41 protein-coding genes and 1 tRNA gene are annotated in these 44,515 nt (G+C 69.0%); 21 read left to right on the top strand and 21 right to left on the bottom strand.

Annotated features, from left to right (window positions below):
* Positions 1 to 354: 354 nt before the first annotated feature.
* A complete protein-coding gene (locus WYM_RS20515; RefSeq protein ID WP_019181787.1) occupies positions 355 to 1,356 on the top strand; it encodes a hypothetical protein in 1,002 nt (333 codons plus the stop codon).
* Positions 1,357 to 1,571: 215 nt separating this feature from the next.
* On the opposite strand, the gene WYM_RS15660 is transcribed toward WYM_RS20515, so the two are convergent.
* Both WYM_RS15660 and WYM_RS15655 read right to left on the bottom strand, forming a co-directional pair.
* Positions 1,572 to 3,179: an L-serine ammonia-lyase, iron-sulfur-dependent, subunit alpha gene (locus WYM_RS15660; RefSeq protein WP_026059859.1), complete on the bottom strand. Its 1,608-nt coding sequence runs from the start codon at positions 3,177 to 3,179 to the stop codon at positions 1,572 to 1,574.
* A 104-nt stretch (positions 3,180 to 3,283) separates the two neighbouring features.
* Positions 3,284 to 3,649 (bottom strand): VOC family protein, encoded by a 366-nt coding sequence (locus WYM_RS15655; RefSeq protein ID WP_019181785.1) that lies wholly within the window; start codon positions 3,647 to 3,649, stop codon positions 3,284 to 3,286.
* A 117-nt stretch (positions 3,650 to 3,766) separates the two neighbouring features.
* Here WYM_RS15655 and WYM_RS15650 point away from each other — a divergent pair, with 117 nt between their 5' ends.
* Positions 3,767 to 3,946 (top strand): hypothetical protein, encoded by a 180-nt coding sequence (locus WYM_RS15650; protein WP_019181784.1) that lies wholly within the window; start codon positions 3,767 to 3,769, stop codon positions 3,944 to 3,946.
* Between the two features lie 26 nt (positions 3,947 to 3,972).
* Here WYM_RS15650 and manD read toward each other — a convergent pair whose 3' ends face one another.
* From manD to WYM_RS15610, 8 genes are all read right to left on the bottom strand, one after another.
* Positions 3,973 to 5,211 (bottom strand): D-mannonate dehydratase ManD, encoded by a 1,239-nt coding sequence (manD, locus tag WYM_RS15645; protein WP_019181783.1) that lies wholly within the window; start codon positions 5,209 to 5,211, stop codon positions 3,973 to 3,975.
* Positions 5,208 to 6,566 carry a mannitol dehydrogenase family protein gene (locus WYM_RS20510; protein ID WP_019181782.1) on the bottom strand — a complete coding sequence of 453 codons (1,359 nt, stop codon included), beginning with the start codon at positions 6,564 to 6,566 and terminating at the stop codon, positions 5,208 to 5,210. Before WYM_RS20510 ends, manD begins: the two co-directional genes overlap by 4 nt.
* A complete protein-coding gene (gene uxaC, locus WYM_RS15635) occupies positions 6,563 to 7,993 on the bottom strand; it encodes a glucuronate isomerase (protein WP_019181781.1) in 1,431 nt (476 codons plus the stop codon). Before uxaC ends, WYM_RS20510 begins: the two co-directional genes overlap by 4 nt.
* On the bottom strand, positions 7,990 to 9,783 hold the full coding sequence (gene uidA / locus WYM_RS15630; protein ID WP_019181780.1) for a beta-glucuronidase: 1,794 nt from the start codon (positions 9,781 to 9,783) through the stop codon (positions 7,990 to 7,992). The genes uxaC and uidA overlap by 4 nt, the downstream gene beginning before the upstream one ends.
* A 21-nt stretch (positions 9,784 to 9,804) precedes the next feature.
* Positions 9,805 to 10,644 (bottom strand): ATP-binding cassette domain-containing protein, encoded by an 840-nt coding sequence (locus tag WYM_RS15625; RefSeq protein ID WP_019181779.1) that lies wholly within the window; start codon positions 10,642 to 10,644, stop codon positions 9,805 to 9,807.
* Positions 10,644 to 12,524 (bottom strand): dipeptide/oligopeptide/nickel ABC transporter permease/ATP-binding protein, encoded by a 1,881-nt coding sequence (locus tag WYM_RS20505; RefSeq protein WP_157525252.1) that lies wholly within the window; start codon positions 12,522 to 12,524, stop codon positions 10,644 to 10,646. The genes WYM_RS15625 and WYM_RS20505 overlap by 1 nt, the downstream gene beginning before the upstream one ends.
* A complete protein-coding gene (locus tag WYM_RS15615) occupies positions 12,521 to 13,462 on the bottom strand; it encodes an ABC transporter permease (protein ID WP_019181777.1) in 942 nt (313 codons plus the stop codon). The genes WYM_RS20505 and WYM_RS15615 overlap by 4 nt, the downstream gene beginning before the upstream one ends.
* Before the next feature lie 76 nt (positions 13,463 to 13,538).
* The gene (locus tag WYM_RS15610) at positions 13,539 to 15,071 is read right to left on the bottom strand and encodes an ABC transporter substrate-binding protein (RefSeq protein ID WP_237739440.1); all 1,533 of its coding nucleotides are present in this window, start codon (positions 15,069 to 15,071) and stop codon (positions 13,539 to 13,541) included.
* 161 nt (positions 15,072 to 15,232) lie between these two features.
* On the opposite strand from WYM_RS15610, the gene WYM_RS15605 reads away from it, so the two are divergent.
* Positions 15,233 to 16,213, top strand: coding sequence for a LacI family DNA-binding transcriptional regulator (locus WYM_RS15605; protein ID WP_019181775.1), 981 nt, complete (start codon positions 15,233 to 15,235; stop codon positions 16,211 to 16,213).
* An 87-nt stretch (positions 16,214 to 16,300) separates the two neighbouring features.
* On the opposite strand, the gene WYM_RS15600 is transcribed toward WYM_RS15605, so the two are convergent.
* Positions 16,301 to 16,373 (bottom strand) — tRNA-Arg (locus WYM_RS15600).
* Positions 16,374 to 16,490: 117 nt separating this feature from the next.
* Positions 16,491 to 17,129, bottom strand: a complete 639-nt coding sequence (locus WYM_RS15595; protein WP_019181774.1) for a hypothetical protein — start codon at positions 17,127 to 17,129, stop codon at positions 16,491 to 16,493.
* Positions 17,130 to 17,290: 161 nt separating this feature from the next.
* On the opposite strand from WYM_RS15595, the gene WYM_RS15590 reads away from it, so the two are divergent.
* The 3 genes from WYM_RS15590 (at position 17,291) to WYM_RS20500 (ending at position 18,619) form a co-directional block, all read left to right on the top strand.
* Positions 17,291 to 17,491 (top strand): hypothetical protein, encoded by a 201-nt coding sequence (locus WYM_RS15590; protein WP_019181773.1) that lies wholly within the window; start codon positions 17,291 to 17,293, stop codon positions 17,489 to 17,491.
* Between the two features lie 179 nt (positions 17,492 to 17,670).
* Positions 17,671 to 18,090 carry a DUF4383 domain-containing protein gene (locus WYM_RS15585; RefSeq protein WP_019181772.1) on the top strand — a complete coding sequence of 140 codons (420 nt, stop codon included), beginning with the start codon at positions 17,671 to 17,673 and terminating at the stop codon, positions 18,088 to 18,090.
* Between the two features lie 10 nt (positions 18,091 to 18,100).
* The gene (locus tag WYM_RS20500) at positions 18,101 to 18,619 is read left to right on the top strand and encodes a hypothetical protein (protein WP_019181771.1); all 519 of its coding nucleotides are present in this window, start codon (positions 18,101 to 18,103) and stop codon (positions 18,617 to 18,619) included.
* A gap of 39 nt (positions 18,620 to 18,658) precedes the next feature.
* Here the strand turns inward: WYM_RS20500 and WYM_RS15575 are convergent, their stop codons facing one another.
* The 7 genes from WYM_RS15575 to WYM_RS15545 form a co-directional block, all read right to left on the bottom strand.
* A complete protein-coding gene (locus tag WYM_RS15575; protein ID WP_019181770.1) occupies positions 18,659 to 19,609 on the bottom strand; it encodes an RNA polymerase sigma-70 factor in 951 nt (316 codons plus the stop codon).
* Positions 19,606 to 20,271: a carboxymuconolactone decarboxylase family protein gene (locus WYM_RS20495; RefSeq protein ID WP_019181769.1), complete on the bottom strand. Its 666-nt coding sequence runs from the start codon at positions 20,269 to 20,271 to the stop codon at positions 19,606 to 19,608. Before WYM_RS20495 ends, WYM_RS15575 begins: the two co-directional genes overlap by 4 nt.
* 221 nt (positions 20,272 to 20,492) lie before the next feature.
* Positions 20,493 to 21,497 carry an aldose 1-epimerase family protein gene (locus WYM_RS15565; protein WP_019181768.1) on the bottom strand — a complete coding sequence of 335 codons (1,005 nt, stop codon included), beginning with the start codon at positions 21,495 to 21,497 and terminating at the stop codon, positions 20,493 to 20,495.
* A gap of 79 nt (positions 21,498 to 21,576) precedes the next feature.
* Positions 21,577 to 23,088: an L-arabinose isomerase gene (gene araA / locus WYM_RS15560; RefSeq protein WP_019181767.1), complete on the bottom strand. Its 1,512-nt coding sequence runs from the start codon at positions 23,086 to 23,088 to the stop codon at positions 21,577 to 21,579.
* 113 nt (positions 23,089 to 23,201) lie between these two features.
* Positions 23,202 to 24,935, bottom strand: coding sequence for a xylulokinase (locus WYM_RS15555; protein WP_019181766.1), 1,734 nt, complete (start codon positions 24,933 to 24,935; stop codon positions 23,202 to 23,204).
* The gene (locus WYM_RS15550; RefSeq protein ID WP_019181765.1) at positions 24,932 to 25,678 is read right to left on the bottom strand and encodes an L-ribulose-5-phosphate 4-epimerase; all 747 of its coding nucleotides are present in this window, start codon (positions 25,676 to 25,678) and stop codon (positions 24,932 to 24,934) included. The genes WYM_RS15555 and WYM_RS15550 overlap by 4 nt, the downstream gene beginning before the upstream one ends.
* Before the next feature lie 206 nt (positions 25,679 to 25,884).
* Positions 25,885 to 26,898 carry a LacI family DNA-binding transcriptional regulator gene (locus tag WYM_RS15545; RefSeq protein WP_019181764.1) on the bottom strand — a complete coding sequence of 338 codons (1,014 nt, stop codon included), beginning with the start codon at positions 26,896 to 26,898 and terminating at the stop codon, positions 25,885 to 25,887.
* Positions 26,899 to 26,975: 77 nt separating this feature from the next.
* Between WYM_RS15545 and WYM_RS15540 the strand changes: the two genes are divergently transcribed.
* Both WYM_RS15540 and WYM_RS15535 read left to right on the top strand, forming a co-directional pair.
* Positions 26,976 to 27,830, top strand: coding sequence for an NAD-dependent epimerase/dehydratase family protein (locus WYM_RS15540; RefSeq protein WP_019181763.1), 855 nt, complete (start codon positions 26,976 to 26,978; stop codon positions 27,828 to 27,830).
* A complete protein-coding gene (locus tag WYM_RS15535; protein WP_019181762.1) occupies positions 27,827 to 28,498 on the top strand; it encodes a DUF1992 domain-containing protein in 672 nt (223 codons plus the stop codon). The genes WYM_RS15540 and WYM_RS15535 overlap by 4 nt, the downstream gene beginning before the upstream one ends.
* Positions 28,499 to 28,555: 57 nt before the next feature.
* On the opposite strand, the gene WYM_RS15530 is transcribed toward WYM_RS15535, so the two are convergent.
* Both WYM_RS15530 and WYM_RS15525 read right to left on the bottom strand, forming a co-directional pair.
* The gene (locus WYM_RS15530) at positions 28,556 to 28,846 is read right to left on the bottom strand and encodes a DUF4287 domain-containing protein (RefSeq protein WP_019181761.1); all 291 of its coding nucleotides are present in this window, start codon (positions 28,844 to 28,846) and stop codon (positions 28,556 to 28,558) included.
* A gap of 17 nt (positions 28,847 to 28,863) precedes the next feature.
* Positions 28,864 to 29,238: a cupin domain-containing protein gene (locus tag WYM_RS15525; protein WP_019181760.1), complete on the bottom strand. Its 375-nt coding sequence runs from the start codon at positions 29,236 to 29,238 to the stop codon at positions 28,864 to 28,866.
* Between the two features lie 67 nt (positions 29,239 to 29,305).
* Between WYM_RS15525 and WYM_RS15520 the strand changes: the two genes are divergently transcribed.
* The 13 genes from WYM_RS15520 to WYM_RS20480 all read left to right on the top strand — a co-directional run.
* Positions 29,306 to 30,295: an ArsR/SmtB family transcription factor gene (locus WYM_RS15520; protein ID WP_026059855.1), complete on the top strand. Its 990-nt coding sequence runs from the start codon at positions 29,306 to 29,308 to the stop codon at positions 30,293 to 30,295.
* A gap of 199 nt (positions 30,296 to 30,494) precedes the next feature.
* Positions 30,495 to 32,192 (top strand): ABC transporter substrate-binding protein, encoded by a 1,698-nt coding sequence (locus WYM_RS15515; RefSeq protein ID WP_157525250.1) that lies wholly within the window; start codon positions 30,495 to 30,497, stop codon positions 32,190 to 32,192.
* 2 nt (positions 32,193 to 32,194) lie between these two features.
* Positions 32,195 to 33,169, top strand: coding sequence for an ABC transporter permease (locus tag WYM_RS15510; protein WP_019181757.1), 975 nt, complete (start codon positions 32,195 to 32,197; stop codon positions 33,167 to 33,169).
* On the top strand, positions 33,166 to 34,164 hold the full coding sequence (locus tag WYM_RS15505; RefSeq protein WP_019181756.1) for an ABC transporter permease: 999 nt from the start codon (positions 33,166 to 33,168) through the stop codon (positions 34,162 to 34,164). Before WYM_RS15510 ends, WYM_RS15505 begins: the two co-directional genes overlap by 4 nt.
* A gap of 8 nt (positions 34,165 to 34,172) precedes the next feature.
* Positions 34,173 to 35,036, top strand: coding sequence for an ABC transporter ATP-binding protein (locus WYM_RS20490; RefSeq protein ID WP_019181755.1), 864 nt, complete (start codon positions 34,173 to 34,175; stop codon positions 35,034 to 35,036).
* Positions 35,033 to 35,893 (top strand): ATP-binding cassette domain-containing protein, encoded by an 861-nt coding sequence (locus WYM_RS15495; protein WP_019181754.1) that lies wholly within the window; start codon positions 35,033 to 35,035, stop codon positions 35,891 to 35,893. Before WYM_RS20490 ends, WYM_RS15495 begins: the two co-directional genes overlap by 4 nt.
* Entirely contained in the window at positions 35,890 to 37,173 is a 1,284-nt protein-coding gene (locus tag WYM_RS15490) for an alpha/beta fold hydrolase (RefSeq protein ID WP_026059854.1), read from the top strand. Before WYM_RS15495 ends, WYM_RS15490 begins: the two co-directional genes overlap by 4 nt.
* Entirely contained in the window at positions 37,170 to 38,621 is a 1,452-nt protein-coding gene (locus WYM_RS15485; RefSeq protein WP_019181752.1) for an aminopeptidase P family protein, read from the top strand. Before WYM_RS15490 ends, WYM_RS15485 begins: the two co-directional genes overlap by 4 nt.
* On the top strand, positions 38,618 to 41,326 hold the full coding sequence (locus tag WYM_RS15480; protein WP_019181751.1) for a beta-L-arabinofuranosidase domain-containing protein: 2,709 nt from the start codon (positions 38,618 to 38,620) through the stop codon (positions 41,324 to 41,326). Before WYM_RS15485 ends, WYM_RS15480 begins: the two co-directional genes overlap by 4 nt.
* Before the next feature lie 55 nt (positions 41,327 to 41,381).
* A complete protein-coding gene (locus tag WYM_RS15475) occupies positions 41,382 to 42,290 on the top strand; it encodes a dihydrodipicolinate synthase family protein (protein ID WP_019181750.1) in 909 nt (302 codons plus the stop codon).
* A gap of 15 nt (positions 42,291 to 42,305) precedes the next feature.
* Complete coding sequence (locus WYM_RS15470; protein WP_019181749.1) at positions 42,306 to 43,307, top strand: proline racemase family protein; 1,002 nt, start codon at positions 42,306 to 42,308, stop codon at positions 43,305 to 43,307.
* The gene (locus WYM_RS20485; protein ID WP_019181748.1) at positions 43,304 to 44,302 is read left to right on the top strand and encodes an ornithine cyclodeaminase family protein; all 999 of its coding nucleotides are present in this window, start codon (positions 43,304 to 43,306) and stop codon (positions 44,300 to 44,302) included. The genes WYM_RS15470 and WYM_RS20485 overlap by 4 nt, the downstream gene beginning before the upstream one ends.
* Positions 44,299 to 44,515 (top strand): GntR family transcriptional regulator (locus tag WYM_RS20480; RefSeq protein WP_040569420.1); only part of this gene is annotated, 217 nt, incomplete at its 3' end. The genes WYM_RS20485 and WYM_RS20480, both read left to right, overlap by 4 nt.

Below are 44,515 nucleotides of genomic sequence, written 5' to 3'. Positions count from 1 at the left end.
GACGGCCATAGCTACAGAAGCTGACCCACGAAACGCCACGCTCCTGACAGCGCTTCCGCTCGAGGGGCAGCTCGCGCGGCATCCGCTCCGCCATAGCGACAGAAGCTGACCCACGACGGCGAGCTTCAGAGCGTGCCGAAGTTCAGGGGGCAATTCGCGCGGCATCCGACGGCCATAGCGACAGCAGCTGACCCACGAGCGCACGCTCCTGACAGCGCTTCCGCTCGAGGGGCAGTTCGCGCGGCATCCGGTCTGGTCGGTTGCAGCTCCTCCCCAGGCGTCGGCTGCGAGACGTTGTACGCCGATCGCTACGTGGCCGAGCGGAAGAGCACGTGCCCAGGTCACCCTGGACGGATGCCTCGTGCCCCGCGACCGCTTCCCCCGATCCTCGGCGATACCTTCTCTATCGCCGAGGCGATCGAGAAGGGCGTCTCGATCGGCCGCCTGCGCGCGTCCGACCTCGAACTGCCCTTTCGCGGTATGCGCATGACGGCGCTGTTTCATTCTGGACCGGGCGAGCAGACGAGCGGGTCCCAGACCTTTCGACCACCCACCAGGAGCGAGCTGGCGCGAGCGGCCACTGTTCGCATGGCGAAGGCGTACGCGAAGATCATGGGACCATACGAGTTCTTCGCGGGTCGAACCGCCGCGGTGCTTCAGAGATGGCCGGTAGATCCGGGCGATGGTCTCGCCGTTGCAGTCGCATCGCCCCGACGACCGCCGCGGCGGAAGGGCATCCGGGGCATCAAAGTCACGCCGAAGCTCGCGCACACTCACACGGTCGGTGGTCTGCGGATGACGACGCCGGTTACAACGTGGGCAATGCTCGGCCGCGAGCTGAGCGTGAGACAGCTTGTTGCGCTGGGCGACGCGATCGTGCGCATACCGCGTGATGAGCGAGGGATCCTCCGCCCGGAGGAGCAGGCCGCCACACCGGATCAGCTCGAGCGAGCGATCACGGCGGGGCGGCGCGTCGGCATCGGAAAGCTGAGAGCGGCGCTCTTGATGGTTCGGGTCGGATCCGCCTCCCCTCTCGAGACGGACTTCCGACTGGATGCCGAGGCGGGCGGCCTTCCCGAGTTCGAGCTCGACGTCGAGATCTACGACGACCGCGGCACGCGCCTCGGAATCACTGAGTTCGTGCACCGCGAGACGCGCACCGTCATCGAGATCGAAGGCGACCACCACCGCACCGATCGCCAACAGTGGAATCGCGACATCGAGAAATACACCGCCTACGCCGCGAACAGCTGGGAGGTCATTCGCCTCACGTCGTCCCACGTTCGCGGCCCGCACCCTCGGGCCGTTCCGATCGTGCGCGAAGCACTCCTGCGGCGCGGATGGCAGCCGTCATGAGATTGCGGCTCGCGGAGCACCTACACCGACCCGCCCCGCGCTTCGGGGGCCAGTTGGCGCAGCATCCCTCGGCCGAAACCTACAACAACTGACACCCGAACCCTTAGGGCCGCCCAGAGCGCGTTCGCGGGGCAGTCTGCGCAGCATCCCGCGGCCGAGGCCTACAACAACTGACGCCCGAACCCTCAGCGGCGCCCGGAACGCGTCCGCGGGGATCAGCACTCGATGACGTTGACCGCGAGTCCGCCCTCGCTGGTCTCCTTGTACTTCGTCGACATGTCGATGCCGGTCTGCCGCATCGTCTCGACGACCGCGTCGAGCGAGACGTAGTGCGAGCCGTCTCCGCGGAGCGCGAGCCGCGCCGCCGTCACGGCGGTGGATGCCGCGATGGCGTTGCGCTCGATGCACGGGATCTGCACGAGGCCGCCGACCGGGTCGCATGTCAGACCCAGGTGATGCTCCATCGCGATCTCGGCCGCGTTCTCGATCTGCCGGTTCGTGCCGCCCATCACGGCCGTCAGACCGCCGGCCGCCATCGCGCAGGCCGAGCCGACCTCGGCCTGGCAGCCGCCCTCGGCACCGGAGATGGACGCGTTGGCCTTGAACAGCGAGCCCAGCGCGGTGGCGGTGAGCAGGAACCGACGGATGCCGCGGCGGCGGTTCGCCGCGGCCACCTCCGCCTCATCCCAGGCGGCCGCCTCCTCCGGTGCGGCGGCGTGGCCGTGATAGCCGAGCAGCGCGCTGCCGACCAACTCGCCGTACGGGGTGACGGCATTGCCGGCGCCGAGCCCGGAGTCGGCGAGGAATCGCCACCAGTACATCGCGACGGCCGGGAGGATGCCTGCGGCGCCGTTCGTCGGAGCGGTGACGACGCGGCCACCCGCCGCGTTCTCTTCGTTGACGGCGAGCGCGAAGGCGCCGAGCCACTCCCCCGGCAGCTCCCGGCGGCCCTCGGCTTCGGCCTCTTCGAGCTGCGCGCGAATCGCCGACGCCCGGCGCTTCACCCCGAGCATGCCGGGGAGCACGCCGTCAGTACGGAGGCCGGCCTCGACGCATGCGGCCATCGCGTTCCAGATCGCGTCGAGTCCCTCGGCGATCTCTTCGTCGGAGCGCCGCGCGGCTTCGTTGAGCCGCGCGGCTTCGGCGATCGTCAGTCCGCGCTCATCACAGAGGGCCAGGAGCTCTTCAGCGCTGCCGAAGTCGAGTGGGAAGGACTCGGTGCGCAGATGACCCGCGGTCGCAGGATCGCCCTCCCGCCGGATGAACCCGCCCCCGACGGAGTAGTACGTCTCACGGGCGAGGAGTCCGGCATCCGTTCCCGCCCGCGTGGTCGCATCGGTCACCGCGCGCGAAGCGCCGCCCGTCTCGCGGATCCCGAGCGTGCGGGCGTGGTCGCGCTCCGGGCCGTCGTCGGGCGAGGCCCAAGCCTCGAGGGTCATCGCGTTCGGGTGCCCGGGCAGCCGCGTGCGCGGCGCGAACACGATGTCGCCGCGATCGAACGAGATCGAGCGCTCGCCGCCGAGATCGAGCGGTCGGCCATGGGGCCATCCGCTCCACGACGAGCGGACGGCATCCGGATCCGCCGTCTCGGGCGCGAGCCCGCGCAGCCCGGCGACCACAGCGTCGGGAGTGCCGTGGCCGATCCCGGTCGCGCCGAGTGAGCCGTAGAGCGTGCAGGTCACCCGGCCGACGCCGGGCAGCACCCCGGTTTCACGCAGACGCACGACGAAGTCGAGGGCGGCCCGCATGGGACCGACCGTATGGGAGCTCGAGGGTCCTACACCGATGGAGAACAGCTCGAACGCCGAGACGTAGGCGCTCACCATCCCAGGCTACGCCGCCCGCCACGCAGAGTGCACGACGTCACCACATCGAGATCAGCAGGATGCCTCGGCCCCGACGCAGCGAGCGCGCAGTGTGCGCGAGGTCAGGGGCGCTGAAAGGCGATGAGCCCGACGGTGTTCCCTTCCGAGTCGCGGATGAACGCCTGCCACTCCTCATGTCCCTCGGGGCCGAGCGTGTCGTCCTCGTGATGGAAGATCACGTGCGGTGCCGAGACCACGTCGGCGAGACCGTCGAGGCGCTCGAGAGTCTCGTGCACGTTGTCGACGTGAAGGTAGAGGAGCGATGACGGCGCGTCGCGGTCGAGCAGAAGCCGCACGTCGTCGAGATCGAAGAAGAGCAGCCCCGGCGGGTCGAACCGCGCGATCGGCCCGGCCTCGAGCAGCACGGTGTAGAACTCAGCGGCGCGATCGAGGTCTTCCGCGCGCTGGGCGATCTGGAGAAGTCTCATGTCGCCATTGTCGTCGCTGCCGTGTGCCGGACGAAGAAGGAACCGGAGGAAGTCAAGCCCCGAGACGCCACACGCGCTGCGCCGATACAAAAGGATCACGAACCCTGGAGGTGGACGATGCTCTTCGTGCTCTACGGACTGCTCCTGATCGGCGGCATGTGGCTGGTCGGCGCGGCCTTCGCGTCACCGATCCTGCCCGGGCTGGTCTTCGTCGCCGGCGTGCTGTGCATCACGCTGGCCGTCGCCGTGCCCATCGCCGCCCAGCGAGCCGACAGCGACCCGCCGGGACAGCGGTAGCGGGTGAACGCATAAGGGCCGGTCGCTCACCAGTCATGGACGGTGCCGTCGAGCAGACGGTTGTACGGGAGGTACGCCTGGGCGTACGGGTACCTGCCCGCCTCGTCGGTGTTGAGCTCGACACCGAGTCCCGGCTTGTCGCCCGGGTGGAGGTACCCGTCGGTCCAGGTGAAGGACTGCTCGAAGACCTGATCGGTCCGCGCGCCGTGCTTCATATACTCCTGGATGCCGAAGTTGTGGATCGCGAGGCCCAGATGCATCGCAGCGGCCATCCCGACGGGTGAGATGTCCGTCGGTCCGTGCATGCCGGACTTGATCTGGTACATCGCCGCGTAGTCGAGGGTCTTCTTGAGCGACGTGATGCCGCCCATATGAGTGACGGCGCCTCGCACGTAGTCGATGAGCTGATCGCGGATGATGTCCTTGAAGTCCCAGATCGTGTTGAAGATCTCGCCGATGGCCAGCGGGGTCGTGGTGTGCTGGCGCACGAGCCGCAGCGCCTCCTGGTTCTCGGCGGGGGTGCAGTCCTCCAGCCAGAACAGGTCGTACGGTTCGAGGTCCTTGCCGAGCCTGGCCGCCTGGATCGGCGTCATCCGGTGGTGACCGTCATGAAGCAGCGGGATGTCAGGACCGAACTCGTTGCGCACGGCCTCGAACACACCCGGCAGATGGTTCAGATAGGCGCGGGTGTCCCAGTCCTCCTCCACCGGCTTCGCCCCCCGACGGGCCGGCTCATGGTCGTACCGCACGGTCGCGTCCCCGACGTCGGCACCCTGTGCGGCGATGCCGTAGATCGCCTTCAGCGTCGGGACGCCTGTCTGCACACGGATCGCCTTATACCCCTGCTCCTGGTGCGATCGGATCGAGTCGAACAGCTCCGGCAGCTCTTTGCCCGACGCGTGCCCGTAGGCCATCAGCCCGTTCCGGCTGGCGCCGCCGAGCAGCTGGTAGACCGGCATGCCTGCGGCCTTCCCCTTGATGTCCCACAGGGCCATGTCGACCGACGCGATCGCCGCCATCGTGACCGGACCGCGCCGCCAGTACGCCGACCGATACAGTAACTGCCAGGTGTCCTCGATGCGGCTCGCATCCGAGCCTATGAGCAGCGGCACGACGTGCTCGGTCAGGTAGGCGACGACCGCAAGCTCTCGCCCGTTCAGCGTCGCGTCGCCGAGACCGGTGAGACCGTCGTCGGTCGTGAGCTTCAGTGTCACGAAGTTGCGGTCGGGGCTCGTGACGATGACTTCGGCTTTGTCGATGATCATGATGCTCTCCTTGACGATGTGCGGGCGGCGTCGAGGCCGTGCCTGAGCGGGCCGGGCTGGGTGCCTGTCGCCGCCCGCACGCGAGCGGTGAACGGTTCCGATTCCGCGAGCCGCGGTGACACGACGGCGATGAGCGCGACGACCGGGTCGTCGGAGGCGGTCGCCGCAGCGAGCTCATCCGCCCGCGGATCCGACTCCGAGGGTGCCGTGGCCAGCCAGTCGATCCACGCCGCGGTCGCCTCGGCACTCGCGGCGGGCATGCGGCCGGCATCGAGCGTGCGTTCGGCGACGGCGGCGAAGCGGAACTGCACCTTGGAGGTCGCACCCGTGGAGATCTGGCTGAGCCGGTGGACGATCCGGGGGTTGGCGAATCGGGCGACCAGCTGCTTTCGGTAGTTCTCGTGCTCCGTGCCCGAAGGCAGGCACGCGACGGCCTCCGCCCAGAAGTCCTCGACCAGGGCGCGGCATTCTGGGTCCGCGATGGCGTCCGACACGGTCTCGAGTCCCTTGGCGATGCCCGCGAAGGCGAGGATGCAGTGGGCCCCGTTGAGCAGCCAGAGCTTGCGGTTCTCCCAGGCCTCGATGTCATCGACGAAGCGAGCGCCGGCACTCTCCCAGCGCGGTCGCCCGCCGGGGAACTCCCCCGCCAGCACCCAGTCGGTGAAGGGCTCGGTCACGATCTCACCCTCGGCGGCGTGCGGTGTGATGCGGTCGACCGACGTGCTGACGAACGAGACGTGTGAGCGAATCCAGTCCGCGAGACCGATGTCGACCTGCGTGGCGAACTCGGTCACTCCGCGCGCCACGAACGCGCCGTTGTCGGGGATGTTGTCGCAGGGCACGATCGCGATCGGCCCGGCGGCGGCGCGCCTCCGGGCATCGAGGCCGAGGATCAGGCGGCCGAGGACCGTCTGAGCGGTGGTGGCACCCGCGCGGAGTGAGTCGAGATCGCTCTGCACCTCCGCGTCGGCGAGGTCGGGGCCGCCGTCGGCGTCGAGCCCGTACCCGCCTTCGGTGACGGTCAGCGTGACCACCGCGACCTCCGAGGAGGCCAGGTAGCGCCGGAGCGCGTCGAGATCGGCTCCGTCGTGCGCCGCCACGACGCTGTCGATCCGTTCCTCGGTGTCTCCGTCACGTCCGCGCACGGTGAGCGGGTACGAGAATCCCTGGCCGGCGAGCTCGGCGGCTGCCTTCGGGCTCCGCACCGTGAAGGCGGCTATGCCCCAGTCGGCGGCATCCGGAGCGTGGTGGGTGTACCAGGCCTGGTGAGCGCGGAAGAAGCGCCCCAGGCCGATGTGCACGATCCGCACGGGCCGGCGCGTACCCTCGACGGGAGCCCCGTTCGCCTCGGTCACAGCTTGAACACCTCGCGCGGAATGGTGCCGACGAGGTCACGGGAGATGCGGTGTGCCGTGGAAAGCGGGACGCGCCCCTCGACGACCAGTCGCGCGAGGAACGACGCATCCAATCGGCGGGCGGTGTCATGACGCGCGGGTATGGAGAGGAAGGCGCGCGTGTCATCGATGAAGCCGCTCGATCGGTAGAAGCCCGCGGTCTCGGTGACGGCCGAGCGCCACCGGAGGATCGCGTCGGGGGCGTCGAGAAACCACCACGGCGCGCCCACGTAGACGCTTGGGTAGAACCCCGCGAGGGGGGCGATCTCACGGGAGTAGACCGTTTCGTCGACGGCGAAGAGCACGAGGTGGAAGCCGGGCGCGGTGCCGAAGGCCTCGAGCAGCGGACGAAGGTTCTCGGTGTACTCCGTCGTCACCGGGATGTCATGGCCGGTGTCGGGGCCGTAGCGCTCGAAGGTCGGCCCATGGTGATTCCGGCGCACGCCCGGATGAATCGTCATGACCAGACCGTCGTCAACGCTCATCCGCGCCATCTGGAAGAGCATGTGCCCGCGGAACAGACGCGCTCCTGGGGAGTCGAGGTCACCGGCCATCGCCCGTCCGAAGAGGTCCTCGGCAACGGCGGGATCGAGATCCACAGTGAACGGCTCGACGACGCCGTGATCAGCAGACACGGCGCCGGCCGCAAGGAAGTGCCCGCGACGCGCGGCGAGGGCACCTAGATAACCGGCGAATGTGGTCGGTTCGCCGGTCGCCGCCAGGAGTCGCGAGACGTCGGCGGCGAAGGCGGGCGCCTCTGGATCGACGTACGCGTCGGGGCGGAAGGTCGGCAGCACCCGACCCGCGAATGACGGATCCGCTGCCAGCGCGCGGTGGGGCGCAAGATCGTCGAGCGGATCGTCGGTCGTCGCCAGCACCTCGATGCCGAACCGATCGAACAGCGTTCGAGGACGGAACTCCGGCTTCTGGAGCGCGGCCGCGATGCGATCGTAGGTGCGATCGGCAGACACCTCGTCGAGCCCCTCATCGACGCCGAAGAGCGACGACAATTCGTGGCTCAGCCAGTATCCGCTCGCGGTGCCGGCGAACCTATGCCAATTCGCTGCCAGGCGACGCCAGATGTCCCGAGGGTCTACCGTGCGGCGCGGGTCGAGCCCCAGCGCCCCCAGTTCCAGCCCAGCCGAATGCAGCATGCGCGTCACGTAGTGATCGCGAGTGATCAGCAGCTCCGCAGGGTCGCGGAACGGCCGGTCATCGAGAAGAAGCCGTGGATCGACGTGACCGTGGGGCGAGATGATCGGCGCGGTCGCGACGGCTTCGTACAACTCACGGGCGATCGCGCGCGTTCGTGCGTCCGCAGGCAGAAGCGCGTCACCCGACGGGATCCCTCGGCCTGCGGCCGCTGTGGACAGGGCGTGGTCGATCACTCGCCGGACCCCGTGTCCGCGTCACCGGCGGCGAGCCAGCGCTCACGCAACGCGAACGCCGCAGCCTTGGGACGCCGGTCGCGAGTGAAGACCCCCTTCTTGTTGCCGTCCACCCGGATGATGCCCTGCGAGGTCTGGAAGTCGGCGAAGTTCCAGACCTGCTCACCGATGACGGCGTCGATGCGATCGAAGACTTCGTGGTAGGTGCGCAGCAGGGCGACCTGGTACTCCTCGCTCCACACCTGTGTGCCCACCGCGTGGAGTCCGGCAAGGGTGTCGGCGCCGTACTCGGTGATGATGATCGGCTTGCCGAACGTCGACTCCCAGCCGCGCAGCTCGGTCTCGAGCTTGAGGGCCGCGGAATCGAGGTCTGCCGTCTCGTTGTACCAGCCGTAGTAGCGGTTCAGGCAGATCACGTCGAACAGGTCGGCCAAGCGGTCGTTGTGGAACGTGCCGCGGTACTCGTTCGCGTAGGTGAGCGGTCGGGAGGGGTCGAGCTCCCGGGCGAGCTGAACGAGCGGTTCGAAATACTTCCGCGCGCCGTCCTCGACCGACTCCGGTTCGTTGGCGATCGACCACATCACGACACTCGGGTGGTTCTTGTCGCGGTCGATCAGTTCGCGGATGCCCTGGGCGTGCGCCGCCTGCGTCTTGTCGTTGAACATCGTCGGCGAGAAGGACAGCTCGGCCTTCTGGCCGTGGAATCCGCCGCCGATGCCGAGGTTGAGGCCCACTGCCGCGGTCTCGTCGATCACGACGATGCCGTGACGGTCGGCGTAGTCCAGGAACTCTTCCGCGTAGGGGTAATGCGAGGTCCGGAACGAGTTCGCTCCGATCCACTCCATGAGCGAGAAGTCGTGCACCATGACGACGTTGTCGAACCCGCGGCCGCGGAACGCGCTGTCTTCGTGCTTGCCGAACCCACGGAAGGAGAACGGCTCGCCGTTGATGAGGAATCGCGCTCCCTCGACACGAACCGAGCGGATGCCGACAGGGAGCTCGTAGACGTCGGCGACGCTTCCCCCCGTGCGCACTTCCACCCGAAGCTCGTGCAGATACCCCGTTCCCGGGCGCCAGAGCTCTGCATCAGCCACAGTGATCCGTCCGGTCGCGCCGTCTGCGCTCGCGACCTCGGCGCCGCCGGCGTCAGAGAGCACGACGCGGACATCGGCGTCATCCGACGTCTCGACTCGGTAGTCCACGACACCGGTCGCCCCGTCGAGGTCGGTCGTCACGGTGACGTCGGTCACCCGGGTCGCCGGCACCGAATACAGGATCACCGAGCGAGCCAACCCTGCGTAGTTGTAGAAATCATGGCGGTAGGACTGCTTGCGCCGGCCCGCCTCGGTCGTCGAGATCATGCCCGGGGGGATCGTCTCGTTCGTCAGCTCGTTGTTCACGCCGATGGTGATGCGCACCACTTCGCCGGGCGAGGCGAGATCAGTCACGTCAGCCTCGAACGGCGTGTATCCACCGACGTGCTCAGCGACTTTGATGCCGTCGACGTAGACCACGCCCTCATGGGTGGCGGCATCCACGCGCAGCACGACTCGCTCACCGGCCCACCCGCGCGGCACTCGCACCGTCCGCTGGTACCAGACCCACCCGACGTGGTCGCGAATCGCCTGGTCCGCGAACACGTCGTTGTAGCTGGCCGGAACCGGAGCCTCCAAGGCGGTCTTCAGTTCGCCTGACCACGGCTCGGGGATCGAGACGTCGTCCAGCGCGAAGCGCCAGAGGCCGTCGAGACGGATCAGTTCGCGGGTGGATGTGGAGATGGGCTTGAGCACTGTTCGTCTCTCTATCGGGGGTCAGGCTGCGTCGAGCGAGCTCTTGAGGGCGAGCCGCTGGTCGCGGCGGATGCGCTGCTCGCTGGGATCCGGAACCGGCGACGCGAGCAACAGCTGCTTCGTATACGGATGCTGCGGCGTGCGGGTGACCTCCGCCGCCGGACCGTTCTCGACGACCTCGCCCTTGTAGAGCACCGCCACGTCATGGCTGACGTGATGGACGACGTCGAGATCGTGCGAGATGAACAGGTAGGCCACCCCGGTGTCCTGCTGGATCTCCAGCAGGAGATCGAGCACGCGCGCCTGGGTGGTCAGGTCCAGGGCGCTGACCGGCTCATCGCACACGATCAGCTTCGGGTCGAGCGCCAGTGCCCGCGCGATGGCGATGCGCTGCCGCTGGCCGCCCGAGAACTCGTTCGGCTGACGGTTGATCGCATTCGACGGCAGGCCCACGCGATCGAGCAGGGTCACTACCCGCCTGCGGGCCGCATCTCGGGCGACGCCTTGCACGCCCAGCGGCTCGGCAAGGATGTCGCCGACGTCCATCGCCGGGTTCAGCGAGGTGTACGGGTCCTGGAAGATGACCTGCAGGTCACCGCTGAACCGGCGGCGATTCTGGCGGCTGATCCGCGTGATGTCGTCGCCTTTGAAAGCGATCGTGCCGGAAGCGATCGGCGCCAGGCCCAGGATGGCCCGGCCGATGGTCGTCTTCCCCGACCCCGACTCGCCCACCAGGCCGAGCGTCCGACCCTCGTCGACGTTGAGCGATACTCCATGCAGCGCGCGGTGCGGCTTGGCCCGGAGCTTCTTCGGCTTGTACTCCACGACCAGGTCGCGGACGTCGAGAATGGTGCCGCTCATCAGATGTCCTCTCGCAGGATGGTCTCGGCGGTCGGCGACAGGGGCTGCTGCATGTCGGCGAGTTCGAGTGCCTCCTCGAAGGCATCCTCTGGATCGCTCGTCTCTGCGCCGGCGGCGGCCCCGGTGAGACCGAGCGGCGTCAGCGGCTCTTTGCCGACGAGCATGCTCGCCATGAGGCTGCGGGTATAGGAGTGCGAGGGACGGCGCAGGATCTCGTCCACCGGCCCTGTCTCGACGATCTCGCCCTGCCGCATGACGGCGACGCGGTCGGCGATGTCGGCGATCACGCCGATGTTGTGGGTGACCAGAAGCACCGCCACTCCGAGTTCGCGTTGCATCGTGCGGATGACGTCGAGCACGTCAGCTTGGACGGTCACATCCAGCGCCGTCGTCGGCTCGTCGGCGATGATCAGATCCGGCTCGCACGAGAGGGCCCCGGCAATCAGCACACGCTGGGCCATTCCGCCGGAGATCTCATGCGGGTAGCCCTTCATCACCCGGTCGGGATCAGCGATGCCGACGCGACGAAGCAGGTCACGCGCCCGCTCGGCGGCCTCATTCTTGGATATGCCGAGCAGCTTCACCATCGGACGTGTCAGCTGGTGGCCGATCGTGAACGCCGGATCGAGGTTCGACATCGGCTCCTGCGGGATGTAGGCGATACGACGACCTCGGATGCCGAGTACAGCCTTCACATCGACCTCGCCGTCTCGCACGAGAACGGCTTCCTCGAAGCGGATCGAGCCGGAGAGGATGCGGGCGGTGCGCGGCAGCAGACCGAGGATGGAGAACGCGGTCTGCGACTTGCCCGATCCGGATTCGCCGACCAGGCCCAGGACTTCACCGGGTCGGATGGTGAGGCAGACGTTGCGGACAACACGGGTGTACTCGCCACCGACATTCGGGTACCCGATGCTCAGATCGGCAACCTGCAGGATCGCCTCGGTGTCATCGACCACAGCGGGCCCCCGCGCGCCCGCATCGGCGACGGGCCGGGGACGGCGCGGCGCGTTGATCTCGCGGCGGTCCTCGAGCGCATCACGGATCGCATTCCCGAGCAGCACGAGGGAGCCGATCGTGATGCCGATCGCCAGCGCCGGCCAGAGCATGAGGGAGGGCTGCACGTAGATGTTGTTGAAGCCGTCGCCCAGCATCGAACCCCAGGATGCCTCGGTCGGGTCGCCCAGACCGAGGAACTCCAGGCCGCTCTGAACGGCGATCGCGACTCCGCAGATGAGGGCCGTCTGGATGATCAGGGGCGCCCTGACGACGGAGAGGATGTGCCGAGAGATGATGCGCGCGTCGCTCAGGCCCACGACGCGGGCGGCGTCGACATACAGCTCATTGCGGACGGATTGCACGGCGGTGCGGGTCAGGCGGTAGTAGCTCGGGCTGATGAGGATGCCGAAGGCGATCATCGAGATCCACACCGAAGGACCGAGCGCGGCGCGGACGACCAGCAGGACGACGAAGCCCGGGAGGGCCATCGCCATGTTGGAGAACCAGTTCGACGTGCTGTCGAACGCACCACCGTAGTAGCCGGCGATCAGACCTGCCGGGAGCCCGATCGCGATCGCGACGCTCGCGCACAGGAGCGCCGAGAGCAGTGTGAGCCGGGCGCCGTACAGCAGGCGTGAGAAGACGTCGCGACCTGCACTGTCGGTACCGAGCATGTTCTGCCCGCCCGGGCCGGCGAGGGTGTTGCCGACGTCGGCATAGTTCGGATCGAACGGTGCGATCAGAGGCGCGAACACCGCGGCGAGCACGATGATCGTGAGCAAAGAGAGCGAGAGGATGCCGAGCGGGTTGCGTACCATCCGCCGCAGGGTTCCGCGCTGGGAGCGCTTGGGCACGGATGGGGTCCTGATGACGTCGGTCATGACAGCCGCACCTTCGGGTTGAGGGCGCCTTGAGCGACGTCCACGAGCAGGTTCACGATGATGACGATCACCACCGCGACGATGGTCATCCCCATGACGACGGGGATGTCGCCGACAGTGGTCGCGGTGACGAGGAGGGGGCCGATCCCGGCGATCGCGAAGATCTGCTCCAGGATGATGACACCGCCCAGGAGGCCGATGAACTGCAGGCTGAGTACGGTCAGACCGGCGGGCGCGGCGCTGCGCAGTACGTTCTTGAGCACGATCTCACGCTCCCCCAACCCCCGGCTGCGAAGCGTGCGAACGTAGTCCTTCTCGAGTTCCTTGATGACCGCGCTGCGGATCTGCTGCGCGCTGGAGGTCACGTAGTTGAGCACGATCGCGATCACCGGAAGGCTGAGAGAGACGATCCACGCCTCGAGCCCCGCCCCTGGGCGGATGGTGGAAACGGCAGGGAACCAGCCGAGGTTCACCGCGAAGATCGTGACGAGGAGCAGGGCCAGCACGAACCCGGGAATCGCATCGCCGACCACCGCGCCGACCTGCACCGTCTGATCCACCCATCCGCGACGGACGGCGGCGAGAACGCCGAGTGCCGTCGCGATGAGGGCCACGAGCACGATCGAGACGATCATCAGCACGAGGGTGACGGGCAGTCGGTTGAGGATCGTCTGCGTGACGGGTTCGCCGTTGAACCAGGACTGGCCGAGGTCGCCGCGCAGCGCCGCACCTGCCCAGCCCAGATATCGCACGGGGAGAGGCTGATCCAGACCGAGCTCGGCCTCCTTCAGTGCGATCTGCTCTGGGGTGGCCTGTTCGCCCAAGATATTGCGCGCGATGGCTGTGCTCGAGAAGAACAGGAGCGTGTACGTCAGCATCGAGATGACGACCAGCAGGCCGAGACCCGACGCGAGGCGTCGCAGTGTGAACGTGAGCATGGATCCTCCGATCTGGGAGGGCGGAGGCAGCTGGCGCACTCTGTGCAGTCGCCGCCTCCGCCTGTCCGTCGTCTCCCTACTCCGCGGGGGAGAAGTTGTAGATGGAGGGCATCGCCGACTGCGTCTGCGCGACGACGGTGACCTTTTCGGGGTTGTACACGCTGATCTGGTCGATGCGGTACAGCGGCAGGAACCAGGCGTTCTCGGTGACGTAGCGGTTGACGTCCTGCGCCGCCGCTTCGCTGTCTTCGCCGCCCTGCTGAACGACGGAGATGAGCTCTTCCAGCTCGGGGTCGGTAGTGCCGAAGGGGTTGAACGTCGCGGTCGGCGAGATGATCTGGTTGATCGCGACCCACGCCTCACCCTGGAAGAGATTGAAGTTGAACGCTTCGAACTTCTTCTGCACGACGTCTTGGACGTAGTTCGCCGGCGGCACCGTCTCCTGAGTGACGGTGATGCCGATCTCGCCGAGCTGCTGCGCGAGCGCCGTGATCTGCGTCGCGAAGGCCGGGATCACCGGGAGCCTCAGCTCGAAGCCGTCTTCGTAGCCGGCTTCCTCAAGGAGATCCTTCGCCTTCTCGGGGTCATAGGTGTAGTACTCCTCGAGGTCGTCGACGAACGCGCCGCTGTCGGGTCCGAACACCTGGCTCGTGACACTCCCGCGGCCGAGCTGCAGCTCTTCCAGCAGCGTGTCGCGGTCGACGGCGTAGTTGATGGCCTGACGGACGCGCTCATCGGCGAGCGCGGGGTTGATGACTCCGTCGCGGTCGAGGAAGGTCATGCCCGTCCAGTCGACCTGGTAGTCGGGGATGATCTCGAGCCCGGCATCCTCTGCCTGGTCAGCCGACTTCGCCTCGAGTGTCGTCCAGTCCACCTGCCCCGAGATGATGGCGTTGACGCGCGCCGAGATGTCCACCAGGATCCGCAGCTCGACCTCGTCGAACTTCTGCAGGTCGGGGTTCCAGTAGTCCTCCTTCGCCGTGAAGCGGGACTGGGAGTCACGCACCGAATTCGCCTTGTCGTACAGGTACGGGCCGGTGCCGATCGGGTCGGTCTCCAGCGTTCCTGCCTCGATCGCGGCAGGGCTGGCCATCAAGCCGGCAGCCTGACTGAGGTAATACTCCATGGCCGGGTCGGGCTGAGCGAGCGTGATTTCGACCGTGTCCTCGTCCACCGCGGTCGCCGACTCGAACTGCGTCAGCTGCACTGCCTGGCGACCGTTGCCGGACTTGAAGTGCTCGAGGTTGGCCGTCACCGCCTCCGCATCGAAAGGCTCGCCGTCTGAGAAGGTGACGTCGTCCCGCAGCTCCAGCGTGAGCACTGTGCGGTCGTCGTTGTAACTCCACTCGGTTGCGAGCATCGGGCTGAGCTCTCCATCCGGCTCGCGGAGGATGAGGGTGTCGTAGACGAGCTGGTACGGGACCAGTGCGTGCCCGACGTGGGCCTGCGAGGGATCCCAGGAGGCGACATCGCCGAGCTGGCCGATCGTGAGCAGTGGGCCCCGGGCGACGCTGTCACCGCCCGCAGAAACCTCGGCTTCGGGTGTGCCAGCCGCGCAGCCCGTGAGCAGGAGAGCTGCCACAGCGACCAGGCTGACCTTCTTGGTCATCGAATTCATCGTGTCCTCGATTACGTCATCGGAAAAGAGCAGAGTGCGGGTTTCGCAGTTCCATGGAAACGCGGGTGGCACGACACGTCAAGAAATTGCCAACACTTGCCAAATGTGCTGGCACCGGGTTAGGTGATCACGAGGAATAAGGAAGGACAGTCATGCGAGTCACCGCGAAAGAAGTTGCCGAGCGCGCCGGGGTGGCGGCGTCCACGGTCTCGCGCGCACTGAACAGTCCGGGACGGATCAACGAGCAGACCCGCCAGCGCATCCTCGACGCCGCGCGAGAACTCGGGTACAGCACCTCCTCGCGCCTGGCCGATCGCAAGGGGCTCGTGGCGCTGCTCGTGCCAGACGTGACGAACCCGTTCTACTTCGACATCATCCGCTCGACGCAAGAGCAGCTGCGCACCGCGGGCTTCATGCAGCTGCTGATCGACACCGGCGAGTCGCACTCGACCGAGGCCGAGACCCTGAGCCAGCTCGATAAGGTCGTCGACGGCGTCATCCTCTCTGCGACGCGGCTCGATGAGACCGCGCTCCGCGAGGCCACCGCACGGCTTCCGCTCACCGTGATCAATCGCCGGCATGAGGACATACCGAGCGTGCTCATCGACATCCGACCCGGTCTCACGCAGGCGGTCGACCACCTGAAGGCCCTCGGACACGAGACGATCGCCTTCGTATCAGGACCGCCTGGATCGTGGCAGAACCGCTGGCGCTGGAAGGAGTTCGAGGAGCAGGTTCGCCTGCAATCGCTCATGCCGATCCTCGTCGGCCCGTACACTCCCACGCGTACCAGCGGAGTTGCCGCCGCGGATGCTCTGCTCGTCACGGGGGCCACGGCGTGCGTCGCGTTCAACGACCTCCTCGCCATCGGGATTCTGCAACGCCTCAGGCAGCGTGGCGTGCGTGTTCCCGATGACATGAGCGTCGTCGGGTGCGACGACATCTTCGGCGCAGATTTCAGCGCCCCGCCGTTGACCACGATCGCCGGCGATACCGAGCACGCCGGTCGTCTCGCCGCCAGCCGGCTCATCGCGATCCTCAACGGCGAACCGCCACGGCCCGGAACCACCATGATTCCGACTCACCTTCTCGTCAGAGAGTCGACGGGACCGGTGGCCGTGCGAGCGAAGTGAGTTTCCCCGTCGCACTGACTTGCCGCAGGAATGACGAAGAGCCGCGGAGATCCGCGGCTCTTCGTCGTTCACTGTCTCAACACAGTGCGCGCCTCGAGGGACTCGAACCCCCAACCTTCTGATCCGTAGTCAGATGCTCTATCCATTGAGCTAGAGGCGCATGCTGCCCGCTCTCGCGCACAACGTCGTCAAGAATACCCCACGGCCGCGGCCCGCGCGAATCGGCGCCGCAGTGCCGGGCGTGTCCTCACAACCCCGATCGAATCGGGCCGGCGACTCAGGAATCGAGCTCGCTGAGGTCCACGCCGGAAGCGCGCGGCGCGGCATCCGTCTCGCCGTCAGACGCGCCCGCAGCGGACTCGGAGTCGCCACCCTGCGGCCCGCGACGACGGTGCGCCGAAAGACGCGGAAGGTCGACGAGCCGGATCGACTGCATGCGGGCCGCGCGCATCCGCTCGTAGTCCGGATCGAGGTCGGGGCGCATGCCCTCGACGCGCAGGCGGCGCTGGAGGTTGGACTCGACATCGCCCCACGCGGCGTCGCGCGACTGCTCGACGAGCGTGCGCACGACGTGCGGATCGTCGGCCATACGGCGCAGCTCCTTCGCGACGCCGATGTACTGACGGTGACGCTTGCGCAGGTTGCGGGTGTCGCGGTCCCGGTAGTCGTGCGTGCCGTCGGGATCGGAGAACTTGCCCCACGCCTTCTTGCGCTGACGGCGTGCCAGATCGGCGGCCGCCTCCTGCTCGTCGGCGAGCGAGATCAGCGTCTCGCGCGCGAATGTCGCGAAGCGGGCTGCTTCGAACAGCTCGTCGTTGGCGATGGTGTCGACGAGGATGCGGTTGCGGACGACCAGGCGCGCGGCGGCGGACGCGATGGAGACGCCCTCGGCGATCGCATCCGCGTTCTTACCCATCGCACCTCCTCGAATCGAGGCTAGTGCGTCGGACGCCACGCCGTTTGCTCGCGCGCGGCGAGCGCCTGCGCGTCTAGCAATCCGTGCGAGCGCGCGCAAGCCCCCTGCTCCGGACACCACCGATCCCTACCGTCGGAGTCACGCCCACGAGAGGAGTACCCATGGGATTCATGGACGACGCCAAAGAGACGGCCAAGGCCGTCGGCGAGAAGATCGCGGACACGTGGGATGACACCACCGATCGCGTCGGCGACAAGGTCGACGAGATGAAGGCGGACGCCGACGTCAGGAAGGCGGAAGCCGAACGGGACTCGGTGAAGACCCGCAACGACATCAAGGAAGACCTGCGCGACGGGACGTGATCCCGCCCCGTTCGCGGAGAGGCCATCGCCGCGAACGGACTGCGCCGCGACAAGCGAGGCCTCGGACCGTAGGACAGGCCCGGGGCCTCCGCCCACCGTCGAGGCAAACCGTCCCACGCCGGGTTCCGAACAACCACACACGCGGCACGTGCCGCACCAAGAAAACAGGAGGAACGCACATGCGCTCGTCACCCAATCGCCTCGTCGCGACGATCTTCGGAGCCGTCTACCTCGTCGTCGGCGCACTGGGCTTCGCCGTCACCGGCGGCGTCGGCTTCATCGCGACCGAAGGCGGGCTGCTGCTCGGCATCTTCGAAGTCAACCCGCTCCACAACATCGCCCACCTGCTGATCGGGGCCGCCCTGCTCATCGGTGGACTGTCGTCGGTGAAGGCCGCCAAGACGGTGAACGTCATCGTCGGTGCCGCCTACCTGCTGCTCGGTATCGTCGGCTTCTTCATCGCCGACACCGGAGCCAACATCCTCGCGCTGAACACCGCGGATCACTTCCTTCACCTCGCGAGCGCTCTCGTGCTCCTCGGTGTCGGACTCGGCGCCGAGCGCGGTGTGAACACGAACCGCACGACGCGCACAGCCTGAGGCCGCTCCCATGACCGAGACAACGAGAACATCGATCGCTCCGGCGATCGGTGCGGTCGCGGCATGGGGTGCCGGACTCATACAGATCGCTCTCGGCGCCGACGCGCTGACCGGAGACCTGGCCGCCCGGGGGGCCGGCCTGGTTCTGGTCACGCTCGGCGCCGGGAGCGTATTTTGGGGAGCGATGGTGCTCGTCCGGGGTCACGTCGTCGTGCCCCGAACAGGAATCGCGGGCGCGCTGGCGGGCATCGCCGCGCTGACCGCCGTGCTCTGGGCGCAGCCCGGACGGGCGAGCGTGATCGCGGCGGCGGCGGCATCCGCTCTTCTCATCGCCGTCGCGCTGACCTGCGGTCTGCGACTGCGGGCGGGGGATGATCGAACGGATGCCGGGGCCCCGCGTGTCAGCGCGCTCATCGCCGCTGCAGTCGTCGTCGCCGCCATCGTCACGCCGGCACTGGGGACGACGGAGGGCGCTCGCTTCGCGCCCGACCACGGGTCGCACGAGCTGGTGGACCCCGGGCACCACTGACCCAGGGCCGGACGGGCTGGTCCTTCGGGCCGGGGTCGCTCAGCGGGTCAGCGGTATCTCCGCGTCCAGGCGAGCGAGCTTCTGCGGGTTCGCCGTCGTGAAGATCCGCGTCACGCGACCTTCCTCGACCGTGAGGCTGACGGCGCCGACCATCTGACCGTCGACCTCGACCCGAAGGCCGGGCTGACCGTTGACCGGCATCGCCGACATCCGCATGCTGACGCCGTACTTCGCCATCCCGCCCATGAGGTACGCCGCGAGCTTCTTCGCGCCGACGATCGGGCGGCGAGCCGCACCGCGCACCTGTCCCCCGCCGTCGGCGATCGACACGACGTCGGGTGCCAGCACGTCCATCAGCGCCTGAACGTCGCCGGTGTTGACCGCATCTGCGAGCCGCGCGACGACGCGCTCGTGCTCGGAGCGCTCGACCTTCACCCGAGGGCGCCGGGCGACGTGGTCCCGCGCGCGATGCGCGATCTGCCGGACGGACGCGGGGGACTTGTCTACAGCGACCGCGATCTCGTCGTAGGGCACGTCGAAGACCTCGCGCAGCACGAAGACCGCGCGCTCGGTCGGGGCGAGCGTCTCGAGCACGGTGAGCATCGCGATCGAGACGCTGTCGGCCAGCTCGACGTCGTCGGCGACGTCGGGAGAGGTCAGCAGCGGCTCGGGAAGCCACTCCCCCACGTACTCTTCGCGCCTCCGAGAGACGGTGCGGAGGTGGTTGAGCGCCTGGCGTGTCACGATGCGCACGAGATACGCCCGCGCGTCCCGCACCTCGGCCCGATCGACGCCGGCCCAGCGCAGCCAGGACTCCTGCAGCACGTCCTCGGCGTCGGCCGCCGACCCGAGCATCTCGTACGCGACCGTGAACAGCAGGCCGCGATGCGTGACGAACGGATCGGGAGCGTCGACCACGGCGTGGTCCGGCGCGTCGGCGTCGACCACGCCGTGATCCGGCGCGTCGGCGTCGTCGAGCGGGGTGCTCATGCCCGAGAGCCTACGGCGGCGGATACCGGAGCCGCATCGTGTGCGGTCTGCTTGCCCCCGTTCTCCTGGCTCGAGCCCTCGTGGTCTGCGAGCTGACGATCCGCGAGCGGACGCAGTCCGCACGCCGCGGCGTACTCCTCTGAACGGATGCCGAGCGCCCTGTTCATTCGCGCCGCCATGTTCATGACGGCCACCCGGGCGGCCAGCTCGACGAGAGCCGACGCGCCGAGCTCGTCCAGCAGCTGTGCCGACATCTCGTCGGTCACCGCCGGTGGTGTCTGGCTCATCGCATCGGCATAGGCCATGACACGGCGCTCGAGCGGGGTGAAGACGGGCGACGTGCGCCACGCCGGCACCTCACGCACCTTCTCCTCGTCGAGCCCGCGGCGGTGCGCCATGAAGTAGTTCAGGTCGAGGCACGCTTCGCAGCCGACGGCGGCGGCCGCCGCCATGCGCGCGAGCACGCCGAGTCCTTCGTCGAGCTCGTCCCACTTCTCAGACTTGCGGCTGAATCCCATCATGTCCTTGAACACGGCGGGGTGATTCCACAGCACCCCCGCCGAATCCGGGACGTCGCCGACCATCTTCTTCATCGCGACCTTGAGCATCAGGCCGTAGGCGCCGGTGAGCTCGGCTGCGGGAACGCGGGCGTTCGTGGTCATGTCTCCTCCAAGGTTGTTCCTTGGCATGGAGACACCGCCGCGGCATCCGGTGTGACATCCCGCTCCGGCATCCGTCATTGATCCGACGTACGAGCTCGAGATCAGGCTGCCCACGCACACACGCCCGCGACGGATGCCGCTACCCAGCGGGTGCCGTCACCGAGCCGGATCCAGGCACGGCGACGGACCGGCCGGATCGAGCCCGGTCGGTCCGCGCCGGATCAGACGATCGCGGCGATGCGCCAGGAGGCGGTGGCGGATGCGTCGGGCTCGATAACGACCAGACCCGCGTCGTAGTCATACGAGCCGGCATTGAACGCGTCGGGCGCACAGGTCATCGGCTCGACGGCGAGTCCGAGACGGCTCGCCGCGGGGTCGGGCTTGTCGGCGGTGTGGACCTGCACCCAGGGGCACGAGGCATCCCACGACATCTCGACACCGGTCCCTGCGGCTGGGCCCACGCGCCCGGAGGCTCCGCCCGACGCGCCAGCGTCGAGCGGAGGGGGCGTGGGGACTGTCAGTCGAACCGTCGCGATGCCGTCCGAGCCGCGGATGAGACCCGAGTACGCGTGGTCGATCTCCACCGGGCCGATGGGGCGCGCTGTGCGGAAGTCGAAGCGCTCCGGGTCGTTCGCGTCCACGGCGGTGAGCTCGGTGGGAATGAGGCGGTCGGGGGTGGCCTCGAGTACCTGCGCGGCCGGCAGCTCGAGCGTCCAGTCGTCGACGCGGCCCTCGCCCGCCACCAGGTAGGGGTGCGGAGCCGTGCCCCACGGCGCCGGCTCGGCGCTGTCGTTGCGGGCGGTGACCGACTGGGTGAGGCCGCCGGGGCCGAGCTCGAACCGCGCGGTCACGATGATCCGCCACGGGTAGGCGGTCTGCGGCTGGATCACCGCGGCGAGGGTGACGTGGTCCGAGCCCTTGTCGACGGCTTCGAAGTCGAGCCAGGTGGCCAGGCCGTGCAGCGCATGCCCGCGGGCCGGTTCGGTGAGCCCGAGCTGGAAGTCCCGGCCGCCGAACGAGTACTTGCCGTCGACGATGCGGTTGGGCCACGGGGCGAGCGTGGCGCCGCGATGCGCGGGTCGCACCTCGTCGGCCTCGAAGGGCACGACGAGGTTGCGGCCGCGGTACGTCAGCGAGCGGAGCGTCGCCCCCACGCTCGCGATGACCGCCTCGTAGTCGCCGGCGCGGAGCGCGTGCTGGGTGCCGGATGCGGGGATTACAGCCATATTCGGATCCTCCGGGTGGTGGGGGAAAGCGTGCCGCAGATCACAGTAGCGGGTGACGCAGATTCGCGACTCTCGAGGGTCAGAGGCCCTGGGCCAGACGGTAGTAGGCCTGGTTCCAGCGCAGCTCCCGCTGGAAGCCGCGGAGCGTGGTGTCTTCGTCGATGACGACGAGCTCCGTCTTGGCGATCTCGGCGAAGTCGCGGAACACCTCGATGCCGACCGCGGTCGTCATGACGGTGTGGTGGGCGGCACCGGCCGCGAGCCAGCAGCCGGCCGACGTCGCGAAGTCCGGCGCGGGCTTCCACACCGCCCGGCCGACCGGAAGCTTCGGCAGGTCGGGGGCTTCGACGTTCTCGACGACGTTGGCGACCAGGCGGAACCGGTCGCGCATGTCGCTCATCGCCACGACGAGGGCCGGGCCCGGGTCGGCGGTGAACACGAGGCGCACCGGGTCCTCCTTGCCGCCGATGCCGAGCGGGTGCACCTCGAGGCGCGCCTTCGCGGAGCTCAGCGACGGCGACACCTCGAGCATGTGGGCACCGAGGATCCGCTCCGAGCCGGGGACGAGGTCGTAGGTGTAGTCCTCCATGAGACTTGCGCCACCCGGGAGGCCCGCGCCCATCACGTTCGCGACGCGAACGAGGATCGCCGTCTTCCAGTCGCCTTCGGCACCGAAGCCGTACCCCTCGGCCATGAGCCGCTGCACCGCGAGCCCCGGCAGCTGCTTCAGCGCCCCGAGGTCTTCGAACGACGTGGTGAAGGCGCCGAAGCCGCCTTCCTCGAGGAAGGAGCGCAGGCCGAGCTCGATCGCCGCGCCGTCACGCAGCGACTGGTGCCGCGCCCCACCGGGCAGCAGCTCGTCGGCCACGTCGTACTCGTCGAGGTACACCGCGACCAGGGCGTCGACGTCGGCCTCGGCCGCGGCATCCACCGCTTCCACCAGCTCGTTCACACCCCACGTGTTGACCTGCACGCCGAACCGCAGCTCGGCCTCGGTCTTGTCGCCCTCGGTGACCGCGACGTAGCGCATGTTGTCGCCGAATCGTGCGAGCTTCAGCGTACGGGCGGCCGACCATCCGGCGGCGGCGCGCTGCCAGTCCTCGATCTGCTGCTTCACGGCCGGGTTCGACACGTGACCGACCACGGTCTTGCGGGCGACGCCGAGGCGGGTCTGGATGTACCCGAACTCGCGGTCGCCGTGCGCGGCCTGGTTGAGGTTCATGAAGTCGAAGTCGATGTCGGCCCACGGCAGCTCGACGTTGGCCTGCGTGTGCAGGTGCAGCAGCGGCTTCTGAAGGGCGTCGAGGCCCGCGATCCACATCTTCGCGGGGCTGAAGGTGTGCATCCAGGCGATGACGCCGATCACGTCGTCGCGGGCGTTCACTTCCAGCGCCAGCTTGCGGATCGAGTCGGAGTCCTTGAGGACCGGCTTCCAGACGACCTTCACCGGCAGCGACGACAGACCGTCGGCCACCTGCTGCGATTGCTCGGCGACCTGACGGAGGGTCTCATCGCCGTAGAGGTTCTGGCTGCCGGTGACGAACCAGACTTCGTACGAGTCGAGGGTGGTGGACAGAGGCGTGCGGGTCATGGGATTCCTTCAGTTCAGTGAGTCCGCGGCATCCGTGCCCCATTTCCGCTCGATAGAGAGGCCTCTACCGGCGAGAACGGGGACATGGGCGCCAGAGATCGGGACACGGTGGGTCAGAGAGCGGAGACGGCGGCGGCTTCGACGGCCAGGCCGGCGCGGTAGCGGTCGAGGTACGCGGCGAAGCCGGCGACGTCGGCCGGATCGGGATCGGCGGTGTCGATCGGGGCGTGCGCGAAGACGCGGTCGTCGAGATAGGCCGACAGGTCTCTTCCGGATGTCGCGGCCGCGGCTGGTCCCACGGGCTCGGACGCTCGCCGCGGCGCGCCGGCGCCGCCGTGAGGAGGCGTGGGGACCGCTCCCCCGACCTCTGCGGCGAACGCGGCCAGCACCGCGACGCCCCACGCGCCGCCCTCGGCGGCGGTGTCGCCGACCGACACGGGGGCGTCGAGCGCGCCCGCGAGGAAGCGCTGGGCGACGCCGGCGGTGCGGAACATGCCGCCGTGCGCGAACATGCGATCCAGCGCGACACCCTCTCCCTCGAGCACGCGCATGCCGAGGGCCAGGGTGCCGAAGACGCCGTAGAGCTGCGCGCGCATGGCGTTCGCGAGGGTGAAGCGGCTGTCGGGCGTGCGCACGAACAGCGGCCGCCCCTCCGTCAGCCCAGCGATCGGCTCGCCCGCGAGGTGGTTGTAGGCGAGCAGCCCGCCGGCGTCGGCCTCGCCGGCGAGCGCCTCGCGGAACAGCGTCTCGTAGACCGCGTCGGCCGCGACCGGCGTACCGGCCGCCACGGCGAAGCGCTCGAAGAGACCCGCCCACGCGGCGAGCTCGCTCGCGCCGTTGTTGCAGTGCACCATTGCGACCGGATCGCCCGCCGGAGTCGTGACGAGGTCGAGCTCGTGATGCACGTGCTCCAGCGGCCGCTCGAGCACGACCATCGCGAAGATGCTCGTCCCCGCGCTGACGTTTCCGGTGCGCGGGGCGACCGCGTTGGTCGCGACCATGCCGGTTCCGGCGTCGCCCTCAGGCGGACACAGACGGATGCCGGGGCGCAGCGCACCGGTCGGGTCGAGCAGTGCGGCGCCCTCGGCGGTCAGGTCACCGGCTGCCGTACCGGCGCCGAGCACCTCGGGAAGCAGGTCACGGACGCTGCGGGCCGGAAGCCGGTCCGCCGCCAGCGCGTCGTACCGCGCGAGCAGGTCGGCGTCGTAGTCGCCGGTGACGGAGTCGATCGGGAACATCCCCGAGGCGTCGCCGACGCCCAGCACCCGCCGGCCCGTGAGGCGGAAGTGGACGTAGCCGGCCAGGGTGGTGACGAAGCGCACACGGGACAGGTGCGGCTCGTCATCGAGCACCGCCTGATGCAGGTGCGCGATCGACCACCGCAGCGGGATGTTGAGACCGAACGACGCCGTGAGCTCGGCGGCGGCCGCCCCGGTCGTGGTGTTGCGCCAAGTCCGGAACGGCACGAGCAGCTCGTCGGCCTCGTCGAACGCGAGATAGCCGTGCATCATCGCCGAGACGCCGATCGCGCCGTACGTGTCGGGGCGGACCCCGTGCCGCTCGTGGACGTCGGCGACGAGTGCGGCGTAGGCATCCTGCAGCCCTCTCCACACATCGTCGAGCGAATACGTCCAGGTGCGGTGCTCGAACCGGTTCTCCCACGCGTGGGAGCCGACGCCGAGCACCACGGTGGGGTCGTCGAGCGCGATCAGGCAGGCCTTGATGCGGGTGGACCCGAACTCGATGCCCAGCGCGGTGCGACCCTCGAGGATCTGCGCGGTGCGGCCCTCGCGGATCGCCTGGGCTGCGGCATCCTCCCGCGCCTCTGCGTCTGGCCGAAGAGTCATCGCCGTTCGTCTCCGCTCTGTCCGTAGACGTTCTGGTAGCGGTCGTACAGGCTGTCGATCGCGTCCTGCGGGATCGGCACCAACGGGCCCGCCTCCCGCGCGTAGTGCACCGTGCGGGCCACGTCCTCGACCATCACCGCCGCCTTCACGGCATCCTTGGCCGAAGCGCCGATCGTGAACGGACCGTGGTTCTGCATCAGCACCGCCCGAGAGCGATGCCCGCTCAGCGTCTCGACGATGCCCCGGCCGATCGAGTCGTCGCCGATGATCGCGAACGGCCCCACCGGGATCGGTCCACCGAACTCATCGGCCATCGCCGTGATCACGCACGGGATCTCCTCCGCCCGCGCCGCCCACGCCACCGCGAACGTCGAATGGGTGTGCACGACCCCGCCGACCTCCGGCATGTTCCGATACACATACGCGTGCGCCGCCGTGTCACTGGAAGGCGACCGGTCACTGCCCGGCGTGCCGGGAACCACATTCCCGTCCAGATCGCACAGGATCATGTTCTCCGGCGCCAGCTCGTCGTACGACACACCCGACGGCTTGATCACGAACAGATCCGCACCCGGCACCCGCCCCGAGACGTTGCCGCCCGTCCACACCACCAGGCCATACCGCACCAGCTCGCCGTGGAGCGTCGCCACCTGCTGACGGATGGCGGCGATGGATGCCTCGACTTCCGGACTGGAGTGAGGCGTCGGGGTCGCCGGGCTGGGGCTCGTCACGGGGTCCTCCATCGGGTTCTCGTGGATGCTGCCGCGTACGAGGCGACGCGATCGATGTTACCGGTAACACCGCTTCCGGTAAAGCATGACCCTGTACCCGGCGCAGGATCGAGCGAGTCGCCGGCGACGCTCCACGGCGGAATCGCGCGGGGTGGCACCGGTCGCCTCGCGCGGCAGTCCTGAGAACGGTACGAGCGCAGGTCGGGCATCGTCGCCTCTCAGCGTCGGGGAGGCGCGGTGGACGCGCGCACGAAGAGCCGCGGATCGCCGACGATCGGCGTCGGCGCACCCAGGACCTGGGCCACGGCGCTGCGCGCCTCGCCCGCGAGATCGAGTCCGACCGTGGTCAGGGCCGGACGGTAGAACGCGGCATCGGGATTGTCGTCGAAGCCGGTGACGCTGACGTCACCCGGAACGTCGAGACCTGCGGCGCGCAGCCCGGCGATGAGCCCGAGCGCCATCTGGTCGTTCGCCGCGGCGATCGCGGTCGGGCCCGGCTCATTCCGCACCGCTGCGGCGATGTCGCCGGCGACCGCAGCGCCCGAGGCGGCGGACCAGTCCCCGGTCCACAGCGGCCCGGGCTCGAGGTTCGCCTCGGCGATCGCACGCGCGACACCGGCATCGCGCGAGCGCGCCTCGATCCAGTCCGCGGGTCCCACGACACGACCGATGCGCCGGTGCCCGAGCTCGACGAGATGCGACACCGCCAGCATCGCGCCGTCCTCCTGCCGCACCGCACCGGGGCCGACATGCAGCGCCGCCACCGCGACGCCCGGATAGGCCTCGGAGAGCGAAGCGAGGGTCGCCGCGTGCGGTGCGAGAAGGATGAGCCCGTCGACACCCTGCCCGAGCAGCCGTTCTGCGGCGTCCCGGACGGATGCCTCGGCCGAGGCATCGGCGTATGCCGTCGCGGTCCACCGGCCGGCGTCGCGCGCCGCCGCCTCGAGGGCGGCGATGCCGACGGAGGGGCCGTACAGCGTGGCGTCCGAGGCGATGACGCCCAGCGTCCGGCTGGTGCGCGTGCCGAGCGTGCGGGCGGCGTTGTTGACCCGGTATCCGAGCTCGGCCATCGCGTCGAGCACGCGGCTGCGCGTCTCGGGGCGGATGTGCGGGTGGTCGTTGATGACGCGCGACACCGTCTGCGTCGATACGCCGGCCGCTCGCGCGACATCGCGCACACCCACGCGACCGGCGGTCTCGCGTGCGGCGGGAGTCGGTGCGTGGCCATCCATCGCGCTCACCCTAGTGGCAGCGACGGATTCGGCTCACTCTCGCCGAGTCGCCCGGAGGGCGTGGCACGCTGTTAAGCATGCGCATCGCACTCACCGGCTCGTCCGGAAAGCTCGGCTCGGTCGTCGCTCGCGAGCTGCGCGCGGCCGGCTACGAGGTCCTCGGCATCGATGTCGTCGGAACCCGCGGACCCGACTTCGTGCAGGTCGATCTCACCGACTACGGACAGGTGGTCGACGCCCTCGCCGGGGTCAACGACAAGCACGACGGGATCGATGCCGTCGTGCACCTCGGAGCCATACCGGCACCGGGCATCCGCAGCGACGTCGCCACCTTCCACAACAACATGGGTGCGACGTTCAACGTGTTCTGGGCGGCCGCGAGGCTCGGCATCCGTCGCATCGTCTACGCATCGAGCGAGACGGTGCTCGGCCTTCCCTTCGACGTGCCGCCGCCGTACATCCCGGTCGACGAGGAGTATCCGCCCCGGCCCGAGTCGGTCTACTCGCTGGTCAAGACGCTCGAAGAGCGCATGGCCGTCGAGCTCGTGCGCTGGAACCCCGAGCTATCGATCACCGGTCTGCGGTTCTCGAACGTCATGGTGCCGGAGGACTACCCGGAGTTCCCGACGTTCGACGCCGACGCACGGCAGCGCAAGTGGAACCTCTGGGGCTACATCGACGCGCGCGACGGGGCGCAGGCCATCCAGCGTGCGCTCGAGGTCGCACCGCCCGGGTTCGAGACGTACATCATCGCCGCCGCCGACACCGTGATGTCCCGCCCGAACGCCGAGCTGGTCGCCGAGGTGTTCCCGGATGTGCCTGCGAACGGTGAGTTGGGCGACCACGACACCCTGCTGTCCATCGACAAGGCCCGCCGCCTGCTCGGCTACGCCCCGCAGCACTCCTGGCGGGATCACACCGCGGGATCATGACCGAGGACCCCCGGCTCGCCGCCGCCCGCTACCGCGTCGACAGGCTCGCGCGGGACGAGGGTGTCGGGACCACACCGGAAGCGGATCCCACCGACGACGGAGGCTCGGACGGGTCCCAGACCGCCTCGCCCGAGGTCGAGGCATCCGGTTCGCGCACGCGCGCCGCGAACGCCGTGGATCGTGCGGCGTACGTCGAGACATCGATCCAGCAGGCGATCCGGCGCGGCGACTTCGACGACCTGCCCGGTGCAGGCAAGCCGATCCCCGGACTCGGCCAGGGACACGATCCCGACTGGTGGATCCGCCGCAAGATCGAGACCGAGCGTCTGACCGGACTCGGTCCGCCCGCACTGATGCTGCGGGTCGAGGATCGCGAGCTCTCCGGCAGGCTCGATGCGCTCACTCGCGAGCAGGATGTCCGCGAAGCGGTCGAGGGCTTCAACCGCCGGGTCATCGAGGCTCGACGTCAGCTGCTGGGCGGTCCGCCGGTCGTGACCGCGCTCCGCGATGTCGACGGCGAGGTCGCTGCGTGGCGCGAGCGGCGGGACGCGCGGTTCGCTCGGGCAGACGCCGCAGCGGCCGCCGAGGTGGAGGCGCGGGCAGAGCGCCGGGGCGGCGGCATCCGCTCCTGGGTTCGGACCGTATTCCGCCGGTCGGGGCGCGACTGACGCGCCCCGACGGACGGATCCAGTCCGAGGCCGAGCCGAGGACCGGAGGCGGAACGGCTACGGGTTCGGATTGGTGGCTTTGCCGTCCAGCCACAGCTCGTTCGCAGGATCCGAGTGCGTTCCGCCGGATTGGACGTGCTTGTCGCTGATCCGCGGGCCCTTCGTGATGACGTGGACCATCGCCATCGCGTGGCCACGACCGAGACCGTAGTCGGCGGCGAGCCACTCGACGATCGGCGTGGCCTTGGTCGTCTGGTCGAACCCCTTCTCGTGGGCGAGCTCGACGAGCTGCCGCGGCGTCAGTCCGGTCTTGGTCTCGACGGCGTCGAGGTAGGCCTGAAAACTCATGTCTTCTCCTTGTGGGGTCAGGGGATGTCGAGGACGCCGGGTGCGTCCTGCCATTCCTGGATGATGCGGTCCGAGGCGTGGATGCAGAGCACGCGCAACCGGCCGGCGCCGCAGTTCTTGAAGCCGTGCCACATGCCGGCGGGAGCGGTCGCCGTATCCCCCTCGACCGCATGGATCGTCGCGTCGCCGACGGTGATGCGCGCCTCTCCTTCGAGCACGACCCACGTCTCGGGATACGGGTGACGGTGGATGTCGGGCCCCTGGCCGGGTTCGTTGTCGACGAAGAAGTACGAGACGCCGGCGGAGTGCTCGGCGCCGATGAACCGGCGCGTGCGTCCGGTGCCGATGCCGAGCTCGACGGCCGGAACGACGGCGGGGATCTGCGTGTTCATGATTCCTCCGATCTGGTGGTGTGCGTCCAGCCTGTCGCTACGGCATCGCCGCCCCTATCCTTTCGATGTGGATCGAAAGTACGTGGATTTCCGGCTCGCCCCGGACGACCTCACGGCCATCCGATTCGGGGTCTCACCCGGCCACGAGCTCTGTCACGCGGTGCGGGCGCTGCACCGCCCTGACAGCTACCCACTGCAGTGGGGCTGGCTTCGATCCACCCGCGGGACGATTCCCCGCGAGGATTTCGAGGTGCTCGCGCTGCTCATCCGTGAGGACGGCTACTTCCCCGACTTCCTCACGACCACGCCGACCTGGGAGCTCACGCCCGAGGCGGAGTCCGAACGGCTGCGCGACATCGACGACGCCCGCTTCGACGTCGACATGACGAAGGTGCTCGTGCGGTCCGAAGGCGCGAACCGCGACGCGGTGCAGCGCATGCTGGACCATCCGGACCGGGCGCGGACGATGATCGCCGACGCATGGCTGTCACTGTGGAACGCGGCCCTCGCCCCGGTGTGGCCGCAGCTCGAGCGCCTTCTGCGTGCCGACATCGCCGTGCGCACGAGAAGGATCGCCGAGAGCGGGATCGGCGGCATGATCGCGACGCTGCACGACCGCGTCGACTGGGCCGATGGCGCCGTGCGCGTGACGATGCGCATCTGGAGCGAGATCGTCGACTGCCGCGGCAGCGGACTCGTCCTGGTGCCGTCGGTCATGGGGACCACCGGCTGCAACGTGCTCACCGAACCGCCCGCTCAGCCCACGCTGTTCTATCCGGCTCAAGGCGTCACGGCGACCTGGGCACGTGATCCCGCCGATGTGGTGGATGTCCTCGGCGCCCTGCTCGGGCCGGCCCGGGCGCGCATCCTGCTCGACGCGCACGAGCCGCGCACCACGTCGCAGGTCGCGACCGACACGGCTCTCGCTCTGTCGACGGCGTCACACCACCTCACGGTGCTGCGCGACGCGGGACTGGTCGCGAGCGCCCGTGACGGTGCGCGCGTGCTGCACCGCCGCACCCCACTCGGCGAGGCCATGGTGGGGGCTGTTCTCTGACCACGAGCGCACGACGCGTGTTTCGCGCTCGTAAACAACCTGCCGCTTTGAATGACGATTCGGTCACGACGTTCGCCGTAGCCGATCTCACCGGATAGAACGGATGAGGTATTAGGTGCAGTTGTACATTGCACCGTCATGTTGTTTCATTGTTGGGTCACTCGACGCAACGGAGCAAGAGGAAGGAATGGTCGAACAGATGACCGTCAAGAAGAGAGTCACCGGAGTATTCGTCGCCGGTCTGAGCGCAGCGCTGCTGCTGGCCGGCTGCTCCGGCGGCGGATCGCCCTCCGAGAGCTCGCAGGCCTCATCGGGTGAGCCGCAGCAGGGCGGCACGGTGCACATGCTCCAGAACGCCGACTTCTCGTACCTCGACCCGGCACGCGGCTGGGACGGCGGCGTGAACGCGTTCTACCGCCTGCTCTACCGGGGCCTCACGATGCAGGCGGCGGGCGACGCGGACGACCCCAACGCGATCGTCCCCGACCTCGCCGAGTCGCTCGGCACGCCGTCCGAGGACGGCCTCACCTGGACGTACACGCTCAAGGACGACCTCGCCTTCGACAACGGCGATCCCATCACCTCGGCCGAGGTCAAGTTCGGCATCTCGCGTGCATGGGACCCGCAGATCGGCATCGGCTCGCCGTACCTGAAGAACGTGATCGACGCTCCGGCCGACTATCAGGGCCCGTATGTCTCGGGCGAGATCCCGACCATCGAGACACCGGATGAGAAGACCATCGTCTTCCACCTCAAGGCACCCTTCCCCGAGTTCGACAACGTGCTCGCGCAGTCCAACGCCGTGCCCTTCCCGCTCGGAACCGGCGGCGGCGACGAGTTCATCAACGACGTCATCGCCTCGGGACCGTACACGCTCGACAGCTACACCCCCGGCAGCACCATCACGCTGGTGCGCAACGAGCACTGGAGCGCCGACTCCGACGACGTGCGCAAGGCGTATCCCGACGAGTGGCAGTTCGACATGGGCATCGACGCCGCCACGATCGAAGAGCGGATGATCGCCGGGCAGGGCGCCGACGCCAACGCGATCGCCGGCAAGATCAGCGGGGCCGCGCTGCCGCGCATCCAGACCGCCGAGCTGCAGGAGCGCGCGATCAAGGCGCCGGCCTTCTGCACGACCTACATGTCGATGAACACCACCAAGGCGCCGTTCGACGACGTGCGGGTTCGTCAGGCCGTCAACTGGGCCCTGGACCGCACCACGGTGCAGAACGCCTCGGGCGGCAACCAGCTCGCAGACGTTGCGACCACGATCATCCCGCCGGCGGTCAACGGCCACCGCGACTTCGACCTCTACCCCGCGACCGACGAGGGCGGCAATGCCGAAGAGGCGCAGGCGCTGCTCGCAGAAGCGGGTCTGGCGGACGGCTTCGAGTTCACGCTCGACATCCGCTCGCAGCCGGCCATGCAGGCGCAGGCCGAGGCCGTCCAGGAGTCGCTCGAGAAGGTCGGCATCACGGTCAACCTGAACGTGATCGACACCGCGATCTATTACGAGACCATCGCCACCCCCTCCCAGCAGAACGACGCGGCCATCACGGGCTGGTGCCCGGACTGGGCCTCGTCCGCGAGCACGTTCATCCCGCCGCTGTTCGATGGCGCGATGATCACCGAGAAGGGCAACCAGAACCTCGCCCAGCTGAACGACCCCGCCGTCAACGCGCGGATCGCCGAGGTGCGTGCGATGACGGATGTCGACGAGGCCAACCAGGCATGGGGTGACCTGGACGAGCAGATCATGGAGCTCGCTCCGATCGCACCGCTGGTCTTCGAGAACGGCATCTTCCTGCCGGGTGAGAACATCGCCGGCTACCACCCCAGCACGAACATGACCGATCTCACGATCGTGGGTCTGAAGGACCCCTCGAAGGGCTGAGCATGACCATCCCCTCGACCGCCATCGAGGTCGAGGCCACGCCGGGCGGTGACCCAGTACTCGAAGAGTCACTGGAGTCACCCCCGGCCGCTGGCCGGAAACTCCTCCGCGGGTTCCTCACCGACGTCCCGGCGATGCTCTCGCTCGGATACATCGTCCTGATCCTGCTCATGGCGATCTTCGCGCCGCTGATCGTCATGATCAGCGGCTGGGGACCGTACGAGTTCGATCAGACCGCGATCGACCCGAATATGGGCTCCATCCCGCTCGGGCCGCTGGGCGGCATCAGCGCCGACCACTGGTTCGGCGTCGAGCCCGGGAGCGGCCGCGACATCTTCGCGCGCATCGCCTACGGCGCCCGTGTGTCGATGACGGTCGCCCTGTCGGCCACCATCCTCACCACGATCCTCGGCGTGGTCTTCGGGCTGCTCGCCGGCTACTTCGGCGGGTGGATCGACACCGCCATCTCGCGCGTCATGGAGTTCCTGATGGCCTTTCCCGCGCTCATCTTCATGATCGCGATCCTCTCCGCGCTTCCGTCCGACAACCGCATCGTGCTCCTCGTGGTGGTGATCTCGCTGTTCGGCTGGCCGTACCTCGCCCGCATCGTGCGTTCGCAGACGCTGTCGCTGAAGGAGCGCGAGTTCGTCGAGTCGGCGCGCGCCTCCGGCGCCTCGGGAGCGCAGATCATCTTCCGCGAGATTCTGCCGAACCTCGTGTCGACGATCGTCGTCATGGCCACGCTCGCCGTGCCGGGGTACATCGGCACCGAGGCGGGCCTGTCGTTCCTCGGCGTCGGCGTGGTCCCGCCGACCCCCAGCTGGGGTCAGATGATCGCGGCGGCCGCCCCGTGGTACGCCGTCGACCCCATGTACTTCATCATCCCCGGCACCTTCCTCTTCCTGCTCGTGCTGTCGTTCACCACCTTGGGAGACCGCATCCGGGCACTCATCGGCAGCGCGGAGGTGCGCGCATGATCCGCTTCGCCGGCTCGCGCCTCCTGGGCATGCTCGTCGTGCTCTTCCTGGTGACCCTCTTCACCTACGTCATCTTCTTCGTGCTCTCGCCCGATCCGGCCGTGCAGATCTGCGGCAAGAACTGCACGCCGGAGCGCATCGAGCAGATCCGCATGAACCTGGGGCTCGACCAGCCGTTCTGGACGCAGTTCTGGGAGTACGTGACGGGACTGTTCACCGGCCGTGAGTACGTCGTCGCGGGCGCGGTCGTGACCTGCCCCGCACCCTGCCTCGGGTACTCCTTCCAGACCGGGCAGCTCGTGACCGACATGATCGTCCAGCGCCTGCCGATCTCGGCGACGATCGCGATCGGCGCGGCCGTGCTGTGGCTCATCGGAGGACTCGTGGGCGGCGTGCTGAGCGCCGTGTACGAGGGCAAGTTCGCCGACCGCTTCTTCGCCGGGCTGACGCTCGGCGCGATGTCGATCCCCAATTACGTCCTGGCGCTGCTGCTGCAGTTCGTCCTCGTCGTCGCCCTCGGCTGGCTGCCCTTCCCGCAGGCGGTTCCCTTCTCGGAGGATCCCGGCCAGTGGTTCCTCAACTTCCTGATGCCGTGGATCGTCCTGGCCGTCGGGTACGCCGCCGTGTACACGCGGCTGACCCGGGCGAATGTCATCGAGACGCTGCAGGAGAACTTCGTCCGCACTGCGAATGCCAAGGGCTTGAGCTCGTCACTGGTGTGGCGGCGGCACGCGCTGCGACCGGCGCTCACCCCGATCGTCACCATCTTCGGCATGGACATCGCGGGCCTCCTCGGCGGCGCCGTGATCACCGAGACCGTGTTCGGCCTGAACGGCGTGGGCAAGCTGACGGCCGATTCGATCTCGTCCAACGACCAGCCGGTCATCATGGCCGTGACTCTGCTGTCGGCGTTCTTCGTCATCGTCGGCAACCTCGTCGTGGACCTGCTCTACACGGCGATCGATCCGCGCGTGCGGACGGCGGCCCGCGCATGAGGGGAGACATGGTGCATCATCCGACGGACGACCTGCTCCGCGTCGACGACCTGAGCGTCGAGTTCCGCACCGCGAACGGCGTGGCACGCGTCGTGGATTCGGTGGCCTTCTCGGTCCCGCGCGGCGGCGCCCTCGGCATCGTCGGCGAATCCGGGTCGGGCAAGTCCATGACGAGCCTGGCCATCATGGGACTGCTTCCCAAGGGCGGCAGCGCGAGCGGCAGCATCCGCTTCGACGGTCAGGATCTGCTCTCCGTCCGAGGAAACGCCATGCGCCGCATCCGAGGCGATCGCATCGCGATGATCTTCCAGGACCCGCTGTCGTCGCTGAACCCCTATTACACCGTCGGCGTGCAGATCGCCGAGGCGTACCGGTCGCACCGCACCGGCGTCTCGCGGAAGCAGGCGAAGCGGGTCGCGATCGAGGCGATGGAGCGCGTCCACATCCACGACGCCGCGAGACGCGCCGACCACTATCCGCATCAGTTCTCGGGCGGCATGCGCCAGCGCATCATGATCGCGATGGCGCTGAGCATGGAGCCCGACCTGATCATCGCGGACGAGCCGACGACGGCGCTCGACGTCACGGTCCAGGCTCAGATCCTCGATCTGCTCGCCGAGATCCGCCGCGACACCGGGGCCGGCCTCATCCTCATCACGCACGATCTCGCTGTGGTGAGCGAGGTCGCCGATCGCATCGTCGTGATGCGCGGCGGACGCCTCGTCGAGGAGGGCGCCGTCGAAGACGTGTTCAGCGACCCGCAGCACGAGTACACGCGACGGCTGCTCGACGCGGTGCCGCGAATCGACGACCGGATCGGCGAGCTGCGGACCACGGCGATCCCCGTCGTGACCGAGAAGGAGAAGCGATGACGGATGCCGCGCCCCTGTGCCGCGCGACGGCGCTGGTGAAGGAGTTCACCACCCACGCCTCGATGCTCGGCCGGCCCACGACGTTCCGTGCGGTCGACGACGTCTCGTTCGAGGTGCGCCACGGTGAGACGCTCGCGCTCGTCGGCGAGTCCGGCTCGGGCAAGTCCACCACGGCGCGGCTCGTCGCGCGCCTGATGGACCCGACGTCGGGAACCGTCGAGTTCGAGGGGCGGGATGTCACGACCCTGAGGGGCCGGTCGCTGCACGCCTTCCGCAGCGACGTCCAGGTGATCTTCCAAGATCCCTACTCATCGCTGAACCCCCGGCACACCGTCGAGGCACTCGTGACGGCACCCCTGCGCTACCAGAAGCGCAAGATCCCCGGCGGCGCCCGCTCGTTCACACGCGATCTCATGGATCGGGTCGGCCTGAATCCGGACCACTCCGGCCGCTACCCCGCCCAGTTCTCGGGAGGGCAGGCGCAGCGCATCGGGATCGCGCGAGCCCTCGCGGTGAAGCCCAAGCTCGTCATCTGCGATGAGGCCGTCTCGGCCCTCGACGTCTCGGTCCAGGCGCAGGTCGTCAACCTGCTCCGTTCGCTGCAACGGGACGAGGGATTCGGCTACCTCTTCATCGCCCACGACCTGGCGGTCGTGCGCCAGATCGCGAGCCGCGTCGCGGTGATGAGCCGCGGGCGGATAGTGGAGCAGGGCGAGCGGGACCAGATCTTCACCGACCCTCAAGACGACTACACCCGCACACTCCTCGCCGCCGTGCCGCGCATCGATCCCGAGTGGGATGCGCGTCGCCGCGAGGCGGAGCGGCGCCGCGCGGCGCTGGCATCGGAGGCCTCATGACCACGACCTACCACCTTCCCGGCATCCACGTCACCGAGACGTTCGTCGACGTTCCCCTGGACTGGAACGACCCGGCGGGCCGGTCCATCTCGGTCTTCGTGCGCGAACTCGTCGATCCCGAACGGCGCGACGACGACCTGCCCCTCCTGACGTACCTCCAGGGAGGCCCCGGCGGAGCCAACCCCCGCCCGCTCCGGAGCGACGGCTGGATCGAAGAGGCGCTCCACGACTACCGCATCGTGCTGGTCGACCAGCGCGGTACCGGCCGCAGTCATCCCCTCGAGGCAGTCGACGTCGCGCCGCTCGACGCAGCGGCCGGCGCCGACCTGCTCGCGCTCTTCCGAGCCGACTCGATCGTGCGCGACCTCGAGCACGTGCGCATGACCCGCTACGGCGGGCGTCGCTGGGCGACCCTCGCGCAGAGCTATGGCGGCTTCCTCACCCTGACCTACCTCTCCCTCGCCCCCGAAGCGCTCGCCGCGTGCTACGTCTGCGGGGGCATCCCGGGCACACCGCCGCGCGCCGACGAGGTGTACGCCCGCACCTTCGGCCGCGTCGCGCGCAAGACCGCCGAGCTGTACCGCCGCTTTCCGGAGGACGCCGAGGCGATCGGCCGGATCGCGGATCACCTCGAGCAGGAGGAGGTGCTCCTGCCCGACGGCGACCGGCTGAGCGTGCACCGGTTCCAGTCGCTGGGGATCGACCTCGGCATGAAGCCCGGTCACGAGCGGCTGCACTGGCTGGTCGAGAAGGCCTTCGCGCGGCCGGGACGGTTGTCGACCGCCTTCCTCCAGGACACGATGATCCTGACGTCGAGCGCCGGGAACCCGCTCTTCTGGACCCTGCAGGAGTCCATCTACGGCGACCCGGAGAGCGGGCCCACGGCCTGGGCGGCTCAGCGCGCCCGCGACGCGCGCCCGGAGTTCTCCCCGGACCGGCGACCGCTGCTGTTCACCGGCGAGATGGCCTTCCCGTGGATGTTCGACGAGGTGCGACTGCTGCGCGGGTTCCGCGACGCCGCACACGCCCTTTCCGAGCGCACCGCCTGGACGCCTCTGTACGATGCGGCCCGGCTGGAGGCATCGGAGGTGCCGCTCGCCGCGGCGGTGTACTTCGACGACATGTACGTCGATGCGGGGCTCCAGCTGGACTCGCTCTCCCGCATCGGCAACTCGCAGTACTGGGTCACCAACGAATTCGAGCACGACGGAATCGGATCGGGACGGACGTTCACCGCACTGCGGGACATCGTCCGCGACCGCGGAGGAGAAAAGCGATGACGCACCACCACCACGCGGCGCCCGTCCGGCCGCCCTATGCCGGCACACGCTACCCGCGGCTCGCCGGGATTCCGGCGTTCACCGAGTTCATCGCGTCGGGGTGGGACGACGTGCCCGTGCGCCCGACGATGCCCGCCGGCACCTCAGAGGCAGCCGCAGCACACCGCTCGCGCCTGAGCGCGGCGATGCCCGGGCAGACGCTCGTCGTGGCTTCCGGCTCCGCCCCGATCCGCAACGACGACGCCGCCTACGGCTTCCGTGCCGACAGCAACTTCGTGTGGCTCAGCGGCTGCCAGGTCGAGGACGCCGTGCTCGTGATGTGGGCGGTCCCCGGCGGTCACGACGCCGTGCTGTACCTCCCGCGCCCCTTCCGCCCGGGCGACGCCGGCTTCTTCTCGAACGCCATGCACGGCGAGCTGTGGGTCGGCCCCTCTGCAGGGCTGCCCGAGTGGTCCGATGCGCTGAGTATCACCGTTGAGCCCCTCGAGGCCCTCGACGCCCGGCACAACGAGCTTCGGGGCGCTCTGGCCGCTCGGTCCGCCGCGCACCTCGCGGGCGGACTCGACGCGGTCGCGTCTCCGGAGCTCGAGCGCACGATGTCGCGGCTGCGGATGGTCAAGGACGAGTGGGAGATCACCCAGCTCCGCGCCGCCGTCGATGCGACCGTCGACGGGTTCGCCGCCGTGGTCGCCGAGGTGCCGCGAGCGATCCGGGACGGGCTCGGCGAACGATGGCTGCAGGGCACATTCGACCGCCACGCGCGCACGTTCGGCAACGGTCCGGGCTACTCGACCATCGTCGGCTCGGGAGCGCACGCCCCGATCCTGCACTGGGTGCGATGCGACGGCCCCGTGCTTCCCCACGCCGCACTGCTGCTCGACATGGGTGTCGAGGCCCACTCGCTCTATACCGCCGACGTCACCCGCACCGTCCCGGCCACGGGCACGTTCAGCACGGCGCAGCGCGCGGTGCACGACCTGGTCGAGAAGGCGCACCGCGCCGGTCTCGACCAGATCCGGCCCGGCACCCCCTACTTGGACTTCCACTTCGCTGCGATGGAGGTCGTCGCCCAGGGGCTTCACGACTGGGGCCTCCTGCCGGTGTCGGTCGACGAAGCGCTCTCGCCGGCGGGCCAGCACCATCGTCGCTACCTCGCCTGCGGCATCGGGCACCACCTGGGGCTCGATGTGCACGACTGCAGCCAGGCGCAGTACGAGGACTACATGGGCGCCGATCTGGAACCGGGCGTCGTGATGACTGTCGAACCCGGTCTGTACTTCCATGCGCACGACCTCACGCTGCCGCCGGAGCTGCGCGGCATCGGCGTCCGGCTGGAGGACGACGTCCTCGTCACCGGATCCGGCTCCGACGTCCTCTCGGCCGCGCTCCCGATCGACGCCGACGGCGTCGAGGCCTGGACGCGGGCCCACCTCGGACCGACGTCGTGAGCGCCGCGACGACCACACGGCGAGCCCTCGAGTTTCCGCTGGCCGATGTGCGGCTGGGCGACGCGAGCGTCTACCAGCGTGCCCGGAGGGAGATGCTTCATCTCGCCCGCGTCTACCCGGTGGACCGACTCCTCGCCGTCTTCCGCGCCAATGCCGGCCTCGACACGCGCGGCGCGCAGCCGCCCGGGTCGTGGGAGGACTTCGGCCACCCCGCCGAAGAGGCGTGGGGCGAGCACGACTACCCCGGCCGCGAAGCGGCTCAGACGGCGAACCTGCTGCGCGGACACTACGCCGGTCACTTTTTGTCGATGCTGTCCATGGCGGCCGTGGACGAGCGCGACGAGTCCCTTCGCGAGAAGGTCTCGGAGTTCGTCGCCGGACTCGCCGAAGTGCAGAGCGCTCTCGCCGCGACCGGGCGTTACTCGCACCCGGGGTTCCTCGCCGCCTACGGCGAGTGGCAGTTCGCCCGCCTCGAGGACGGCGCACCGTACGGCGAGATCTGGGCGCCGTACTACACCTGCCACAAGATCATGGCCGGCCTTCTCGACGCATATGAGCTGACCGGCGACGAGCAGGCGCTCGACGTCGTGACGGCGATGGCCCACTGGGTGAACGGCCGGCTGTCCCGGCTCGACGACGCCCGCCGCCAGCACATGTGGTCGCTGTACATCGCCGGGGAGTTCGGCGGCATGAACGAGACGCTGGCGCGGCTCAGCGTCGTCGCGGACGAGCCGCTCTTCCTCGAGACGGCGCGCATGTTCGACCAGCACGGCCTCATCGCGGCAGGCGCCTCGGGCCGCGACATCCTCGACGGCATGCACGCGAATCAGCACCTGCCGCAGCTGATCGGCTACGTCCGCGAGTACGAGTCCACCGGCGAGGCCGCCTACCTCGACGCGGCCATCGGGCTGTGGGACCAGGTGGTGCCCGGGCGCATGTACGCCCACGGCGGCACCGGAGAGAGCGAGCTGTGGGGGCCGGCCGGCCGTGTCGCAGGCGACATCGGGCACCGCAATGCCGAGACGTGCGCGACCTACAACCTGCTCAAGCTCGCGAAGCTGCTGTTCCAGCACACCCTCGACCCGGCGTACATGGAGTACTACGAGCGCGGTCTGCTGAACCACATCCTCGCGTCGCGTCGCGACATCCGCTCCGAGACGAGCCCCGAAGTCACCTACATGTTCCCGGTGCATCCGGGCGCACTGCCCGAGTTCGACAACGTCGGCACATGCTGCGGCGGCACGGGGCTCGAGAACCACGTCAAGTACCAGGACGCGGTGTTCTTCCACGGCACGGGTGAGGACGCCGAGCTGTGGATCAACCCGCACGCGTCCGCCGAGCTCACGTGGCACGAGCGCGGCGTGCGCGTCGTCGTCGACTCGGGCCTTCCGCTGGCATCCCAGGTGCGCGTCCGGATCGAGCGCATCGACGGATGCCGCGACCCGCTGCCCCTGACGATCCATTTCCGCATCCCCGCGTGGGTGTCGGCTCCCGCCACTGCCACCATCGACGGCGAGGCTCTCGCCGTCGCCGCCGAGCCGGGTGGCTACGCCCCTGTGAAGCGCGAGTGGAACGCGGGCGACGAGCTCGTCGTCGATCTGCCCATGGGACTCCGAGCGGAGGCCACGCCCGACGACCCGCATATCCGCCACCTCGCCTACGGCCCGAGCATCCTGGTCGCGCGTTCCGACAGCACCGCGTGGCTGGAGGTCGCGCTCGACCGCCGCCGCCTGCTCGACGGGACGATCCTCGGTGACGACCCCGACCCCGAGGCGCGACTCATCGCCGGGCAGGGGGCCCGGCTCGGAGGGGTGCGGTTCGAGCCCGTGTGGACGGGGTCTTCCGAGCGGTACCACATGTACGTGCGCGCGGTCGATGAGACGATCGCTTTCGCGGGCGTCGACACGGGTGTGCGTGTGCGTGATCGCGAGGATGGCAGCACGGTCCTGGACGATGTGTGGGCCGAGCCGGCACCGCGCACCAGAGTGGACTTCGTCGCTCGCGTGCTCGACTCCGTCCGTCGCGGCCGCGAGGACGGCCTGCTGGGTGCGGCCGAGGCGAGGACGGTGCTCCGCTGCGCGCTGGAGCTCGATGCCGCCGCGCTTCGGGCCGCCGATGCAGCCGGAGAGGAGTCCGACGAGGTGCGCGCCGCTCGCGCCTGGCTGGAGGAATCCGCGGGCACGGAGGACGAGGCATCCGTCCCTCTCATCGAGATCCTCTCGCCGGAGCCTGCCGCCTCCGGATGGCACACGTCGCAGCCCGTCCTCACGGTGCGGGTGACCTCGCAGGGCGTCGCGCCGGACCGCATCGACGTGCGCGTCGCCGACGGCGACTGGCTACCGTACGAGGGTCCGTTCCGCCTGGAGCGGGAGGGGTCGGTGCGCGTCCAGGCGCGGGCCATCGCTGCGCGGCGTGCGGTGACCGCCACGCGCACTCTTCACATCGACACGACTCCCCCGCGCACGGAGGCCCGTGTGAAGCCGCTCGGCTCGAGCGTCGAGGTCACCTTCGTCGCCACCGACGAGGTGTCAGGCGCCGAGCGCATCCAATGGGAAGGACCGGGCACGTTCTGGGCGACGTTCCAGGAGGCTTTCGTCCGGGCGCTCACCGACGACGAGCAGGTGCTCGAGTACGCCGCAACCGACCGCGCGGGCAACGAGGAACCGCGCCGGCGGCTCGTGCTGCCGCCTCGCCCGGCGGTGTAGACGCCGCGTCCATTCCCCATTACCATTGCAATTGCACCTACCTTCAGGAGAGAAGATGACCGACCATCAGCCGTGGCACGGCGTGAACCTGGCCACGACCCTGCCCATCAATCCGGATTTCTCGGTGAACTACGACGCGTACGCCGAGCACGTGCGGTTCACCACCTCGAACGGTGTGACGGGCATCATCCCGAACGGGTCGCTGGGCGAGTACCAGACGCTGACCGAGGAGGAGCGCCGTCAGGTGTTCCTCACGGCGATGGATGCCGCCCCCGAAGGCACCGCCGTCATTCCCGGCGTCGGCGCGTACGGCGCACTCGAGAGCGTGCGTCTGACCGAGCACGCCGCCGAGCACGGTGCGCCCGCCGTCATGCTTCTGCCCCCCAACGCCTACCGCGCCAGCGACGACGAGGTGGCCGACCATTTCCGCCGGGTGGCCGCCGTCGGCCTGCCGGTGCTCGCCTACAACAACCCGATCGACACCAAGGTCGATCTGCGCCCCGACCTGCTCGCCCGCCTCTTCGAAGAGGGCCTCATCGTGTCGGTGAAGGAGTTCTCGGGCGATGTGCGCCACTCCTTCGAGATCCGCGAGCTGGCACCGGGCCTCGACATCTCGATCGGATCGGATGACGTCGTCTTCGAGCTCGGCATCAACGGCGCCGTGGGCTGGGTCGCCGGCTACCCGAACGCCATTCCCTCGTCGACCGTCGAGCTGTACAACCTCTCGACCTCGGACGACCCGGCCGACTGGGTACGGGCACGCGAGATCTACCGCGATCTTCACCCGCTGCTGCGCTGGGACTCCAAGACGTGGTTCGTGCAGGCGATCAAGCTCTCGCAGGAGGTAGCCGGAGTCGCCCCGGCCGGCATCACCACGCGCCCACCGCGCCTGCCGCTTCCCGAGGACGTGCGCACGCGTATCATCGCCGACACCGAGGCCGTGCTGGCCAAGGGCTACCGCTGATCCCGAGGACCTGAAATGCGATCGCAGCGCGTCTTCCACGCCGTCGACTCCCACACGGAGGGCATGCCCACCCGCGTCATCGTCGGCGGCGTGGGCGTGCTTCCGGGCGCGACGATGGAGGAGCGTCGTCAGTGGTTCATGGCGAACAGCGACGACATCCGCCTGCTCCTCATGAACGAGCCGCGCGGCCACAGCGCGATGAGCGGCGCGATCCTGCAGCCGCCCACGCGCGCCGACGCGGACTTCGGCGTGCTGTACATCGAGGTGTCGGGATGCCTCCCCATGTGCGGGCACGGCACGATCGGCGTCGCGACGGTCCTCGTCGAGACCGGCATGGTGCCGGTCACGGAGCCGGTGACGACCATCCGGCTCGACACGCCCGCCGGTCTCGTGATCGCCGACGTCGCGGTGAGCGACGGCCATGCCGACCGCGTGACGATCCGCAACGTGCCGTCGTTCGTCGTCGGACTCGACCGGACCGTCGACGTTCCCGGCTACGGCAGCGTGGCGTACGACCTGGCCTTCGGCGGCAACTTCTACGCGATCGTGTCGCTCGAGAGCCTCGGGCTGCCCTTCGATCGTGCACGCAAGGACGACCTGCTCGCTGCGGGCCTGGCGATCATGGAGGCGGTCGAGGCGGCGGATCACCCCCGGCATCCGGTCGATCCCACCATTCAGGGGTGCCATCACGTGTACCTCGAGGCCCCCGGTTCCACCGCGCTGCACTCGCGCCACGCGATGGCGATCCACCCCGGATGGTTCGACCGCTCGCCCTGCGGCACGGGCACGAGCGCCCGCATGGCGCAGCTGCATGCACGTGGCCTGCTCCCCCTGGGCACCGATTTCGTGAACGAGTCGTACATCGGCACGGCGTTCACCGGCCGGCTCGTCGAAGAGACCTCCCTGGCCGGCATTCCGGCGGTCATCCCGACGATCACCGGTCGCGCATGGGTCACCGGCACCGCGCAGTACATGCTCGACCCGTCCGACCCGTTCCCTCGGGGGTTCCAGCTGTGACCTCGCCTCCCCTCGGCATCCCGGTCGTGAGCGCGGCCGAGATCGACGCAGCCGTCTCTCGGCGCGCCGCCGTCGAGGCGATCATGGCGGCGCTGCGTGACGGGTGGGACATCGAGCACGACCATGAGCGACTCTTCGCGCCCCTCGCCGGCGGCGAGTTCCTGCTGATGCCGGCGGAGTCTGCCGCGTCCGCGGGGATCAAGGTCGCCACGATCGCCCCCGGCAACACCACGCGCGGTCTTCCGAAGATCCATGCGTGGTACCTCCTCTTCGACCGCGAGACGCTGCAGCCGCGCGCCGTGCTCGAGGGAGCGCGGCTCACGACGCTGCGCACCCCGGCTGTGACGGCCGTCGCGATCGAAGGTCTGCTCGCGGCTGACCCTGACGGAGCGCGAACCGGGGTCGAGCACCTCGTCGTCGTCGGCTCCGGTCCCCAGGCCGTCGAGCACGCGCGCACGCTCGCCGCGATCGCGCCGGTCCGCCGCGTGAGCATCGTCGGTCGCAGGCCTGTCCGCGTCGAGGCCGCCGTCGCCGAGCTGCGCGCGGCCGGGCTGCCGGCCGATCGGGGCTCGCACGAGACGCTCGCCGAGGCCGACGTCGTCATCACGGCGACATCGTCGTCGACCCCGGTGGTCGAGCTCGACGACGTCCGCCCGGACGCCGTCGTGGCGGCGATCGGGTCGCACGGACACGGTCACCGCGAGGTCGGTGAGCGGCTCGTCCGCTCGGCCGACATCGTGGTCGAGGCGCGCGCGTCCGCTCTGCGCGAGAACGGCAACCTCTCCGCCGCCCGCAGCGGCGACGAGTGGACGAGCGGCGCGAACCCGATCTGGAATCTCGCCGAGCTGGTCCGCGGAGAGATGACCCGCCGACCCGGTGCGCCGGCACTGTACACCGGTGTCGGCATGGCGTGGGAAGACCTGGCCGTTGTGGAGAGGATCATGGAGACCACGCGACAGGACGGACCGCTCGCGTCCGAGGAGGCGTACCGATGACCGTTCCCGAACTGCGCGGCTTCGTGCGTCTGAGCAAGCAGCCGAGCATCCGTGACACCGTCAAGAGCGCACTGCGCGCCGCGATCATCAGCGGCGAGATGCAGCCCGGGCGCGTGTACTCGGCGCCGAGCCTGGGCGAGCAGTTCGGGGTGTCGGCCACCCCGATCCGCGAGGCGATGCTGGACCTCGTGCGCGAAGGGCTCGTGATCGCGC

This window comes from Microbacterium yannicii PS01 (assembly GCF_000304335.1).
Taxonomy (GTDB): domain Bacteria; phylum Actinomycetota; class Actinomycetes; order Actinomycetales; family Microbacteriaceae; genus Microbacterium; species Microbacterium yannicii_A.
Note: the sequence above shows the minus strand (reverse complement) of the source record. Positions and strands in the feature narration are given on the sequence as shown.

Coding starts and splice junctions, on each gene's coding strand:
- WYM_RS20515 (WP_019181787.1), top strand. CDS start 355: ATGCCTCGTGCCCCGCGACCGCTTCCCCCGATCCTCGGCGATACCTTC.
- WYM_RS15655 (WP_019181785.1), bottom strand. CDS start 3,649: ATGAGACTTCTCCAGATCGCCCAGCGCGCGGAAGACCTCGATCGCGCC.
- WYM_RS15650 (WP_019181784.1), top strand. CDS start 3,767: ATGCTCTTCGTGCTCTACGGACTGCTCCTGATCGGCGGCATGTGGCTG.
- manD (WP_019181783.1), bottom strand. CDS start 5,211: ATGATCATCGACAAAGCCGAAGTCATCGTCACGAGCCCCGACCGCAAC.
- WYM_RS15625 (WP_019181779.1), bottom strand. CDS start 10,644: ATGAGCGGCACCATTCTCGACGTCCGCGACCTGGTCGTGGAGTACAAG.
- WYM_RS20505 (WP_157525252.1), bottom strand. CDS start 12,524: ATGACCGACGTCATCAGGACCCCATCCGTGCCCAAGCGCTCCCAGCGC.
- WYM_RS15615 (WP_019181777.1), bottom strand. CDS start 13,462: ATGCTCACGTTCACACTGCGACGCCTCGCGTCGGGTCTCGGCCTGCTG.
- WYM_RS15610 (WP_237739440.1), bottom strand. CDS start 15,071: ATGACCAAGAAGGTCAGCCTGGTCGCTGTGGCAGCTCTCCTGCTCACG.
- WYM_RS15605 (WP_019181775.1), top strand. CDS start 15,233: ATGCGAGTCACCGCGAAAGAAGTTGCCGAGCGCGCCGGGGTGGCGGCG.
- WYM_RS15595 (WP_019181774.1), bottom strand. CDS start 17,129: ATGGGTAAGAACGCGGATGCGATCGCCGAGGGCGTCTCCATCGCGTCC.
- WYM_RS15590 (WP_019181773.1), top strand. CDS start 17,291: ATGGGATTCATGGACGACGCCAAAGAGACGGCCAAGGCCGTCGGCGAG.
- WYM_RS15585 (WP_019181772.1), top strand. CDS start 17,671: ATGCGCTCGTCACCCAATCGCCTCGTCGCGACGATCTTCGGAGCCGTC.
- WYM_RS20500 (WP_019181771.1), top strand. CDS start 18,101: ATGACCGAGACAACGAGAACATCGATCGCTCCGGCGATCGGTGCGGTC.
- WYM_RS15575 (WP_019181770.1), bottom strand. CDS start 19,609: ATGAGCACCCCGCTCGACGACGCCGACGCGCCGGATCACGGCGTGGTC.
- WYM_RS20495 (WP_019181769.1), bottom strand. CDS start 20,271: ATGACCACGAACGCCCGCGTTCCCGCAGCCGAGCTCACCGGCGCCTAC.
- WYM_RS15565 (WP_019181768.1), bottom strand. CDS start 21,497: ATGGCTGTAATCCCCGCATCCGGCACCCAGCACGCGCTCCGCGCCGGC.
- araA (WP_019181767.1), bottom strand. CDS start 23,088: ATGACCCGCACGCCTCTGTCCACCACCCTCGACTCGTACGAAGTCTGG.
- WYM_RS15555 (WP_019181766.1), bottom strand. CDS start 24,935: ATGACTCTTCGGCCAGACGCAGAGGCGCGGGAGGATGCCGCAGCCCAG.
- WYM_RS15550 (WP_019181765.1), bottom strand. CDS start 25,678: ATGGAGGACCCCGTGACGAGCCCCAGCCCGGCGACCCCGACGCCTCAC.
- WYM_RS15545 (WP_019181764.1), bottom strand. CDS start 26,898: ATGGATGGCCACGCACCGACTCCCGCCGCACGCGAGACCGCCGGTCGC.
- WYM_RS15540 (WP_019181763.1), top strand. CDS start 26,976: ATGCGCATCGCACTCACCGGCTCGTCCGGAAAGCTCGGCTCGGTCGTC.
- WYM_RS15535 (WP_019181762.1), top strand. CDS start 27,827: ATGACCGAGGACCCCCGGCTCGCCGCCGCCCGCTACCGCGTCGACAGG.
- WYM_RS15530 (WP_019181761.1), bottom strand. CDS start 28,846: ATGAGTTTTCAGGCCTACCTCGACGCCGTCGAGACCAAGACCGGACTG.
- WYM_RS15525 (WP_019181760.1), bottom strand. CDS start 29,238: ATGAACACGCAGATCCCCGCCGTCGTTCCGGCCGTCGAGCTCGGCATC.
- WYM_RS15515 (WP_157525250.1), top strand. CDS start 30,495: ATGACCGTCAAGAAGAGAGTCACCGGAGTATTCGTCGCCGGTCTGAGC.
- WYM_RS15510 (WP_019181757.1), top strand. CDS start 32,195: ATGACCATCCCCTCGACCGCCATCGAGGTCGAGGCCACGCCGGGCGGT.
- WYM_RS15505 (WP_019181756.1), top strand. CDS start 33,166: ATGATCCGCTTCGCCGGCTCGCGCCTCCTGGGCATGCTCGTCGTGCTC.
- WYM_RS20490 (WP_019181755.1), top strand. CDS start 34,173: ATGGTGCATCATCCGACGGACGACCTGCTCCGCGTCGACGACCTGAGC.
- WYM_RS15495 (WP_019181754.1), top strand. CDS start 35,033: ATGACGGATGCCGCGCCCCTGTGCCGCGCGACGGCGCTGGTGAAGGAG.
- WYM_RS15490 (WP_026059854.1), top strand. CDS start 35,890: ATGACCACGACCTACCACCTTCCCGGCATCCACGTCACCGAGACGTTC.
- WYM_RS15485 (WP_019181752.1), top strand. CDS start 37,170: ATGACGCACCACCACCACGCGGCGCCCGTCCGGCCGCCCTATGCCGGC.
- WYM_RS15475 (WP_019181750.1), top strand. CDS start 41,382: ATGACCGACCATCAGCCGTGGCACGGCGTGAACCTGGCCACGACCCTG.
- WYM_RS15470 (WP_019181749.1), top strand. CDS start 42,306: ATGCGATCGCAGCGCGTCTTCCACGCCGTCGACTCCCACACGGAGGGC.